At 68.0% G+C, this 44,112-nt stretch carries 43 protein-coding genes and 4 pseudogenes; 12 read left to right on the top strand and 35 right to left on the bottom strand.

Annotated elements, in window-relative coordinates; all coding sequences use genetic code 11:
- The coding region (locus GGR04_RS21830) for a Crp/Fnr family transcriptional regulator (RefSeq protein WP_210291922.1) at positions 1-757 on the top strand (757 nt) is incomplete at its 5' end.
- A gap of 554 nt (positions 758-1,311) precedes the next feature.
- On the opposite strand, the gene GGR04_RS21825 is transcribed toward GGR04_RS21830, so the two are convergent.
- From GGR04_RS21825 to GGR04_RS21790, 8 genes are all read right to left on the bottom strand, one after another.
- Complete coding sequence (locus tag GGR04_RS21825; protein WP_183202449.1) at positions 1,312-1,491, bottom strand: DUF2934 domain-containing protein; 180 nt, start codon at positions 1,489-1,491, stop codon at positions 1,312-1,314.
- A gap of 30 nt (positions 1,492-1,521) precedes the next feature.
- Entirely contained in the window at positions 1,522-1,740 is a 219-nt protein-coding gene (locus tag GGR04_RS21820; RefSeq protein ID WP_183202447.1) for a hypothetical protein, read from the bottom strand.
- 130 nt (positions 1,741-1,870) lie between these two features.
- Positions 1,871-2,050 (bottom strand): CsbD family protein, encoded by a 180-nt coding sequence (locus GGR04_RS21815; RefSeq protein WP_183202445.1) that lies wholly within the window; start codon positions 2,048-2,050, stop codon positions 1,871-1,873.
- Positions 2,051-2,204: 154 nt separating this feature from the next.
- Complete coding sequence (locus GGR04_RS21810; RefSeq protein WP_183202443.1) at positions 2,205-3,710, bottom strand: PAS domain S-box protein; 1,506 nt, start codon at positions 3,708-3,710, stop codon at positions 2,205-2,207.
- A gap of 55 nt (positions 3,711-3,765) precedes the next feature.
- Positions 3,766-4,080: a hypothetical protein gene (locus tag GGR04_RS21805; protein WP_183202441.1), complete on the bottom strand. Its 315-nt coding sequence runs from the start codon at positions 4,078-4,080 to the stop codon at positions 3,766-3,768.
- Positions 4,077-4,289: a hypothetical protein gene (locus tag GGR04_RS21800; RefSeq protein WP_183202439.1), complete on the bottom strand. Its 213-nt coding sequence runs from the start codon at positions 4,287-4,289 to the stop codon at positions 4,077-4,079. The genes GGR04_RS21805 and GGR04_RS21800 overlap by 4 nt, the downstream gene beginning before the upstream one ends.
- Before the next feature lie 79 nt (positions 4,290-4,368).
- Positions 4,369-5,262 (bottom strand): PhnA-like protein, encoded by an 894-nt coding sequence (locus GGR04_RS21795; protein ID WP_183202437.1) that lies wholly within the window; start codon positions 5,260-5,262, stop codon positions 4,369-4,371.
- A 694-nt stretch (positions 5,263-5,956) separates the two neighbouring features.
- Positions 5,957-7,282: an aminotransferase-like domain-containing protein gene (locus tag GGR04_RS21790; protein ID WP_183202435.1), complete on the bottom strand. Its 1,326-nt coding sequence runs from the start codon at positions 7,280-7,282 to the stop codon at positions 5,957-5,959.
- A 101-nt stretch (positions 7,283-7,383) separates the two neighbouring features.
- Between GGR04_RS21790 and GGR04_RS21785 the strand changes: the two genes are divergently transcribed.
- The 5 genes from GGR04_RS21785 (at position 7,384) to GGR04_RS21765 (ending at position 12,336) form a co-directional block, all read left to right on the top strand.
- Positions 7,384-8,367 (top strand): substrate-binding domain-containing protein, encoded by a 984-nt coding sequence (locus GGR04_RS21785; protein WP_183202433.1) that lies wholly within the window; start codon positions 7,384-7,386, stop codon positions 8,365-8,367.
- Between the two features lie 80 nt (positions 8,368-8,447).
- Positions 8,448-9,338: an ABC transporter substrate-binding protein gene (locus GGR04_RS21780; RefSeq protein ID WP_183202431.1), complete on the top strand. Its 891-nt coding sequence runs from the start codon at positions 8,448-8,450 to the stop codon at positions 9,336-9,338.
- A complete protein-coding gene (locus GGR04_RS21775) occupies positions 9,335-10,285 on the top strand; it encodes an amino acid ABC transporter permease (RefSeq protein ID WP_183202429.1) in 951 nt (316 codons plus the stop codon). The genes GGR04_RS21780 and GGR04_RS21775 overlap by 4 nt, the downstream gene beginning before the upstream one ends.
- Positions 10,282-11,067, top strand: a complete 786-nt coding sequence (locus tag GGR04_RS21770) for an amino acid ABC transporter ATP-binding protein (protein ID WP_183202427.1) — start codon at positions 10,282-10,284, stop codon at positions 11,065-11,067. Before GGR04_RS21775 ends, GGR04_RS21770 begins: the two co-directional genes overlap by 4 nt.
- A gap of 90 nt (positions 11,068-11,157) precedes the next feature.
- On the top strand, positions 11,158-12,336 hold the full coding sequence (locus GGR04_RS21765) for a M20 aminoacylase family protein (protein WP_183202425.1): 1,179 nt from the start codon (positions 11,158-11,160) through the stop codon (positions 12,334-12,336).
- Between the two features lie 257 nt (positions 12,337-12,593).
- On the opposite strand, the gene GGR04_RS21760 is transcribed toward GGR04_RS21765, so the two are convergent.
- From GGR04_RS21760 to GGR04_RS21725, 8 genes are all read right to left on the bottom strand, one after another.
- Positions 12,594-13,370 (bottom strand): phosphodiester glycosidase family protein, encoded by a 777-nt coding sequence (locus tag GGR04_RS21760; RefSeq protein WP_183202424.1) that lies wholly within the window; start codon positions 13,368-13,370, stop codon positions 12,594-12,596.
- 229 nt (positions 13,371-13,599) lie between these two features.
- The gene (locus tag GGR04_RS21755; protein WP_183202423.1) at positions 13,600-14,397 is read right to left on the bottom strand and encodes a transporter substrate-binding domain-containing protein; all 798 of its coding nucleotides are present in this window, start codon (positions 14,395-14,397) and stop codon (positions 13,600-13,602) included.
- A gap of 46 nt (positions 14,398-14,443) precedes the next feature.
- Entirely contained in the window at positions 14,444-15,169 is a 726-nt protein-coding gene (locus GGR04_RS21750) for an amino acid ABC transporter ATP-binding protein (RefSeq protein ID WP_183202422.1), read from the bottom strand.
- A gap of 25 nt (positions 15,170-15,194) precedes the next feature.
- Positions 15,195-15,869: an amino acid ABC transporter permease gene (locus GGR04_RS21745; RefSeq protein ID WP_183202421.1), complete on the bottom strand. Its 675-nt coding sequence runs from the start codon at positions 15,867-15,869 to the stop codon at positions 15,195-15,197.
- A gap of 11 nt (positions 15,870-15,880) precedes the next feature.
- Positions 15,881-16,558 carry an amino acid ABC transporter permease gene (locus tag GGR04_RS21740; RefSeq protein ID WP_312857506.1) on the bottom strand — a complete coding sequence of 226 codons (678 nt, stop codon included), beginning with the start codon at positions 16,556-16,558 and terminating at the stop codon, positions 15,881-15,883.
- Entirely contained in the window at positions 16,555-17,475 is a 921-nt protein-coding gene (locus tag GGR04_RS21735) for an NAD(P)-dependent oxidoreductase (protein WP_183202420.1), read from the bottom strand. The genes GGR04_RS21740 and GGR04_RS21735 overlap by 4 nt, the downstream gene beginning before the upstream one ends.
- Positions 17,476-17,516: 41 nt before the next feature.
- On the bottom strand, positions 17,517-17,963 hold the full coding sequence (gene rpiB, locus GGR04_RS21730) for a ribose 5-phosphate isomerase B (RefSeq protein WP_183202419.1): 447 nt from the start codon (positions 17,961-17,963) through the stop codon (positions 17,517-17,519).
- Positions 17,960-18,775 (bottom strand): FadR/GntR family transcriptional regulator, encoded by an 816-nt coding sequence (locus GGR04_RS21725; RefSeq protein ID WP_183202417.1) that lies wholly within the window; start codon positions 18,773-18,775, stop codon positions 17,960-17,962. Before GGR04_RS21725 ends, rpiB begins: the two co-directional genes overlap by 4 nt.
- A gap of 176 nt (positions 18,776-18,951) precedes the next feature.
- On the opposite strand from GGR04_RS21725, the gene GGR04_RS21720 reads away from it, so the two are divergent.
- Both GGR04_RS21720 and GGR04_RS21715 read left to right on the top strand, forming a co-directional pair.
- Entirely contained in the window at positions 18,952-19,839 is an 888-nt protein-coding gene (locus GGR04_RS21720; RefSeq protein ID WP_183202415.1) for an NAD-dependent epimerase/dehydratase family protein, read from the top strand.
- 343 nt (positions 19,840-20,182) lie between these two features.
- Positions 20,183-20,887 carry a GNAT family N-acetyltransferase gene (locus GGR04_RS21715; RefSeq protein ID WP_246393520.1) on the top strand — a complete coding sequence of 235 codons (705 nt, stop codon included), beginning with the start codon at positions 20,183-20,185 and terminating at the stop codon, positions 20,885-20,887.
- 66 nt (positions 20,888-20,953) lie between these two features.
- On the opposite strand, the gene GGR04_RS21710 is transcribed toward GGR04_RS21715, so the two are convergent.
- Positions 20,954-21,409 carry a hypothetical protein gene (locus tag GGR04_RS21710; RefSeq protein WP_183202412.1) on the bottom strand — a complete coding sequence of 152 codons (456 nt, stop codon included), beginning with the start codon at positions 21,407-21,409 and terminating at the stop codon, positions 20,954-20,956.
- Positions 21,410-21,634: 225 nt separating this feature from the next.
- Here GGR04_RS21710 and GGR04_RS21705 point away from each other — a divergent pair, with 225 nt between their 5' ends.
- Positions 21,635-23,935, top strand: coding sequence for a putative bifunctional diguanylate cyclase/phosphodiesterase (locus tag GGR04_RS21705; RefSeq protein ID WP_183202410.1), 2,301 nt, complete (start codon positions 21,635-21,637; stop codon positions 23,933-23,935).
- Between the two features lie 138 nt (positions 23,936-24,073).
- Here the strand turns inward: GGR04_RS21705 and GGR04_RS21700 are convergent, their stop codons facing one another.
- Genes GGR04_RS21700 through GGR04_RS21690 form a run of 3 tightly spaced genes read right to left on the bottom strand, consistent with a single transcriptional unit; the run spans position 24,074 to position 26,751 of the window.
- Complete coding sequence (locus GGR04_RS21700) at positions 24,074-25,738, bottom strand: flotillin family protein (RefSeq protein WP_246393519.1); 1,665 nt, start codon at positions 25,736-25,738, stop codon at positions 24,074-24,076.
- 36 nt (positions 25,739-25,774) lie between these two features.
- Positions 25,775-26,377, bottom strand: coding sequence for an OB-fold-containig protein (locus tag GGR04_RS21695; protein WP_183202408.1), 603 nt, complete (start codon positions 26,375-26,377; stop codon positions 25,775-25,777).
- Positions 26,378-26,379: 2 nt separating this feature from the next.
- The gene (locus tag GGR04_RS21690) at positions 26,380-26,751 is read right to left on the bottom strand and encodes a hypothetical protein (RefSeq protein WP_183202406.1); all 372 of its coding nucleotides are present in this window, start codon (positions 26,749-26,751) and stop codon (positions 26,380-26,382) included.
- 407 nt (positions 26,752-27,158) lie between these two features.
- On the opposite strand from GGR04_RS21690, the gene GGR04_RS21685 reads away from it, so the two are divergent.
- Positions 27,159-28,781, top strand: a complete 1,623-nt coding sequence (locus tag GGR04_RS21685) for an ABC-F family ATP-binding cassette domain-containing protein (protein ID WP_183202404.1) — start codon at positions 27,159-27,161, stop codon at positions 28,779-28,781.
- Between the two features lie 658 nt (positions 28,782-29,439).
- On the opposite strand, the gene GGR04_RS21680 is transcribed toward GGR04_RS21685, so the two are convergent.
- Positions 29,440-29,931: a LysR substrate-binding domain-containing protein gene (locus GGR04_RS21680; RefSeq protein ID WP_183202402.1), complete on the bottom strand. Its 492-nt coding sequence runs from the start codon at positions 29,929-29,931 to the stop codon at positions 29,440-29,442.
- Here GGR04_RS21680 and GGR04_RS21675 point away from each other — a divergent pair.
- Entirely contained in the window at positions 29,825-30,370 is a 546-nt protein-coding gene (locus GGR04_RS21675) for a ring-opening amidohydrolase (protein WP_183202453.1), read from the top strand. The genes GGR04_RS21680 and GGR04_RS21675 overlap by 107 nt on opposite strands.
- Positions 30,371-30,429: 59 nt before the next feature.
- On the opposite strand, the pseudogene GGR04_RS21670 reads toward GGR04_RS21675, so the two are convergent.
- Positions 30,430-30,960 (bottom strand): annotated as a pseudogene (locus GGR04_RS21670) (LOG family protein); the annotation flags it as partial.
- Between the two features lie 171 nt (positions 30,961-31,131).
- Here GGR04_RS21670 and GGR04_RS21665 point away from each other — a divergent pair.
- The gene (locus tag GGR04_RS21665; protein ID WP_183202400.1) at positions 31,132-31,545 is read left to right on the top strand and encodes a DUF3830 family protein; all 414 of its coding nucleotides are present in this window, start codon (positions 31,132-31,134) and stop codon (positions 31,543-31,545) included.
- A gap of 28 nt (positions 31,546-31,573) precedes the next feature.
- Here GGR04_RS21665 and GGR04_RS21660 read toward each other — a convergent pair whose 3' ends face one another.
- From GGR04_RS21660 to GGR04_RS24110, 13 genes and pseudogenes are all read right to left on the bottom strand, one after another.
- Entirely contained in the window at positions 31,574-32,323 is a 750-nt protein-coding gene (locus tag GGR04_RS21660; protein WP_183202399.1) for a GntR family transcriptional regulator, read from the bottom strand.
- Between the two features lie 109 nt (positions 32,324-32,432).
- Complete coding sequence (gene atzF, locus GGR04_RS21655) at positions 32,433-34,232, bottom strand: allophanate hydrolase (protein WP_183202397.1); 1,800 nt, start codon at positions 34,230-34,232, stop codon at positions 32,433-32,435.
- Between the two features lie 9 nt (positions 34,233-34,241).
- Entirely contained in the window at positions 34,242-34,601 is a 360-nt protein-coding gene (locus tag GGR04_RS21650; RefSeq protein WP_183202395.1) for a cupin domain-containing protein, read from the bottom strand.
- On the bottom strand, positions 34,598-35,263 hold the full coding sequence (locus tag GGR04_RS21645) for a cysteine hydrolase family protein (protein ID WP_183202393.1): 666 nt from the start codon (positions 35,261-35,263) through the stop codon (positions 34,598-34,600). Before GGR04_RS21645 ends, GGR04_RS21650 begins: the two co-directional genes overlap by 4 nt.
- Positions 35,263-36,837 carry an ABC transporter ATP-binding protein gene (locus tag GGR04_RS21640; RefSeq protein ID WP_183202391.1) on the bottom strand — a complete coding sequence of 525 codons (1,575 nt, stop codon included), beginning with the start codon at positions 36,835-36,837 and terminating at the stop codon, positions 35,263-35,265. Before GGR04_RS21640 ends, GGR04_RS21645 begins: the two co-directional genes overlap by 1 nt.
- Positions 36,834-37,544 carry a biuret amidohydrolase gene (gene biuH / locus GGR04_RS21635; RefSeq protein ID WP_183202389.1) on the bottom strand — a complete coding sequence of 237 codons (711 nt, stop codon included), beginning with the start codon at positions 37,542-37,544 and terminating at the stop codon, positions 36,834-36,836. The genes GGR04_RS21640 and biuH overlap by 4 nt, the downstream gene beginning before the upstream one ends.
- 5 nt (positions 37,545-37,549) lie before the next feature.
- Positions 37,550-38,566, bottom strand: a complete 1,017-nt coding sequence (locus GGR04_RS21630; RefSeq protein ID WP_183202387.1) for a formamidase — start codon at positions 38,564-38,566, stop codon at positions 37,550-37,552.
- 11 nt (positions 38,567-38,577) lie between these two features.
- Positions 38,578-39,501: an ABC transporter permease gene (locus GGR04_RS21625; RefSeq protein ID WP_183202385.1), complete on the bottom strand. Its 924-nt coding sequence runs from the start codon at positions 39,499-39,501 to the stop codon at positions 38,578-38,580.
- Positions 39,498-40,607, bottom strand: coding sequence for an ABC transporter permease (locus GGR04_RS21620; protein ID WP_183202383.1), 1,110 nt, complete (start codon positions 40,605-40,607; stop codon positions 39,498-39,500). The genes GGR04_RS21625 and GGR04_RS21620 overlap by 4 nt, the downstream gene beginning before the upstream one ends.
- Positions 40,608-40,621: 14 nt before the next feature.
- Positions 40,622-41,734 carry a BMP family ABC transporter substrate-binding protein gene (locus tag GGR04_RS21615; RefSeq protein WP_183202381.1) on the bottom strand — a complete coding sequence of 371 codons (1,113 nt, stop codon included), beginning with the start codon at positions 41,732-41,734 and terminating at the stop codon, positions 40,622-40,624.
- A gap of 312 nt (positions 41,735-42,046) precedes the next feature.
- Positions 42,047-43,179, bottom strand: a pseudogene (locus tag GGR04_RS21610) (gamma-glutamyltransferase); the annotation flags it as partial.
- A pseudogene (locus GGR04_RS24115) lies at positions 43,179-43,445 on the bottom strand (ABC transporter permease); the annotation flags it as partial. The pseudogenes GGR04_RS21610 and GGR04_RS24115, both read right to left, overlap by 1 nt.
- Before the next feature lie 6 nt (positions 43,446-43,451).
- Positions 43,452-44,008 (bottom strand): annotated as a pseudogene (locus GGR04_RS24110) (ABC transporter substrate-binding protein); the annotation flags it as partial.
- Positions 44,009-44,112 lie beyond the last annotated feature (104 nt).

Below are 44,112 nucleotides of genomic sequence, written 5' to 3'. Positions count from 1 at the left end.
GCCATCAGGAGCTTTCGACATAGTCGTACTCATAGGCGGATGCCTATGCCTTATCGGCTATGCCACCTGTCCGGTCAAAACGGGGTGCGCTCCAACCGCCGATCTCGCTCTTCTCGACCGACTGTCCTGGCAGATTTCGACGATTGCGCCCCGATCCGAGTTCGTCGTCGAAGGCGACGAGCCATCCCGGTGCTGCCTGGTGATCGAAGGCATGGTGGCAAGTTGGAACTACACGCAGTCCGGCGATCGTCAGATCCAATCGGTCTACATTCCCGGCGACATGCCTGATCTCATGAGCCTTCATCTGAAGCGGATGGATCACTTCATCGGATCGATCTCCGGCTGCCGGGTGGCCTATGTCTCGCATGACGACGTGAGACACGTTTGCCATGCCTCGCCCGCCATGAACGGTGCGCTGTGGCGCGAGACGTTGATCGACGCCGCGCTCTACCGGACGGCCATCATCCGCAACGGTCAGCTCAATGCGACGCAACGATTGGCGCATTTCGTCTGCGAACTGTTTCAACGCTTCACGGGCGTGGGGCTGATCGAAGAAAACCAGTTCCCGTTCCCGCTTTCCCAAGAGCTGACGGGGCAGGTCCTGGGACTGACGAACGTGAGCATCAATCGCGCTTTCCAGGCGCTGCGGTCACAGGAACTCCTCCTGACCACCAACGGGCAGATCGAGGTCTTGAACTCGCGTGGCCTATCTCGAGTTGGGCAGTTCGACGCTCACTACCTTCATTTTCGCGACTGATGACGTCCCGGTTCCTGGCTGCGTCCTGGGCTTCGTGTGTTGCCTCATGGGCTGCGCATGAGACCTTCTCGGCCCTCGTCTCTTCGCCATTCGGCCTTGGCATCGGGCCACGGCCTTGCCCTCTACGCTCGCCGAGCCGAGAACCTTGCCGGCAACGATCTCGACCATCCGAAAATCCTCGCGACCTGGATCGACGACCTCGTCGCGAGCGTCGCCCCGCCATTCATCGTCGAGCCTTGCCGACGGCAGGGCGCCGCCGGTGGTCACCGCCAAGCGCCGAGCCCGAAACGCTCGTCCGGCAGCGTGTCGAGAACGCGGTGCTCGGCCCGGCGCTGGAGATCCGAGAGGCGATCCCCCGACATCGGACGCGTCGACGGGGAAGGCTTGGGCGGTGCGGTGCGGTGCTAGCCTCGGGTCTCAAGCGACGGGCGCCACCACGGTTGCGCGCTCACGCCCGATCGCGTCGGGCGCATCCTTCCTGTTCGGCATCTGAACGCCCGTGGACGTTGGATCGGCCGTTGTCGATCGTCTCCGTCCGGAGGGAGGCGGGGGTTTTACCGGGCCACGATCCGTTCGGAATTTTGTCGTTCGACCTCGGCGTTCCCATCCGCTTCGATCTCGTTCGCGGCGGCGGCCCAGAACTCGTGTTCCCGACCCGAAGGGCGTCCGGCTTCCACCCAGAGGTAGTAGGCTCGCTCCCTCACGGTCGGCGTCAGGTCGGTGAACTCGTTCATTGCAATTCCATCAGTCTCTTGTGTCGACGATCAGCCGACGGGATCCATCGGGACGTAGAGGTAGTATCCGGTCTCGCGCAGAACCGCCCGGAAGGTCGATCGATCGGCCTCCAGAAGCTGGTCGCCGATGTCGGCCACCTTGCCGACGAACTTCCAGGTCTCCCCGTGCATGAACGCGGGAAGCGCCCCGCCGTCGGGAACGGCGCAGATCGGGACGAGGTCGCCGGTCTTGCGGAAGAGGTTCAGCATGTCATGGCCTGCATCGAGGTGTTGCGAAGGCGGACCTCCGGGCTTTGGGATCGCCCGGGGGCACGCGGCTGGTCCGCCCGTTGCCGCGGCACTGCCCACAAGGCTGCCGACGGTGCCGGTTCCCCGGCGTCTACTTCAGCGCGTCCCGGACCTTGTCCTTGCCTTCGCCGACCTTGCCCTGCACTTTGCCCTCGGTCTTCTCGGCCATACCCTCGGCTTCGACCCGGTCGTTGCCCGTCACCTTGCCGAGCGCTTCCTTGACGGAGCCGACGACCTGCTTCTTGGCGCCTTCGATGCGATCCTTGTCCATCTCGATCTCCCTGCGTTGGGGCCGTACCCCTTCGGCTCCAAGGGCCGAAGGACTGCCTCCGGAAAGAGATAAGGCTTCTCCCTCGCGACCATAGTGGCGATTGCATCAGTCGGGATGAGGCAGATCCTTCTATTTGCCATCCACCCGGCGATCCTCACCTCGTCCTCGGACGGCGTTCCTGCTGCGTCTGCGAACCGACGATGCCGCGCTCGCGCGCCCAGACGATCGCCTCGCTTCGCCGGTGCACGTCGATCTTGGCGTAGATCCTCTGGACGTGATTGCGCACCGTGTTGCGCGACAGGAAGAGAAGGCCCGCGATCTCGCCGTCGTCGAGCCCCTGCGAAATGAAGCCGAGGACCTGACGTTCCTTGTCGGTCAGATCGACGCCGCTGGCCTTCCGCGTGCCGTCGGGTTGCGGCGAGCGCATGTTGGCGAGCTTCTCCATGACGCTGCGGCTCAGCCACGAGGTGTCGCTCAGCGCCTCCTCGATGGCCTTCACGAGCTCCAGTTCCGAGGTCTTGCGCACGGTGATGTCCTGGAACACGTCGAGGACGCAGACCTCGCCGCCGATCTTGATCGTCTCGGCCGAGACGAGGCAGTCGGCGATCGAGCCGTCCTTCTTCTTCAGCTTGGCCTCGTGGCCGCGAAAGCCCCCGGTCTCGACGAGCTCGCGCTCCTGGCGCCGGCGCGTCGCGTCCGTGTCCCACAGCTCGATCTCCGCCGCGCTCCGCCCGACGACCTCCTCGATCGACCAGCCGGTTTCCTTCAGGAACGCCTCGTTGACGTCGAGGATGCGGAACCCGTCGAGGGTGCAGACCTTCATCGGGACGGGCGCGAGGCGGAAGGTCTTGGCGAACTTCTCCTCGCTGTTGCGCAGGGCGCTCTCGGCCTTCCGCCGCGGTTCGAGGTCGGCAAAGGTGAAGAGCATGCAGCGCTCGTCGCCCATCTCGATCGGCTGCCCGGCGACGATGACGAGCTTGGTCTCGCCGCCCGGAAGCGGCAGGCTGGCCTCCATCTGCGGCACGGTCGCCCAGGCCGCGAGGCGCTCCTTGCCGATCTCGCGCTTGTCGGCGCCCGCCATCACGTCGAGATCGTAGACGGAGCGTCCGACGACGGTCTCCCGGGCGTAGCCCGTCATGTCCATGAAGCCCTGGTTCACGCGGATGAAGCGAAGATCGGAGATGCGGCAGATCAGGGCGGGCGCCGGGTTGGCGTTGAAGGCCCGCTCGAAGCGTTCGATGGCCTGCATCTCGTCGGTGGCGTCGGTGACGATGAGAACGAGACAGTCGGGGTTGCCGTCGGCATCCACGAGGACGAGGCTGCGGACCCGGTGAACCCATTCGGGTTCGGCGCTTCCGAAGCGGGCGACCTCGACCACGACGTCGGTGAACATCTCGCCGGCGACGACGCGATCGGCGGGATAGGCACCCTGGTCCAGCGGGTGGTTGTTCCGATAGCGAAGCTGGTAGCGGTGGCGGTACTCGTCGACGTCGCGGCCGAGGTCGCCGATCTCGACGGCCCCGTGCATCCGCAACGCCGCATCGTTGGCCCAGGCGATCGTCTGGTCGGGATCGATCAGGATGACGCCCTCGGTCAGTCCGCCGATGATGTGCTGCAGCTGCTGGCGCTCCACCTTTTGTCCGGTGAGGGTCTCGACCATGAAGGGCTCCGTTGCGGTCTCGGGCGGCTCGGTCCGATCCGGCAGCCGCCCGGCGTCAGGGAGAAGGTGCGTTGTCCGGCCGGCCGGGCAAGAGCGCCGGCTCGACGGCGTGTCGAACGAGGAGCGCGTGGTGCCGGGTTCCGCCCGTCGTGACCGTCCGAACGCCCGTCGCGCGCGTTCCGTCGTCGTCGATGACGACGCCATGGGTCCGAAATGCCGCCTCGAGAGCGATCCGGTCCGGCTCGTCGATCGGCCGGTTGCGTTCGAGATCGAAGATCTTCGACATCGGCACGCCGGACTTGGCGGCGAGGTTGCGGGCGGTCCAGTTGAGAAAGGCGCGGGCGGCCCGGCAGGTGGGAGCGTCGATCATCGACCCTCCTGGAGGTGATGGGCCTGGGGTTCGTAGGGTCCCCGCCCATGCTCCAGCCAGACGGTCTGCTGGTCGAACCCGTCCATCCAGTTGAGCCAGTCCTCGCTCTCGACCGGATGGGGGTTGTGGCTGCGGGGCGTTCCGTCTCTGGCCGCGGATGCTCCGGCCTGCAGGATGCCCGCGCGCTCGGGCGACGTCATGGTGGTCATCGGCGTGTCTTCATCTGTAAAGGGGATAGGCGGTCCAGCCGCGCTGGACCGCCGAAGGCGTCGGAGGCGATCGAGCGCGTCAGAGGCGACCGGGAGTCCCCGCGGAGAGGCGCGAGTCCGTGGTGGTGGTCACCCGGCCGGATCGGCCGCCGAGCCATCCGACGATCGCACCGAGCACGAGCGCGGCCGCCGCCAGCAGCGCGGCCTTCGAGACGACGCTGGCCGTCGCCGCAGCCGCTTCGGTCGCCGTCCGCTTCGCCGTTTCGACGGCAGCGCGGTACTGCTGCTCGATCTGCGTCACCTGCTGCGTCGCCTGATCGACGGGGATGTTGCGGGCTTGGGCGAGCGCCTGCGCGGCCTGTTGGCTGGCATCCACCCCGCCGCCCGTCAGGTAGGAGCGGATCGCGTTCACGGCATTCGCCTGGAGGGCTTCGGGATCGCTTCCCGTCGAACGCACCTGGGCTTCGATGGCGTCGAGCGGGTTGGCATCCGCGAGCGCGGGTGCGGCCGTCTGCGCCACCGTGCGGCCCACCCCGCCGACCAGCGAGGTGATCCCGCTGAAGGCGCCGCCGAGGATCGAGCCGACGGAGGTGGTCAGCAGATAGAGGACGAGAAGCGTCGTCGCCGCCCAAGTGGTCAAGCCATGCAGGCCAGCCGAGGCGGGTGCCGTCCGCCCGGACATTCGCGCCGCGACGAAGGCGCCGAGGAAGGTGGAGACCAGGACGGAGCCGAAGGACCAGGCGGCCGCACCCAAGGGAAGCGACGACGAACCACCATCGCTCGCGGCGGTCGCGCCGACGTCCAGCGCCGCCGCACCGATCCCGGCTCCGACGAGCACGAGGGTCACCTGACTCGCCAGCGCGATCGTCACGCCGGCGAGAATGGCGCCCCACGAGACCTTGTTGGCCAGCACCGCACCTTGCGCTTCCAGGGTTCCCGCTCCGTACCCGACATCCGGCCGAATTGCAGACATGGTCCACTCCCTTCGCTGTCGACAAAGCCGGGAAGCGATGGCTTCCGGCGGCAACTCGCGGATGGCGAGCCGATCGTCGAAACGCAGGTAAAACTTATCGAGAACGTCGCCAGAAGCGCCCGCATCAGAAGGACTGGTGCAGCTTGATCTTTCTTTTCGCGCCCGGTCCGCCGCGCGGTTCCCGGTCTGCAAGGTGGATGGGCGGGAAGGATGGCGTTGATCAAGCCGGCGACTGCTCTTCGTCCTTCGAACCGCTCCCCGCACAACCGGCCCTCGGTCATCCCGACGGACACGGACCCGGCTCAAACGAAGCGATCGCCTCGTTGCGGCGAGAAGGGCGGCTCGCGGCGACCGGTCAGCAACGGCAGATAGGGTTCCCTAACAACCGCCTCGAGCCCGACCGCGGGGGTGCGAAAGCCGCGGATCCATACGGGGCCCGAGTCCCCGGACAGGGTTCAGGCGGTCGGTCGCCCCGAACCTGGCATCCGCAAAACCCGCCAGCGTCGCGGCCTTGATATCGGGGTGGAGGCCGGTCGCCCGAGAGTCCGAGCGTCCGAAAGCTCAGCGCCCCGGTCTGGGCGGCGGGCCAGTCGTCGAAGATGGACTGCGTCGCGGAGACGCCATTGATGCCCGAGACGACCGACGGGCGATCGGCGGCTTGCATGCGAGCGCGGGCTCGAAGCCGTATTCCGGATCATCGCTTTCCGGCCACCGTCAGCGCCTCGATCACTTCGACCTGCCGGCCGGTGAGGCATGCGGTCGAGGCGCGAACGAAAGGCATCGGCCTGACCGAGAACTTCGATCCCGGATGGACCGCGATGCCGCGGGCCGCCAAGGTGACGAGGGCGAAGGACTCGGACACGACGGGAACCCAGGCGCACAGTCCGTCACCGGGCTCGACCCGGATGCCGTTTCGCCCGAGACCGGACACGAGAGCGTCGCGGCGCTCGCCGTAGATGATCCTCGCACGCTCAATGAGCGTCTGCGTCTCGCCGTCGCGCAGCAGCCACGCGACGGCGCCCTGCAGCAGCCGGCTCGTCCAGCCCGAGCTGAACGAGCGGTAGGACTGGATCTGCTCGACGATCGAAGCCGAACTCGACAGGACCGCGAGCCGGAGATCGGGGCCGAGCGTCTTCGAGTAGGACAGGATGTGGATCACGCGATCGGGAAACCGGGCTCCGAGCGTGCGCCGCACAGAGCCCGAGACGTCGCCGAGGCCGTCGTCCTCGATGATCAGCGCGGCGCTGCCCTCCAGAACGTCGGCCAGCGCCGCCAGCCTCGCCTCGCCGACGGTCCGCCCGGTGACGGAATGGAGGCGGGGCTGGAACAGGAAGGCGGCGGGCTTGTGCACGAGGGCCTTGGCGAGAGACGCGGGAACCGGCCCGTCCGCGTCGCAGTCGACCGGCAGGATGTCGACGCCGAGGTCTTCGAGAATGTCGAGAAGGCGCATCGCCGTCGGGTCTTCGATCGCCACGCTCGATCCCGGTCTCACCAGCGCATGCAGCAGCGTGTAGACGGCGTTGTAGCCGCCGTTGGTGACGAGGAAGGCGCCGGGATCGTAGGGCCAGGTTCGACGAACGGCGTCCTCCAGTTCGGGCAGGATGCGGCTGCGCTCGTAGCTGTTGAGGTTCTGCGCCCGGGCGCCGTGCTCGAGCGCCTGGCCGAGTGGGGGAAGCAGGGCGACGTCGGGGCTGGCGACCGACAGATCGAGAACGCCGTGGCCGTAATGGCCGGCGCTCGCCAGCCGTTCCGGCCGGGCGACGAAGCTGTCGCCGCTGACGAAGGTGCCGTTGCGCCCCCGCCCGGCGATGATCTTCTGGCGACGCAGATCGCTCCACGCCTGCGAGATCGTGGCCGGACTGACGCCCAGCACGAAGGCGAGGTCGCGGATGGCCGGCAGCTTGGTGCCGATCGGAAGCGCCCCGACGCGAATGAGCGAGCGGGTCTCCTGGGCGATCCCCTTCGTGGTTCGATTGCCGATCTTTTCGGCAAACCAGGAAGCAGATGCGACTTCGCTCATCAGCCTGTCTCATATTAATGTTCAGGTACTAAATTCGAATTGATCGCAATTATCCGAACATTTAGCGTTCGGATCAAGATCAAACCCGAAGCGAGCCGACCATGCCCGTCACCCTTCGTCTGGCCGTCCGAGACTGGGACTATCTGACACCCCTGGCGCTCGGAGACGTGCGGTCCAGTCGTCTGGATCTGCGGGTCGAGCGGGTGGGAACGCTGGTCTCTCATCTCGGCCGGACCCCGGATTTCGACGCGGCCGAGATCTCGTTCAGCCGCTACGCCCAACTTCGCTTCGAGGGCGACGAGAGCGTCGTCGGCCTGCCCAACTTCGTCATGCGCGGCTTTCGCCATCGCTGCGTCATCACCACCGCCGACAGTGCGCTCCGCTCGCTCGCCGAGCTCGCCGGCAAGCGCATCGGCGTCACCGGCTGGCGCGATTCCGGCAACACCTGGACGCGGGCGGCACTTCGCCGCGAGGGCGTCGGGGTCGAGGATGCCCGCTGGTACGCCGGCCGGCTGACGGAGGCTCATCCGGTCGTCGATCGGCTCGACGGCTTCGGACGCCCCGGCCGCATCGAAGCGGCGCCCGGCGAGCGGCCGATGATGGAGCTTCTCGCCGAAGGCGGACTCGACGCGGTCTTCACGCCCTTCATGCCCGACGGTTTCTTCGCCCGCGATTCCGGCTTCCGCCAGGTCGTGACGGATTTCCGGCACGCCGAGACGCGCTATTTCGCCGAGGTCGGATACGTTCCGGGCATGCATCTTCTGGGCGTGAAGGCCGAGATGCTGGCCGAGCATCCCTGGATCGCCGACGAACTGAGCGAGATCGTCGACGAGTCGCAGCGCGTCTGGCTCGCCAAGCGCCGCAAATATGCCGACACCACGCCGTGGATCCTCGATGAGCTGGCGCGCGTGTCGCGCGACCTGCCGGCGAACTGGAACCGCAGCGGCCTCTCTGCCAACGCGCCGATGATCGCCGACTTCGCCGCCGAACTGCACGCCCAGGGCATCCTGCCTCGCCTCCTGTCGGTCGCCGAGCTGTTTCCCCTCGGTGATCGAATGGCCTCGCCGGGCACGCAGGCCGCCTGATCCCGACGTTTCCCCTCGTCACCACAGACGGCGTGCGGACCGATCCGTCCACGCCCGCCCTGCCAGAAGGAACTTCACGCATGACATGCAAGCTCGCCGCCTCGGCCGCCCTGTTGTCCGTCCTCTGGGCCGGACAGGTCGTCGCCGAGGACACAGCCGTTCCCAAGCCCGCCGTGAACGAGGAGCTGCGCGCCCGCCTGCCCGAGGAGATCCGGCAGGCCGGGCGCATGATCTCCGTCAACAACGGCTCGTTCCCGCCCTACGAGATCGTCACCGGCACCGAGATGACCGGCGCCAGCGCCGATCTCACCGACGCGCTCGGCGCGCTTCTGGGCGTCGAGATCGAGCATGCGACGGTGGGCGGGCTGCCTGCGCTCCTCGCCGGCGTCAATTCCGGCCGCTACCAGTTCGCCTTCGGTCCGGTCGGCGACTACAAGACGCGCCAGGACGCGAACGACTTCGTCGACTGGGTGCAGGAGTTCGTGGTCTTCGGCGTGCAGAAGGGCAATCCGAAGGGCATCGTCTCGCTCGACACCGCCTGCGGCCAGCGCATCGCCGTGATGGCGGGCGGCTCGGCCGAGCGGGTGATCCAGGCGCAGAGCCGGATCTGCGAGGCGGGCGGCAAGGCGGCCGTCGAGGTCCAGTCCTTCACCGACCAGCCGACCTCGATCCTGGCGGTGCGCTCGAAGCGCTCCGACGCCTTCTTCTCCTCGCAGGCCCCGCTCACCTATTTCGTCGAGCAGGCGAACGGCCAGCTGGAACTCGCCGGCATCGGCGCGGCCAACGGTTTCGAGGACATCTACCAGGGCGCCGTGGTGCCGAAGGGCTCGCCGCTCGGGCCGCTGCTGCGCGACGGCGTGAAGGCGCTGATCGCCGACGGCACCTACGCGGCGATCATGACGAAGTGGGGCCTCAAGAACAACATGATCCGCGAGCCCGGCATCAATCTCGGCGGAGACCTGCCCAAATGAGCGCCCGTCGCGCCCCCGCGCCTGCGCCTGCGCCGGGCGACGCCGAGCGGGACGTCGCCGGCGCGCATCGCCCGTTTCCGCTGGACCGCGTCGTCCTGTGGACGATCGTGCTCGCGATCGCCGCCAACGCGCTCTGGGTCGTCGCGCGCAACGAGAATTTCGGCTGGCCCGTGGTCGCGCAATGGTTCTTCGACCCCACGGTGATGCAGGGCCTCAGCGTGACGCTGTGGCTGACCGTGATCGCCATGCTGATCGGCGTCGCGCTCGGCCTGGTTCTGGCGGTGATGCGCCTGTCGGGCGATCGTCTCGCCACCGGCCTCGCCGGGCTCTTCATCTGGTTCTTCCGCGGCACGCCGCTGCTGGTGCAGCTGATCTTCTGGTACAATCTCTCGACCCTCTTCCCGACCCTCTCGATCGGCATTCCGTTCGGACCGAGTTTCGGCAGCTGGGACACGAACGACGTCATCACGCCGATCACCGCGGCGATCGTGGGCCTTGCACTGAACGAGGCGGCCTACATGGCCGAGATCATCCGCGGCGGCCTCCTGTCGGTGGACAAGGGGCAGGCCGAGACCGCCGCCGCCTTCGGCATGACCAAGTCGCGGGCGCTGCGCCGGATCGTCATCCCGCAGGCGATGCGCTCCATCGTGCCGCCCACCGGCAACCAGCTGATCAGCATGATCAAGGCGACCTCGCTCGTCAGCGTGATCGCGATGGCCGACCTCCTCTATTCCGTGCAGTCGATCTACAACCGGACCTTCGAGATCGTGCCGATGCTGATGGTGGCGGTGATCTGGTATCTGTTCATCACCTCGATCCTCAATGTCGGCCAGGGCTACATCGAGCGCTACTATGCCCGCGGCGTGCGGCGCTCGGCCCCGGCGGCGGCCGCCCCGGCGCCCGTCGCGGCGGATCCCACATTCGCCAGCGCGGAGCCCAGCCGATGAGCGCTCTTTCCCACACCGCACCCGAGCCCGTCGTGCGCGCCCGCAACGTCCACAAGGCCTTCGACCGGCTGGAGGTGCTGCGCGGCATCGATCTCGACGTCGCCGCCGGCGAGACGGTCGTCGTCCTCGGGCCCTCGGGGTCGGGCAAGTCGACCTTCCTGCGCTGCATCAACCATCTCGAGGCGATCGACCGCGGATCGATCGAGGTCGACGGCGAGCAGATCGGCTACGCCTGGCGCAACGGCCGGCTCGACAAGCTGTCGGAGCGCGCCACGACCCTCCAGCGCCGCAAGATCGGCATGGTGTTCCAGCAGTTCAATCTCTACCCGCACATGACCGCCATCGAGAACATCGTGGAGGCGCCGATCGGCGTCCACGGCGAGAAGCGCGCGGCGGCGCTGGAGCACGCTCGCCAGCTTCTCGACCGGGTGGGGCTCTCGGCCAAGGCCGACAGCTATCCCGCCCAGCTCTCCGGCGGTCAGCAGCAGCGCGTCGCCATCGCGCGGGCGCTGGCGATCCGGCCGCGCCTGATGCTCTTCGACGAGCCGACCTCCGCGCTCGATCCCGAGCTGGTGGGCGAGGTGCTGTCGACGATGAAGGATCTCGCGGGGCAGGGCATGACGATGATCGTGGTCACCCACGAGATCGGCTTCGCGCGCGAGGCCGCCGACCGCGTCGTGTTCATGGACGGGGGCCACATCGTGGAGGAGGGCCGGCCGAGCGACGTCCTCGGCAACCCCAGCCATCCCCGTACCCGGGCCTTCCTCAGCCGCTTCATCTGAACGGTGGCGGCTTCGTTTGAACGCCAGCCGCTTCATCCGATCCGCGCGCGCCGGTTCGACGCCGGTACGCGCCCTTGCGAAAGACGATCCATGTCCCGATCGAACGACTATGCTCGCCTCGAGGATTTCGAGGCCGAGCGCGAGACCCTGACGGCGATGCGGCACCATCTGCACGCCCATCCCGAACTGTCCTACGAGGAGACGCGGACCGCCGCCTTCGTGGCCGACAAGCTGGAAGGCTGGGGCTACGAGGTGACGCGGGGCGTCGGCGGCCACGGCGTCGTGGCGCGCCTCGTCAACGGATCGGGACCGCGAAGCGTCGCGATCCGGGCCGACATGGACGCGCTGCCGATCACCGAGGCGACGGGCCTGCCCTATGCCAGCCGGACGCCCGGCGTGATGCATGCCTGCGGCCATGACGGCCACACCACGATGCTGCTGGGCGCGGCCGAGTATCTCGCCCGCACCCGGCGCTTCTCGGGCACGCTCAACCTCGTGTTCCAGCCGGCCGAAGAGGGCGGCGCGCCCAGCGGCGCCAAGGCGATGATCGCCGACGGGCTGTTCGAGCGCTTTCCCTGCGACGCGATCTTCGGGCTCCACAATCATCCGGGGGCGCCGGAGGGGCATATCCTCCTCCGGTCCGGCCCGATCATGGCGGCGGGCGACACGGTTGTCCTCACCGTTCACGGCAAGGGCGGCCATGCCTCGCGTCCGCATCTGGCGGTGGATCCGGTGATGGTCGCCTGCTCGCTCGTCATGGCGCTGCAGACCGTGGTCTCGCGCAGCATCGACCCGACGCAGACCGCCGTGGTCACGGTCGGCGCCTTCCACGCGGGCGAGGCCAGCAACGTCATTCCCGACAGTGCGCGCATGCTGCTCAGCGTGCGCTCCTTCGACCCCGCCATTCGCGCGCTTCTCGAAACGCGCATCCGGCGGTTGGCGACGTCCCACGTCGCGGGCTACGACGCGAGCGTCGAGATCGACTACCAGCACGGCTATCCGGTGGTGGTGAATTCCGACGCCGAGACGACCTTCGCGCGCGAGGTCGCTGAGGAACTCGTCGGGCCGCAGGCCGTCTCGACCTGCGGCCTCATTCCGGGAAGCGAGGACTTCGCCTACTTTCTCGAGAAGAAGCCGGGGTCCTTCCTGCGGCTCGGCAATGGCGTCGGCTCCGCCATGCTGCACAATGCCCGATACGATTTTGCCGACGCCTCGTTGCCGGTGGGCGCGGCGCTCTGGGCGCGGCTGGCGGAACGATATCTCCAATAGTCTCGGCGATCTCGTGCGTGGTGCCCGGGTGCGCCTCCTGTCCGGCGACGAGGCGCGCGATCGCGGCACCGGTGTCAGGCGGTCGATCCCGGCTTCGGCCAGACGAACGCGTCAACGCGGAGCGTTCGAGCGGACGTTCGATCGTCGGCGGATCGCCCGTCGAGGCCTCGAATTTGGTGCGAGCCCAGAGCGGAACGGCGGCTTCTCCACTTCGAAACCTCGGAAGCGGACGGGCCGCCTCGGCCGAGATCGCGACGTCACTCCACCAGCCCGAACATCGGCCCGTATCCGCCGTGCCACGAGACGTCGTCGCGATCGAACGCGGGCGAGTAGATCCCGGCGCCCCGGCCGCCATCGAGGAACAGCGCGTTCGGGCAGGCGAGATGATCGCGGAACAGTCGCGCGAAGTCGTGGAAGTTGACGTCCGTTTCGCTGATCGCGAAGCGAACCTGCCCGTTTTCGCAGACGCCGACGCCGCTGCGCCGGGTTCGATCGGTCGAGCCGGGAATGAACGCGGGGTGCAGGCGTCCCTCGATGACGAGCATCGGTCCCGACTGCGTCGCGAACCGGACGTCCGGTCGCTTCCTCGTGAACGCCTCCGTCGTCAGGATGCCGGCGCTCGCCCTGTCGAGAAAGAAGACGCCGTTCGGCGCCTTATAGAAGTTCGGCACCCGGCCGGGCGGGCCGTCGATCACCGTCGTCTCGACCGGCCGCAGCGCCGCGCCGTTTTCGACGTAGAGGCCGACGGGCGAGAAGTCGGTCTGGTACATGCCGGCATTCATCGCGAAGGCGAGTTTGCCGCCGTCCGCCTCGACGGATCGCGACAAAGCCGCGAAGCGGCGATAGGGCGCGCCCGCCCGGTCCCGCCAGAACAGGCGGAGGTCGGAGGCCGCCGGGTCGATCGTGCAGACGAGGCTGTCCGCATCCTCGAAGCGCTCCTTTGCGCAGGTCTGCGCTTTCGCTGCCTCCGCCCTTGCCCCGTCTGCGCCGGCGACGAGCATCGCCAGTGCCAACCACCCGAACCGCCAGGTCATGCGTGCCGCCTTTGGTTTCTCCGCCATCCGCCCGTGTCCGTGGCCGAACATTGCGGCGATTCTGGCCGGCGGCGAAACTCCGCTCGGGGAAGCAACGGTCCCGCGCCGCGATGCGTGCCCGCGATCATCGGCAACCCTTGGGCAACGGGACGATTCCGGCGTTTTCAGACATGCGGTGAAGGCGGACGCGAGACCGGAAGCGTTCGACACGCTTCCGGTCTGCTCGACGCTACTTCAGCATTTCCGGCGGCAGCGGCGACCCGTGGTACTTCGAGTAGATCTCGTTCAGCTTGCCGTTCTTCAGGTTCGCGCTCACCCATTCGTCGAGCTTGGCCTTCAGTTCCGGCTCGTTCTTGCGGATGCCGATGGCGAGGTCGAAGATGCGGATGTCGAACTTCGGCTCGAAGGCGAGGTCGGCGTTGCGCTGGCCGATCTGGTTCACCAGCGTCGCGGACGTCGCGACCATCTTGGCCTGGCCGCTGACCGCGGCCGTCACCATCGTCGCGTCGTCGTCGTAGCGGGTGACGGTGAAGCCGCGCTCGGCTGCGATCTCGGTCAGTTCGGTGTCCTGCGTCGTGCCGCGGGTGACCGTGACGGCCTGTCCCTTGATGTCGTCCCATCCCGAGATCGCCGCCGCCTTCGGCGCGCCGATCACCGAGCGGAGCGCGGCATAGGGCACTGAGAAGTCGATGACCTCGGCCCGCTTCGGGGTCACCGACAGCGTGGAGATGATGATGTCGGCCTTGTTGGTCTGCAGATTGGGGATGCGCGTCGCGCCGGTGGTCGCGACGAATTCGAGGTCCAGTCCCCAGTCCTTGGCCAGTAGCTGCGCGGTCTCGACGTCGGAGCCGGTCGGCTTCAGGTTCTCGTCCAGCATGCCGGAGGGCGGGATCGCCATGTCGGTTGCGATGCGGATCTTCTTGGCGGCGACGATGTCGGAATAGGAGTCCGCCAGTGCCGTGCCGAGCGGGGCCAGCAAGGCGGCACAGACGGCGCCGATCGCGGTCAGGGTCTTCAGTCTCGTCATGTCGTTTCCTCCGGGTTGATGGGATGCGCGTTCGCGGCGGGACTCTTCAGAGTTCCTCGCTGACGAAGTCGCGGAGTTCGGCCGTCGCGGGCTCGGTCAGGATCGACGCCGAGCCGTGCTCGTGGATGCGGCCCTTGTGCATGAAGACGACCTGGTCGGCGATGCGCCGGGCAAACCCCATTTCGTGGGTGACCATGATCATCGTCATGCCGCTGGCGGCGAGACCCTCGATCACCCGCAGCACCTCGCCGGTGAGCTTGGGATCCAGCGCCGAGGTCACCTCGTCGAACAGCATGACCTGCGGTTCCATCGCCAGCGAGCGGGCGATCGCCGCGCGCTGCTGCTGCCCGCCGGAGAGCTGCTCGGGATAGGTGTCGGCCTTGTCCGACAGCCCGACCTTGGCCAGGACGCCGCGCGCGATCTCGCGGGCGGCGGCCTTGTCCAGCTTCTTCACCGAGCGCGGCGCGAGGACGATGTTCTCCTCGATCGTCAGGTGCGGGAAGAGGTTGTAGCTCTGGAAGACGATGCCGACGTCGAGCCGCAGCTTGCGCAGGTCGAGACCGGGATCGTCGACGCGGTGACCGCAGACGTGGATCTCGCCGCTGTCGATCGTCTCCAGCCGATCCATGCAGCGCAGTGCCGTGCTCTTGCCCGATCCGCTGGCGCCGATCAGCGCGACGACCTCGCCCTTCTCCACCGAAAAGGAGACGCCGTGCAGCACCTGAAGCGAGCCGAAGCTCTTCTTCACGTCTTTCAGGACGACGATCGGCATGGCTTCCTCCGGGAATGGTCCGTCGTCACGCGGAGACGGCCTTCAGGGCGTGCAGGCGCGCGGCTCCACTGTTCTCCAGCCGCCGGCTGAAGGCCGAGACCGGATAGCAGAGGCAAAAGTAGAGAAGTGCCACGATGACGTAGATCAGGAAGGGCTCGAAGATCGAGTTGTTGATCAACTGTCCGGCGCGGGCAAGCTCGACGAAGCCGACGACCGAGGCCAGCGACGTGTTCTTGATGATCTGGACGCAGAACCCGACCGTCGGGGGCGTCGCGATGCGGACCGCCTGGGGCAGGATCACCTTGACCATGCGCTGCACCTTCGAGAGGGCGAGGCATTCCGCCGCCTCCCATTGCGCCTTCGGCACGGCCTCGAGGCATCCCCGCCAGATCTCGCCGAGATAGGCGCTGACGTAGATCGTCAGCGACAGGCCGGCGGCGAGCAGCGGCGTGATCGAGACGCCGAGTGTCGGCAGCCCGAAATAGATGAGGAACATGATGATCAGGAGCGGCGTGCCTTGGACGAGCTGCACGTAGGCGCCCGCCACGATCCGCAGGATCTTGATCGGCGCGGTCCGCCCGAGCGCCACGAGGAAGCCGCCGACGCCTCCGCCGACGAACGCCATGAGAGAGAGGATCACGGTCCACATCGTGCCGACCAGCAGGAACTGGAGGTGACCGAGATTGACGGCTGTGTTCATTGCTCCCGCTCCTAGAGGTTGGTGCCGAGGCGTCGGCGCCGAGGGAAGATCGCCTGCCCGAGCCCCCAGAAGGCCAGCCGCATGACCAGCGACAGCGCCAGGTAGAGGAGCGCGGCGACGACGAAGGTCTCGAAGGGGCGGTAGGTCTCGGACTGGATGAAGTTGGCCGCCGCCGTCAGCTCCTCGGCGGAGATCTGCGAGGTGACCGAGGATGCCAGCATGAGAAGGATGAACTGGCTGGTGAGCGAGGGGTAGACGCGCTCCATCGCCGGGCGAAGCCCGACATGCCAGTAGGCCTGCACCTTCGACAGTCCAAGACATTCCCCGGCTTCCCACTGGCCGGGCTGGATGGAATCGAAGCCGGCCCGCATGATCTCGGCCGTGTAGGCGCCGACGTTGATCGTCAGCGCGATGATGGCGACGGCGATCGCCGAGAAGGAGAAGCCGAGGCTCGACAGGCCGAAATAGACGACGAAGATCTGCACGAGGAACGGCGTGTTGCGGATGCTCTCCACGTAGATCGCGGCCGTCCGCGACGCCCAGCGGTGATGCGACCGGCGCGCGATGGCGCAAATCGTGCCGATCAGGAAGCCGGTGAGCGTCGTCACCGCCGCCAGCTCCACCGTCAGCAGCAAGCCATCGAGCAGCATCTGCCACCGCGCCAGGATGGCGGTGAAGTCGAGGGTCACGGCGCGACGTCCAGGACCGCGCCGCTGCGCTGTCCGCTCATCCGGTCGTAGACCTTGAATAGGGCCTGGTTGCCGTTCGAGCCCTCGCCATGGGCACGCGCATCCAGATACTGGGTGGTGACGAGCGAGGTGGCGGGAAGCGGGACGGCCTGCGACTGCGCCATCTCCAGGACCAGCCGCAGATCCTTCAGCATCAGGTCGATGCGGAACCCGGCGCTGGCATCGCCCGCGATCATCGCCGGTCCGAGCTTGTCGAGCATCCACGAGGACGCCGACCCGCCGAGAAGCACGTTGCGCATCTGGTCGAGATCGACGCCGCAGGCCCGGCCGAGCGCCAGCGCCTCGCAGATCGCCTGGAGGTTGACGCCACAGACCAGCTGGTTGCAGAGCTTCACGGTCTGCCCGGCGCCGGCGATCCCGACATGGGAGATCGTCGTTCCCATGGCTTCGAGATAGGGGTGGGCGCGGGCGACCGCCTCGTCCTCGCCGCCGACCATGATCGAGAGAGCCGCGTTCCTGGCGCCGAGAGGGCCGCCGGAGACCGGTGCGTCCAGCATCGCGATGCCCGCGCTCGCCAAGTCGGCCGCGAGCCTTCGCGTCGCATCGGCCGAGATCGTGCTCATGTCGACGAAGAGGCCGCCGCGCGGGATCGTCTGCAGAAGACCGCCGGACCCGCGCACCACCTCTTCGACATGCGGCGTATCGGGCAGCATGGTGATGACGATGTTGACGTCCGCGGCGGCCTCGCCGACGCTGCCGGCGGCGCTCGCGCCTTGGCCGACCAGTCCGGCGATGGCGGATGCGTCGACGTCGTAGACCGTCAGCGCGTGTCCGGCCTCGATGAGGTTGCGGGCCATCTCCCGGCCCATGGTGCCGAGGCCGATGAAGCCGACGCGGCCCTTTGTCGTGTCCGTCATGCTCGCAGCTCCTCCCAGAGCGATCCCAGGATGATGGGTCGTCAGTCCGCCTGCTCGAGGCGGGCGAGCTTCTCGACGCGGCGCACGAAGTCCTCGTTGCGATCGAACTCGGCGGCGAAGAAGGCGCTCACCAGATCGTTGGCGAGCCAGGGGCCGACGATCTGCGCGCCGATGCACATGACGTTGACGTCGTCGTGCTCGACCGACTGGTGGGCGGAGTGGACGTCGTGGCAGACCGCCGCGCGGATGCCCCGGATCTTGTTGGCGGCGATGGCCGCGCCGACGCCGGTGCCGCAGACGAGAAGGCCGCGCTCGGCCGCGCCGTCCCGCACCTTGGTGCAGACCAGCTTGGCGATGTCGGGGAAGTCGACGGGGTCGGGATCGTAGCTCCCGACGTCCTCGACGGCATGGCCGGCGGCTTCGAGCCCCCGGACGATGTCGGCCTTCAACGGGAAGCCGGCGTGGTCGCTGCCGATGACGATCTTCATGAATCTTGCCTTCCTGTGAATGCGGCCGGGGACCGGTCCGCAGCCTTGGCGGCGGCGCGGTCCTTGGACGTGGAGGGGCTCGTGGCGAGCATGGTCGCCCGGCGCCGGAAGTCCGCGCCGATCTCGAAATGGCGGGTCAGGAGATCGTCGGCCTTGGGCGCGTCGCGCGACACCACGGCCGAGAAGATCAGCCGGTGGTGATCGATGAGAAAGGAATCGATCCCCTCGACCTGGATGATCTTCTCTCGCCGGTCGAGATGCGAGCGCATCATCAGGGAGGCGAGCGAGCCGTAGATGCTGACCAGCGTCGGCGAATGCGCGGCCCGCACGATCGCCTCGTGGAACCGGAAGTCCGCGACGCCGCCGGCCTCCGCCTCGTGGATCGTCTCGACGATCAGATCGAGGGCGTCGGCGATGCGGTCGAAATCGGCCTGCGTGGCGCGCCGACAGGCCAGCCGGATCGCATGGTGCTCGATCGCGACGCGGGCCTCCATGATGTCGTCCACGACGTCGGCCTGCTGCGCGAGGACGAAGGTGAAGAACTCGCCGAGCGTCGAGACGTCGGGACGCTTCACGATGGTTCCGACGCCGTGCCGGATCTCGACCGCGCCGATCATCGCCAGAGCCCGAAGCGCCTCCCGCAGCACCGGGCGGCTGACCTTCAGGCGCACCGCCAACTCGCGCTCGGGCAGCAGGCAGTCGCCCGTCTTGAGCTGCCCGGACAGGAGCTGGTCGCGCAGGAAGCCGACGACCCGCTCGTAGCCGCCCTTGGCCTCGCTCTCGTCGCGAACGATGGATAGTTTCGAGTTCATGGCGCGACCTTACCGTGGTATGACCACTGGTAGCAGTCGGGCCGAGACCTCGTCAAGACGGTGCACGGCGTCCGGCCGGCCGCCCGCATTGGTCGAGAAGCTGATAGATCGAGGCGGCCCGCCGCCGTCCGTGCGGACGGCTCGATCGCCCGTAGCATCCAGGAGGGACCATCATCATGAGCAAGCGCATCGTCTTCACCGGCGGATCCGGCAAGGCCGGCCGCCATGCGGTGCGGTATCTCGTCGACCGGGGGCACAGCGTCCTCAACGTCGATCTCGCGCCGAGCGACGTTCCCGGCGTGAACACGCTCCATGCCGACATCGCCGACGGCGGACAGATGTTCAACGCGCTCTCGACCCATTTCGGCTTCAGCGGCTACGACGCCGGCCAGATGCCGTCCGCGCCCGACGCGGTGGTGCATTTCGCGGCCGTGCCGCGCGTCCTCATCCAGCCGGACAACGAGACCTTCCGCATCAACGTGATCGGCACCTACAACGTCATCGAGGCGGCCGTGAAGCTCGGCGTCAGAAAGATCGTCGTCGCCTCCTCGGAGACGACCTACGGCGTCTGCTTCGCGGAAGGCGACAAGGACTTCCACTCCTTCCCGCTGGACGAGAGCTACGACAGCGACCCGATGGACAGCTACGGCCTGTCGAAGCTTCTCAACGAGAAGACCGCGCGCGCCTTCGCCATGCGCTCGGGCGCCGACATCTACGCGCTGCGGATCGGCAACGTGATCGAGCCGCACGAATACGCGATGTTCCCCGGCTTCCTGGCCGACCCGATGTCGCGCAAGCGAAACGCCTGGAGCTACATCGACGCGCGCGATCTCGGACAGATGGTCCATCGCTGCATCGAGACGGACGGTCTGGGCTTCCAGGTCTTCAACGCCACGAACGACACGATCACCGCCGACATGCCGACGGCGGAGTTCCTCGCTCGGCATTGTCCGGGCGTGCCGCTGACGCGCGAGATGGGAACGAACGAGGCGCCGCTCTCCAACCGAAAGATCCGGGAGATGCTGGGCTTCACGCAGGAGCACGACTGGCGCCGATACGTCTGAGCCGCCCATCCACAGGGCCGGGCGGCCCGGACGCGGTACCGACGCCCGCGCTCGGGCCCTCCGGCCGGGACGTCGGCGGGACGCGTCGATCTTGAAGGCGGCGGCGGAGAGACGAAGGGCGGCGACGAGCGCGGGGATGGCGAAACCCCTCACGGCGGCGACAGCGCGCCGGGCATGCGGACCAGCCGGTCCTCGCAGCGCGATACCTGTGTCAAACGTGTAATTGGGATGGGAAGCTTAGCAAAAGGAGGTAAGAGTTCGTTATCCAAGTTCGTCGCGTTGGAAGCCGCCTATGGTTCAGGAAAATCTGTCCGTCCGCTCACGTTCGAGCAGCACGGCCTTGATGCAGGCCGCGAGCGCGCTCGAAGACGTCGTCTGGGAGCCGTTCGGTTTCCTCAGCTACACGCGAGCGCACCGGGAGTTCTACGCCGGGATCCTCGAGGACCACGCGGACCTGCAACTGTGCCTGGTCGACGCGTCCGACGACGAACCCGTCGCCTTGGTCAATTGCGTGCCGTTCCACTACGCGCGAGATCTCGGGGACTTGCCGCAGGAGGGCTGGGACTGGCTGGTCGAGACCGGGGCCCGGACGTCCGCCGCGCGGCCGAACGTCCTCGGCGCACTGGCCGTGTCCGTCGCCTCCGAGCATCGCGGCAAGGGCTATGCGCAGCGCATGATCGGGGAACTGAAGGCGATGGCGATCCGGCGCGGGTTCGATGCCGTCGTCGTGCCGGTGCGGCCGTCGTCGAAGTGGCAGAACCCCTACGTTCCGATGTCCGACTACCTCGGCTGGAAGAACGAAAAGGGCGAGGTCTACGACCCTTGGCTCAGAAGCCACATCGCCCAGGGCGCCAGCATCATCGGGTCGTGCGAGCGTTCGATGGTGGTGAACGAGCCCATTTCGTTCTGGGAGACCTGGATGGGCCGGCGTTTCGATCGATCGGCGCCCTACGTCCTGAAGGGAGCCCTCGCACCGATCCAGGTCGATCTCGAACGGGAGTGCGGCCTCTACGAGGAGCCGAACGTCTGGGTCAGCTACCGGATCTGACGGCGGCTCCGAGGCGACCGGGGCGCTCTTGCCGGCGCCGCGCCGCGCTCGGGAACCGAACGGCCTTCAGTGCCAAACCGTCCTGCGCTCTGCGACGGGATCCTGCGCGGCCGGGCCGAACGGCATGCCGGCGCTCATCATGGCGGCCAACTCCGTCTCGTTTCCCTGGACGGCTCGCCAGAGCCAGAGCGCCCGTCCGCACCGGCCGTTGCCGGCCGTGAAGGGCTTCGCCAGGGTGAACAGGGACATCAGTTCGTGCGGCGCGGCCAGCTTCGCGTTGGCCAGCGCCAGCAGCTTCAGAAGTGCGCGAGCCCCGTCGTCGTCGCCCTCTTGGGCATCGTCGTGCCGAAGCGTCGCCGCCGGGTCGACGTAGGACATCAGAACGATCAGGTTGGACGGCTCCAGCCGTCTGCACATCATCAGACCTCGATGGGCGCCGAGCTCCGCGGTCGTCGGTTCCCGGCGGCCGCCGGACAGGGCGTAGCTCCGCCGGACCGCCTCCGTGACCCAGAGATGCGTCAACTCGTAGATCCGTGACGGGGGCAGGGGCGCTGTCGTCAAGTCGTTCCCCATGTGGGTGTCGCAGACCGGCCGCCGGTCCGGTCGCTGAATGTGCCGGGAGCCAGCCGCCGCCGATCGTCGAAGCCTCGAAGGTTCAAGTGAGGCCAAAGCGATCTCTTGAAGCTCATGAGTTTACACCCGATTAGTTCTCATGACTTAACGTCTCCCCGAACCGAGGCGCGGCTGATGCAATCGTCCGACAGAACCCATCCGCCTCCGCAACGACCGCTCCGGGGGCTCACCGTCGGCATCGGCGCCGCCATCGCCGTATCGGGCTGCGTGCTCATCGCGTTGGTCGTCTTCATCGGTCTGCGCTCGAACAGCGCCGAACTGCAGGCCGAGCGTCTGCGCATCGAGAACGCGCTCTCGCAGAGCGTTGAACGCGCGCTCGAGCAGCAGAAGACGATCGCATGGTGGGACGATGCCGTCGAGCACGTTTCGAACAGGTTCGATCTCGCCTTCGCCGATGCCAATTTCGGCTATTACTTCACCGAGACCTTCGGCCATGACGAGGTCTACATTCTCGACGGGCAGGACCAGCCGATCTATGCCTTTCGAGGCAGTGAGCGGGCCGATCCCGCGGCCTATCGAAGCCGTTCCAGCGACCTGAAGGAGGTCGTCGAGGTCGCTCGCGGCGCATCCGATCTGCCGAAGACCGACCGCACGGCCGCCTTCACGGACAAGCAGGACCGATACAAGTTCCTGAAGGGCGCGCTCCAGTCCGCCAGATGGGGCGCCAAGATCACGCTGATCGACGGCAAGCCGGCGATCATCGCCTCGATCACCATCGTGCCGAACGTCGACCTCTCGCTGCTTCGCGGCCGGCCGTACCTTCTCGTGACGGTCATCCAGATCGACGCCGAGTTCATCGACGCCGTCGGCGGATCGCTTCTCATACCGAAGCTTCATTTCACGTCCACGGACCGGTCCGGGGGCAATGTCGTCTCCCAGCCGTTCGAAACGGACGACGGGCAGAGCGGCGGCTGGCTCACGTGGACGACGAGCCAGCCGGGCCAGCCTCTGCTGACGATCGTCCTGCCCCTTCTGCTCGTCGGCGTCTGCGGCATGTGGCTGTTGTCGGCCCGGATGCTGAGACGCCTGACCTCCGCTTCCATGGAGCTTGCGAACCGAGAAGCGGAGGCCAGGTTCGAGGCGTCGCACGACGCCTTGTCGGGCCTGCCCAATCGTCCGATGTTCATCGCGCGGCTCGATCGGGAGATGAGTCCTGCGACGGTCGGGATCGGCCGCTCGGACGGGCCGATCGTCGGCTACCTCGACATCGATCGCTTCAAGGACATCAACGACACGATGGGCCATCACGCCGGCGACGAGCTGATCCGTCAGGTCGGCTGGCGCCTGCGAAACGCCGTCGATCGGGACTGTCTGATCGCCCGGTTCGGGGGCGACGAGTTCGCGATCCTGCATCGGTCGGGCCTTGCGAACGAGGGCGGTCGTCTCGCAAGCGTCGTGGCCTGCGCCTTCTCCGCGCCCTTCGAGATCGACGGCACGTCGATCCGCGTCACCGCTTCGCTCGGACTTGCCCAGTGTCCTCAGCACGGGAGGTCCTCGGAGGAGCTGATGCGGCACGCCGACATCGCGCTCTATGTGGCCAAGAAGCAGGGTCGAAACCAGACGGTCTTCTTCGACGACGAAATGGCGCAGACGCTCGAAGAACGGCGCCGGATCGAGGTCGAACTTCGACAGGCGCTGGAGAGGAACGAACTCGAACTGTTCTACCAGCCGATCATATCGTCGCGCCGAAACGCGGTGACGGGCGTCGAGGCATTGCTGCGCTGGACTCACCCGACCATGGGGGCGGTGCCGCCCTCCGTGTTCATACCGATCGCGGAGGAAAGCGGCCTGATGCTGCCGCTCGGCGACTGGGTGCTTCGACAGGCCATCCGCAGCGCCGCCGACTGGCCGGACCTCGGGGTCGCCATCAACCTTTCGCCGGCACAGTTCTGCCATGCCGATCTGCCGCGGATGCTGGCCGACCTGCTGCAGGAGACGAAGGTCGAGGCGAACAGGATCACCTTCGAGATCACGGAGGGTCTCCTTCTCGACCCTTCGACCGACACCCATTCGATGCTGGAGACGATCCGGAAGATGGGGTTCCTGATCGCGCTCGACGATTTCGGAACGGGATTGTCGAGCCTGAAGTATCTGATCGATTTCCGCTTCGACAAGTTGAAGATCGACCGCTCCTTCGTCACGGGCCTGTCTCGGACGAAGTCGGCGCAGACGATCATCCGGTCCGTCGTGCAACTCGGTCGGGCCATGGATATGGACGTCGTGGCAGAAGGCATCGAGACCCATTTCGAAGCCTCGACGATGCAGGCTCTCGGCTGCGAATTCATACAAGGGTTCTATTTCTCGAAAGCGATACGCGAAGAGGAAGTCGCCCCATTCGTCAGCGCCTTCGAGCAAGGATCCGCCGACGCCGACACCCCCATCGGCTCGGCATCGACGTCGGCCAACGCGTCGTGATCGGTTCTATCCGGCCCATCCGACTTTCATGGCGAGGTGGGCCGCTGAGCGGCTGGTCAGCTTGAGCCGACGCGATCGATCGACGAACGCGCTTCCTCGCCTTGATGAGTGGATACCCGAACCGCCATCCCGACGCCGCTATGCGGCTCCGTTGCCCGGCTTCGGATGTCCGGAACTCGGCGGGGCGGGAGGGGCGATCAGATCCTTGAGCGAGCCGCCGCCGTTCGCATAGCCGGCTTCGGCGAGGATGGCGTCGACCAGCGGCTTGTTGCCGGAGAACTGGAGAAGCTGGTCGGCCAGGTCGCCGGGGCCCGATGCGCGTTCGCCGCCGCCATGACCGCGGCCAGCCGAGAAGCCGGCGGTGTCCACGACACGGATGCTCTCGATACGGCTCGTCGGCTCCATCAGGGCCTTCAGCGCTTCCGGCAGCATGCGGATGCGCGCCTGCATCAGCTCGAACTCCACGAAGGCCGGCGGGATCATCGCGTTCGCCTCGTTCTTGGCGCGGATCGCGGCGGCCTCCGCCTCGCCCTCCGCCTGGATCGCCTCGGCGCGGATCTTGGTGGCGGCCGCCTCGGCGCGGGCCGCGGTCAGAATGGCCTCGGCGCGGTCCTCGGCGGCCTTGCGCTCGGCATCCGCGCCGACCGTGACCGACACGGCCTCGGCCTCGGCCTGCTCCTGCGCCCGGATCACGGCGATCACGCGCGCGCGGTCGGCGATCTCGCGGTCCCGCGCGGTCTGGACCTTCTCGGCCGCCGCCACGGAGAGCGCCTCGGCCTCGCGCGCCTGCGCCTCGGCACGGGAGGTCTCCTCGCTCTTCATCGCGATCGCCACCGCCTTGTCCTGGCGGGCGATCTCGACCTGTCGCTCCGAGACGATGCGGGCCTCCTCCTTGGTCTTGTTGGCCACCGCCATGCGCTCGGCGATCAGCCGCTCGCGGTCGATCGCGGCCTCCTGCTCGGCCTGCTTGGCGGTCTCCTCGGCCCTCGCCCGCTCGGCGCGCGTCTCGGCCTCCTTGTTCGCGACGTCGCGCTCCTGGTTGAGGCGCGCCTCCTCGTCCTGGCGGCGCAGCGCGAAGCGCTTCTGCGAGGCCTCGAGATCCTGCTCGGCGATCGCCACCTCGGTCTGCCGGGTGATCTCGTTGCGCTGCTTGCGCCGGGCCTCGGTGATCTCGGTCAGACGAGCCAGACCCACCGCGTCGAACGCGTTGGTCTCGTTGAAATATTCCTTCGCCGTCTGGTCCAGGCCGGTGAGGCTGACGGTCTCGAGTTCCAGGCCGTTGGAGCGCAGGTCCGTCTCCACCGCGTCCTGCACGGCCTTCACGAAGCCGGCGCGGCTCTCGTGCAGCTCGTCCAGCGTGTTCAGGGCGGCGACCGAGCGCAGGGCATCGACGAGCTTGGCCTCCACGAGGTCCTGGATCGCGGCCGGCTCGTTCACGCGGTCGCCGAGCGTCTGCGCGGCCAGCGCGATGCCCTCGTCGCTCCCGTCGACGCGCACGTAGAACTCGGCGCGGATATCGACGCGCATGCGGTCCTTCGTGATCAGCGCGTCCTCGCGGCGCCGGTCGACGGCGAGCTTCACCGTGTTGAGCTTGACCCGTGCGAGGGCATGAAGGATCGGGATCACCAGGGCACCGCCATCCTTGACCACCTTCCGACCGCCGACGCCCGTGCGCACGAACGCCTCGTCGCGCTCGGCCCGGCGGTAGAGCCGCGAGAGGGTGAAGCCGATGGCCAGGACCACGACCAGCGCGATCCCCGCCCATGTCGCGAACTCGACGATGCCGTTCATGTTGTCACCCATGGGAACCCTCTCGAAACGAATGCTGCGGATGCGGTGTCAGACCGGGAAGGGCATGACCAGGAAGACGCGGCCCTTGTGCGTCTCGTCGCGCGCGACCACCACGATGCGCGCTCCTTTTTCGATCGCGGTTCCCCGGTCCGCGGGACGGGCGCGAAGCGTGTGGACCTCGCCGTGCCGGTCGCGCACGGTGACGCTGCCGGCCAGCCCGTCGTCGAGCGGTCCGAGCGTGACCGCACCCTCCAGGCCCAGGAATTCGTCGGCCGTCACGGCATAGGTCTCGTCGCGCGGAATCACCCGGGCGATCGCGTTGCCGATCGCCTTGGTCGACAGAACCGCGCCGGGCACGGCTGCGATGGCGAGGCTCCAGGTCGGAAGCATGGGCAACAGGCCCGACAGGACGATCCCGATCGTGCCGAACGTGACGAGAAGCAGCATCAGGAGGATCGAGAACGGGACGCGACCGAGGTTCAGCCAGTCGAACGCGCCACTGAGCGGCGTGCCCTCGAACGCGTGTTCGATCGCATCCGAAACCGGCAGATGCCCGACGAAGAAGAGCGCGATCTGGAGGAGGCCGACGAGAAGGCCCGCCGCCAGCGGGTAGAGGTAGAGCGGAGAACCGGCGGCGAGGCTCGCGACCATGGTCAGTCCCGGCCTCCGAGCTCGCGGCGCATGGCGGCCAGGCGATCCTCGATGCGGCGTGCGCGTCCGAAACCTTCGCGCTCGCGCAGGGCAGTGTCGCGCGGGGCGCCGACGGTCCGGCGCGCCATCCCCTCCACGACGCCGAGTGCGGCGGCGATGCGGTCGGCCGCCCGCGTGACGCCGGCGCGGCCCGGAACGTCCTTCATCCGCCTGTCGTCGGCGAACCTGCGGTCGATGACGGCGCGGACCGTCTCATCCAACGTCAGATCGAAATGTGCCGTCTTCATGCTCGCCTCAATTGTGATCGCTACAGAAGTGATTTGAGTGGTGATTCGTGTCAAGATCGGTGCTGGATCATCGGTTGATCTTTGCATCAACAAGCCTACCCACAAGTCATCTTGCTGGAATCTGGGTATGGGTTGGCGATTGCATGTCTGACATACTTAAGCAGTTCTGACAGCGCGCGACCTTGACGAGCCAAGGCGCCGGTTCGAAGATCGTTTTTCGTGAGTATGTCCGCTTCGGGGCGAAGGGCTGCGGAACAGTTCGGTTCGAGATGGGGTCATCGGCAGAGCGGTCGCCTTCCTGCTCCGGCTTCCGAGAGAGGCCGGCTGGCTTTCGGCCCACAGCCCTCCGGATCGGGCGACCGAGACCGCGTGGAAAAGGGCATTGGCGGAAGAGGTGCCGGCAAAACCGACCCTAGAATGCAGCGCCCCCTTGCGCGGGACCATGCGGGATGGTTTGACGCGGCTCCCTCCTCGCGCCGACCTGGAATTCCCGCATGATCCGCCTCGAGAACATCGGCAAGCAGAACGGCAAGCAGATCGTCTTCATCGAGGCGTCGGCGGCACTCCAGCGCGGCGAGAAGATCGGCCTCGTCGGCCCCAACGGTGCCGGCAAGACGACGCTGTTTCGCATGATCACCGGCGAGGAACTGCCGGACGAGGGTCAGGTCTCGGTCGATCGCGGCGTGACGATCGGCTATTTCAGCCAGGATGTCGGCGACATGGCCGGTCACAGCGCGGTGGTCGAGGTGATGGACGGCGTCGGGCCGGTCAGCGCGCTGGCCGCCGAGATGGCGGAGCTGGAGGCGGCCATGGCCGACCCGGCTCGCGCCGACGAGATGGACGAGATCATCACCCGCTACGGCGAGGTGCAGGGCCGCTACGACGAGCTCGACGGCTATGCGCTGGACGGGCGTGCCCGCGAAGTGCTGGACGGCCTCGGCTTCAGCCAGGCGATGATGGACGGCGACGTGGCCAAGCTGTCGGGCGGCTGGAAGATGCGTGTGGCGCTGGCGAAGATCCTGCTGATGCGCCCCGACATCATGCTCCTCGACGAGCCGTCGAACCATCTCGACATCGAAAGCCTGATCTGGCTCGAAGGCTTTCTCGAGGGCTTCGACGGCGCCGTCCTGATGACGTCGCACGATCGCGAGTTCATGAACCGCATCGTGACCAAGATCATCGAGATCGACGGCGGCGCGCTGACCTCCTATTCGGGCGACTACGAGTTCTATCGCGGGCAGCGCGCGATCGCCGAGGTTCAGCAGCAGGCGCAGTTCGAGCGCCAGCAGGCGATGCTGGCGAAGGAAGTCGCCTTCATCGAGCGCTTCAAGGCGCGCGCCAGCCATGCCGCGCAGGTGCAGAGCCGCGTCAAGAAGCTCGACAAGATCGAGCGCGTCGAGCCGCCCAAGCGACAGCAGACGGTGCGCTTCGACTTCCTGCCGGCGCCGCGCTCGGGCGAGGACGTCGCGACCGTCAAGGGCGTGCACAAGCGCTACGGGACCCGAACCATCTACGACGGGCTCGACTTCCAGGTGCGCCGGCGCGAACGCTGGTGCGTCATGGGCGTGAACGGCGCGGGCAAGTCGACGCTGCTCAAGCTGATCGTCGGCGCCTCGGAGCCCGATTCCGGCACGGTGACGCGGGGGCCGAGCGTCAAGATGGGCTATTTCGCCCAGCATGCGATGGAGCTGCTCGAAGGCGAGCGCACCGTGCTGCAGTCGCTGGAAGACACGTTTCCGCAGGCGGGCCAAGCGCCCCTGCGCTCGCTCGCCGGCTGCTTCGGCTTCTACGGCGACGAGATCGAGAAGAAGTGCCGCGTTTTGTCGGGCGGCGAGAAGGCGCGGCTGGTGATGGCCAAGATGCTGTTCGATCCACCGAACTTCCTCGTCCTCGACGAGCCGACCAACCATCTCGACATCGCCACCAAGCAGATGCTGGTCGAGGCGCTGTCGCGGTTCGAAGGCGCCATGCTGTTCGTCAGCCACGACCGTCATTTCCTGGCGGCGCTGTCCAACCGCGTGCTGGAACTGACGCCGGAAGGCCCGCATCTCTACGGCGGCGGCTATGCCGAATATGTCGAACGAACGGGTCAGGAAGCGCCGGGACTGCGGGCGTAACCGATCTCTCACGAAACGATTCAGGACGCAGCCGCTCTGCGGCAAGCAAGGTCGCCGGCGAGAAGAAAACCCGGAGCTCGTCGTCGACCCTGCCGGGCTACTCCTGGCTCGCGCATGGTAACCTGCATGATGGATGGCTCATTGGCTCGGGTTTAGCGGACCGCAAACTCATCGGGGCACCCTGATGCCGAGACCGGGAGCGATCCACCTGATCTGCTTGCGACCGTCAACTCCACACTGGCTGACGTTGATTCGGCGCGATGAGGCATCGGTTTGTTCGCCATGAGGTTTCGCTCAGGCGCCTGCCCGACGGCGGCAGTCCGTGCATCTTCGCTCCGCCAGACGGACGCAAGGTCGCGGTGTTGGACGTCCTCGAAAGGCCGGGATCGAAGACGTGGAACGTCACCGCCTCTTCGCGCCCGCGTAGCTTCACGGTCCGCGTGCCCAGGCTCTGCGGCCGGCCGTCCTTCGTCCACTTCAGCCACTCAGGCGGCGAGATGGCGAGGATGTCGTCGATCTCGCCCGGCTGGACGGCCAGCGTAGCGGACCCACGTCGGTACCGACTGGCTCAAGGTGCACTGCGATGTCCGTTCCGCCATCTCGGCGTTCGGGGGCAATGGAGCCCTCGAGGAGGGTCGGAGCGCGAACCCGTCACGTGTCACGTCTCGGTCTGAATGGACGGCAGGTGGCGGCTGGCGTCGAGGCGCTGGGCGACCAGTTCCACGAACTTCGCCGCGGCCACGGGGAGGGTGCGCCCCCGGAGGTGGCCGAGAACGAGCGGGCCATGGGTCGGATCGGCGTCGGCGACGGGGACCGAGATCAGGCCCGGCTCCAGCCAGGAAACCTCCGAGCCGACCTCGATCTGAAAGGTGATGACCTCGCCCGAACGCGCGAGGTTGCGCAGCATCTCGAAAGAATCCGATGCGAATTCGATCGAGAGGTCGAAGGAACTCACGGACAGGATGTCGTCGATGATCCGGCGCGAGCCAAAGGAACGGTCGGCCGCACGATCGTCGCCGGCGGCCGCCTGACCGGCATCGACCATCCGGCGGCCGAGCGCGAGCTTCTCGCGCGGCGCCAGCGCCCTCGGCGTCGCCTGTGCTCTCGGCGAAATCGAGGTGCCCGAGGCGAGCCGGATCGGCACCGACATGAGCCTCTATTCGGCCCGCGCCAGCACCTCGGCCGGGATCGAGCTGATGGGCCACGAAATCCTGGTTCTCGGCATGAGCCCGCGCTGGCGCGGCCCCCTGGCCATCGGTCGCGCGGTGATGCGCGACGCCATCGACGCCGCGCCCGTGCGGGCGCTGATGGAGCGGCTCGGGGTCGGCACGTCGGCCGATGTCGTGGCGGTGCTCGCCAAGGCGCAGGCCTCGCGGACCGGCCTCGTGCGCGGCCGCCGCCACACGATGGACGAGGACAGCGATCTCGCGGCGACGCGCCATGCCCGCGCCTTCATCCGCGGCGTGCTCGCGGGCCTCGTCGGCACGACCGAACTCTTCGTCTCGGGCGGTGCCGAGCACCAGGGGCCCGACGGCGGCGGCCCGGTCGCGATGATCGCGAGGCGCAGAGCCGGGGTCAGCGAAACGTGAGGACGCATCCCTCGCGGCTCGCGGCCGCCGTCAGCGCCGAGGCCGCGTCGTGCGCATCGCTAGAGCCATTTCGGCACGTCGACCCGCACGAAGGTCCGGAGCTTCTCGACCAGACGGGCGGGATCGGCGTCCACCGCGATGGAATGGCGATGGGCCGGCGGCAGGAACTTCTCCGTGACCATGTGGTCGATGAAGCCGAGGAAGGGCTGGAAGAAGCCGCGCGTGTCGAGAAGCCCGGCCGGCTTGTCGATCTCGGCGAGCTGGTTCATCGTCCAGACCTCCATGAACTCCTCGAGCGTTCCGATCCCGCCGGGCAGCGCGACGAAGGCGTCGGCGAGATCCGCCATCCGCTTCTTGCGCGTGCGCAGCGTCGGCAGGATCTCCAGATCGGTGAGGCCCTCGTGGCCGTGGCCGCGATCATGCAGGCGACGGGTGATCACGCCGTGGACGCGCCCGCCTTCCGCCAGCGCAGCGTCGGCGAGATGACCCATGAGACCCTTGTGGGTGCCGCCATAGACGACCGTGATCCCGGCCACCGCCAGAGCGCGCCCGAGAGCCGTCGCGCCCTCGGCATAGCTGGCGTCGCCCCCGACATTCGAGCCTCAGAAGATCGCGACGGATGTGATGGGATGCCCGGTATGATCCATTGCGTTTCCTCCTTCGCCCGTTCGGTTCCTGCATCCTTGGAAGCGCCTGGGAACTCAAGCGCCGTCCGCGCGGCGTCGCCCCTCCACCTCATCTGACCCGAAAGGACCTATGGCATGAACGACATCATCATCGAGATCGACGGCCAGCGCTTTCCCGCCCGCTTCGAGCGCGAGGCCGCGCCGAAGACCGTCGCGGCCTTCGAAGCCGTGATGCCCTACGCCGAGCGCATCATCCACGTGCGCTGGAGCGGGGAAGCCTGCTGGATCCCGCTCGGAACCCACGATTTCGGCCTCGGCTACGAGAACGCCACGAGCCACCCGGCGGTCGGCCAGGTGATCCTCTATCCCGGCGGCGTGTCGGAGACCGAGATCCTCATCGCCTACGGTCCCGTCGCCTTCGCCTCGAAGGCCGGGCCGCTCGCCGGCAACCATTTCATCACCATCACCGACGGGCTCGATCGCCTGTCCGCCATCGGCCGCGACACGCTCCAGACCGGCGCCAAGTCCATCTCGTTCCAGGCTGCCTGACGCCGGCTCGGGAGCCGCCGGACTCTCGTCAGCCGCCGACCGCCGCCGACCCGCCATTCTCCGGCGGGATTTCGGAACGCCGTCCGCCGCGGCGCGGACCGGCGTCCGGCTGGGCGACCACCTCCTCGACCTTGCCACGGACGATGAGGATGTGGTCGCGCATGGTCGAGGCGCCGGCGTCTTCGTCGCCGTCGAGGATGGCCTGCACGATTCGTCCATGTTCGGCCTGCGAGCCCTCGATGCGCCGATCGAGCTCGAACTGCATCTTGCGGAACGGGGCGAGCCGGCGGCGGACCCCGATCGTCGTCATCTCCAGGAAGCCGTTGCCCGATCCCCGGTAGATCGCATTGTGGAAGCGCTCGTTGTGGGCGCGGAACCCGTCGACGTCGTTCTCGGCGACGAAGGCCGCACCCGCCTCGTGAAGCGCCTGGAGGGCCAGCTTTTGGGGTGTCGTCATGGAGCCCGCGCAGAGCCGCGCGCAGAGCGCCTCCAGTTCGGCCATCACCACGAAGGCCTCGGCCAGTTCTTCCGGCGCGAGATTGGCGACGATCGCGCCGCGATGCGGCCGCGAGGCGGCGAGCCCGATCGTCTCCAACTGCCGCAGCGCCTCGCGGATCGGCGTGCGCGAGACGCCGAACTCGAGCGCCAGGCTCGTCTCGTCCAGCGGCTCGCCCGGCCGGAGGATGCCGTGGACGATCCGGTCGGAGAGAACCTCGCGCAGCATGTCGGCCGAGGTGCGCCTGGTCGGGGGCGAGGAGGGGGTCGGTCGGCGGGTCATGCGAAGGGTTCTAGCGCACGAGGCGGCGAAACGGAGCCGCCTTTCCGCCGGCCGCCGCTGTGTGACGCCGGGATGCGGGGAGTTTCGAACACGCGCGCGTTTGCGCCTCTCAGGCGGCCTTCGTCCGGGCGGCCACGTAGGCGCGCCAGCCGCCGAACTCGGTCACCTCCAGCGCGCCTCGAATGGCCGAGGGCTCGCAGACGAAGCCGGAGACCTCGCTTCCGTCGTCGAGCGCCAGCTTGCCGATGCCGAGCGGCTGGGGGATGCCGGCGACGAAGCGCCCGAACCCGGCGGGATCGAGCGACCAGACCTCCACGGCGATGCCGGGACCGGCGAAGGCGGGATCGCGCACGAGGCCGGGCTTGGCCGGCACGGTGCCGGGAAGGGCGTAGAGCCGGTAGAAGGGGGCGGTCCGGCCCTCGCGCACGAGGCGCCCGCCGAGCTCCGTCAGCTCGCCGTTCAGCGGCATGCCGGTGAGGTGCGCGCCGACGACGGTGACGAGGATGCGGTCCTCTTGCATGGCCGCGACGGGGGCAAGCACGAGGTTCCGGTCGAGCCCGGCCCCGGTTCCCGCCGCGGCGTGTAGCGCGCTCGCGAAGGCGCCGAGCGCCTCGTCGGTGTCCTGCGGCGCGACGAGCTGGACGCCGAAGGGAAGCCCGCCTTGCGTGAAGCCCGCGGGAACGGCGATGGCGGCGCAGCCGAAGAAGTTCGCGAAATTGGTGAAGCGGCCGAAGCGGGCGTTGAGCGCCACGGGATCGACGCGCATGGCCTCCACCGTCTGGATGTCGGGCGAGGTCGGCAGGATGAGCGCGTCGACCTTCGCCCATTCGGCATCCGCCGCGCGGCGGAAGGCGGCGAGGCGATACTGGCCCTCGAAGGCGTCGACCGCCGTCATGCCGCGGGCCCCCTCGACGATGCCGCGCACGACCGGGTCCATGTCGGCCGCATGGGCGTCGATGAAGGGCGTCACGGCATGCAACCGCTCGGCGACCCAGGGCCCCTCGTAGAGAAGCGCCGCCGCCTCGCGGAAGGGCCGGTAGTCGAAGGGCACGATCTCCGCGCCGAGGCTTTGGGCGCGGGCGACGGCGGCCTCGTAGAGCGCGGCATAGGCGGCATTGCCGAAGAACTCGCGCTCCTCCGGGGCGGGAACGCCGAGGCGGAGCGATGCGGGAAGGGCGACCGTTGCGGGAGCCCGCGAATAGGCGTCGGCGTCGTCGAACCCGTCCATGACGCGCCGGGCCTCCAGCCCATCGGCGACCGATGTGGCGAAGACGGTGACGACGTCGATCGAGCGGCAGGCCGGCACGACGCCCGAGGTGGACACGCGGCCCGGCGATGGCTTGATGCCGACGATGTTGTTGAAGGCGGCGGGCACGCGGCCCGATCCCGCCGTGTCCGTGCCGAGCGCGAAGGCGGCGAGGCCGGCGGCGACCGCGACGCCGGAGCCGGAGGAGGAACCGCCGGACACGTAGTCGGCGTCGAAGACGCAGCGTGGCGCGCCATGCGGCGAGCGGGTGCCGTTGAGGCCGGTCGCGAACTGGTCGAGATTGGTCTTGCCGACGACGAGCGCGCCCGCCGCCTTCAGCCGTGCGACGACGGTCGCATCCTCTGCCGGCTCGTAGGCGAAGGCGGGACAGGCGGCGGTGGTGGGAAGGCCGGCGACGTCGATATTGTCCTTCACCGCGAAGGGCAGGCCCCAGAGCGGAAGCGAGTTCGGCTCGGGTGCCCGCGCCGTCAGCTCGCGCGCCGCCGCCAGAAGCGCGTCGGCCGGCATCGTCGCGATGAAGACGGCGGGATCGGCGGCGTCGAGGCGGGGAAGAAGGGCCGTCACGAGATCGACGGGCGTCACGCCGGCGGCGAAGGCTGCGCGCAGGCGCGCGAAATCGAGAACGATGGGAAGCTCGGTCATGGGGTGGGCTCAGTCGTCTTCGAGGATTCGGACCGGCTCGGCCCAGGAGATGAGGATGGTGCAGCCCTCGTCCGACCAGACGCGGTGGCGACTGCCGGGACGGTTCACCACGACGTCGCCCGCGCGGTAGGTGCCGGCCTCGTCGCTCTGGCTGCCGGCGAGGACGCAGATCGTCTCCAGCCCGACATGCTCGTGCAGCGGCACGCGCGCACCCGGCTTATAGCGCAGGAGCGCAAGCCCCGGCCCTGCGCCGTTCTCGGCGCGCTTCAGGTGGCAGATCTCGACGCCCGGCTTGAAGGGCTCGTAGTCCGCCGTCTCGTGGGCATGGGCGAGAAGGCCGGGGAACCGAAGCGTCGTCTCCGCGCTCATGCCGCGAGCCCTTCCAGCACCGCATCGACGGGCGTGGCCCAACCGACGATCGCGCCCTGCGCCGTGATCATCTCGATCGCGGCCCGCTTGAATTCGGGGAAGTAGCTCTCGGTCGCGTCCTCCGCGAGGAGGCATTCGAAGCCGCGGTCGTTGGCCTCGCGCATCGTCGTCTGCACGCAGACCTCCGTCGTGACGCCGGCAAAGACGAGTTGCGTGATGCCGGCCCTCGCCAGCACGTCGCCCAACTCGGTCGCGTAGAAGGCCCCCTTGCCGGGCTTGTCGATCACCGTCTCGCCCGGCTCGGGAAAGAGCGCGGCCACGATCTCCGCGCCCGGCTCGCCCTTGACGAGAATGCGCCCCATGGCGCCGGCGTCGCCGATGCGAAGGCCGGGCTTGCCGCGGGCGAGCTTGGCGGGCGAGCAGTCCGAAAGGTCGGGCGCGTGGCACTCGCGCGTGTGGATCACCGGCCGGCCGGCGGCGCGAAAGCCTCGGATCAGCCGCGCGGTGGCGGGCACGATCGCCTGGAGGCGCGTCACGTCGTTGCCGAGACTTGCCCCGAAGCCGCCGTGCTCCAGGAAATCGCGTTGCATGTCGATGACGATCAGCGCGACGGTTTCCGGATCGAGCGCGAAGGGATAGGGCGCGGCGGGGATCGCGGCCATCAGTGGTGCCCCGCCATGTGCGTTCCGATCTCGGTCGTGTCGGCGGCGGCCCCGCCCGGCGTCTCGAAGACGACGCGGCCCTCGAAGAGAACGAGGATGCGGTCGGAGAGGGCGACCACTTCGTCGAGATCCTCCGACAGGAGAAGCACCGCCGTGCCGCGATTGCGCGCGTCCAGGATCTGAGCCCGGATGTCGGCGACCGCGCCGAAGTCGAGGCCGAAACAGGGATTGGCGACGACGAGAAGGCGCGTCTCGCCGTCCAGCTCGCGCGCCAGCACCGCGCGCTGCACGTTGCCGCCGGAGAGCGTCGCGATTGGCGCGCCGGGCCCTTGCGTCTTCACGCTATAGGCCGCGATCAGCCGGTCGGCCTCGCGGCGCTGGCGCGCGCGGTCGACGAGGCGCAGGCGCCGGCCGTCCTCGCCGCGGTCGAAGGTGCGGAAGGCGAGATTGTCCGAAACGCTCATACGGGCGACGCAGGCGTTGCGCAGCGGCTCCTCGGGCAGGCAGCGCACCTTCTTCGCCTGCGCCGCGGCCCGGCTCGCGTCGTAGGGCACGCCGTCGACGGTCATCCGTCCGCCCTCGGCCGGCGTCTGGCCGGAGAGAACATCGACGAGCACCGTCTGTCCGTTGCCGGAAATTCCGGCGATGCCGACGATCTCGCCGGCCCGGACCGTCAGCCCCTCGATGGCGATCGCGCCGCGGCCCGACCCGCCAGCCGAGACGTCGCTCAGGTCGAGCACGATCGCGGCCGAGGGGCCGAAGGCCCGCCGCTCGGGAACGGGGGCGAGCCTGCGCTCGCCGATCATCATCCGCGCCATGTCGGAGGTCGAGAGGTCCGCCACCGTGCCGCCGCCGACATGGGCGCCGCGCCGGAGCACGGTGACGCGGTCGCAGAAGCTCGTCACTTCGGAGAACTTGTGGGTGATGAGAAGGACGCTCATGCCGGTCTCGATGGCGCGGGCTCGCAGGAATCCCAGCACCTCGCGCGCCTCCTCCGGCGTCAGCACCGAGGTCGGCTCGTCGAGGACGAGGACCTTCGAGCCGAGATAGAGCTCCTTCAGGATCTCCGTCTTCTGCCGCTCGCCGGCGGACAGGCGATGCACGGGCACGTCGAGCGGCACCTTCAGCGGCATGGTGGCGATAAAGGCCTGCAGCGCCCGGCGCTCCGCCTTCCAATCGACGATGGGCGGCACGTCGGCCCGTGCCATCACGAGGTTTTCGAGAACCGTCATCGCGGGCACCAGCGTGAAATGCTGGTAGACCATGCCGATGCCGGCGCGCCGCGCGTCGCGCGGATTGGCGATCGTCCGCTCGCGTCCCTCGAGCCGCACGGCCCCGGCATCGGGCGCGTAATAGCCGAGGATGCACTTCACCAGCGTCGACTTGCCCGCGCCGTTCTCGCCGAGCAGCGCGTGGAATTCGCCGGGCATCAGCCGGATCGACACATTGTCGAGCGCGGTGAACGTGCCGAACCGCTTGGTGAGGCCGACGGCCTCCAGCAGCGGCGTCGTCGGCAGCCCGCCCTTCTTCGGCGAGGCCGGTGGCTCGAAGGGCGATGCGGCGAGCGCGCTCATGCCACGGCCTCGATGAGGTCCCGCGAGGTCGCGACCGCGCCGAAGACGCCGCCCTGCATCGTCACCATCTTGATCGCGGCCTCGTGGTTGCCGCGATCGGTCGCCCCGCAGCAATCCTCCAGGATCACGCACTCGAAGCCGCGATCGTTCGCCTCGCGCATCGTCGTGTGCACGCAGACGTCCGTGGTGATGCCGGCGAGCGCGATGTTGCGGATGCCGCGCGCATTCAGGATCAGTTCGAGGTCGGTCGCGCAGAACGAGCCCTTGCCCGGCTTGTCGATCACGATCTCGCCGGGCAGCGGGTAGAGTTCGGGGATGATGTCCCAGCCCGGTTCGCCGCGCACGAGGATGCGCCCGCAGGGGCCGGGATCGCCGATGCCCGCCCCCATCTGGCGCGAACGCCAGCGCTTGTTGGCGGGAAGGTCGGCGAGGTCCGGCCGATGGCCCTCGCGGGTGTGGATGATCGTGTAGCCTTTGGCGCGAAGGGCGGTCAGCACCGCCTTGATCGGCTCGATCGGCGCCTGGGTAAGGGAGAGATCGTAGCCCATCGTGTCGACGTAGCCGCCCGTACCGCAGAAGTCGGTCTGCATGTCGATGACGATGATCGCGGTGTTGTCCGGCCGCAGGCTCCCGTCATAGGGCCAGCGATAGGGGCGCGAGGCGATGGTCGTGCCGGTTGTCGCCGCAGCGGTTTCGAGCGCATCCATGCCGGTCACTCCGCAGCTTCGGAAAGAGGATCGCCGTAGTGGCGCGTCGGGCCCGGGAAGCCGCAGGACGTGCCGTCGACGACCTTCACCTCGGCCTCCCAGGGCAGGCGGTAGGTGCCGGCGACCATGTCCTGCATGAACGTGTAGGGGCAGTCCTGCGCCCCGCCCTTCACCGCGACGTAGCCGCGATGGCCGAGCTGGTAGATGTTGTTCTCGACGCCCCAGCCGCGGCGCGCCTCGCGCACGAGATCGGGCCGGACCTCGGCGGTGATGATCTCGTCCGCGCGCCCCGTCGTGCCGTGGGCGATGACGGTGCCGTCGAAGTTCACGATCATGCCCTCGCCCATGGAATCGAACGAGCCGTCGGAGCCGCAGAGGCAGACATTGGCGGTGATCATTAGGTTCTGGAAGGCGTTGGCCTGGTTGGTGAAGCGCCAGCTCTCGCGGATCGGCGCGGTGTAGCCGGCGGTGCGCAGCATGATCTCGGCGCCCTTGTAGGCGCATTCGCGCGCCATCTCGGGGAACATGCCGTCATGGCAGATGATGAGGGCGAGCTTGGCGCCCTTCGGGCCGTCGATGACGGGGATGCCGAGATCGCCGGGCTCCCAGGGCTCGACGGGCACCCAGGGGTGGAGCTTGCGATAGGTGAGGACGATCGTGCCGGCGTCGTCGATCACGAGCCCGGTGTTGTAGGGCATGCCGCCGGGGTTCAGCTCCATGATGGAGAAGCAGCCCCAGATGCGGTTGTCGCGGCAGGCCTCCTGGAAGGCCGCGACCTCCGGCCCGTCGATCCGGCAGAGGATTTCGGGGCGGATGTCCATCGAGAGCCCATGCAGCGAATATTCGGGAAAGACGACGAGATCCATCGTGCCGAGATTGCGCCGCGCCTTGCCGACCATCTCGATGATGCGCCGCGTCTGCGCGGCGATGTCGGCCCGCGTCTCGATGCGCGGCAGCTGCAGCTGCACGCAGCCGATGACGACGCCGTTCTCGGACTTGTTGAGACCACCCAGTCCATTCATGGCAGGGCTCCTTACTTGGTGATGGAAAGCTCGCGCGGCGCGCCGTCGAGGGCGCCGCGCGGCGACGAGGTGAGGACGAGGATGAGAAGCGTCAGCACGTAGGGGGCGGCGTAGAAGAGGTAGTAGCCTTGGCTGATGCCGACCGACTGGAGCGCCGGCCCGAGCGCGCCCGCGCCGCCGAAGATCAGCGCGGCGACGAGGCAGGCGACCGGGTTCCAGCGCGCGAAGATGACGAGCGCGACGGCGATGAGCCCCTGGCCGGACGAGATGCCTTCGTTCCAGGAGCCGGGATAGTAGAGCGAGAGATAGGCCCCGCCGATGCCAGCCATGAAGCCGCCGAAGGCGGTGGCGAGGACGCGCACGCGGGCGATGTCGTAGCCCATGGCGCGGGCCGCGTCGGCGCTGTCGCCGACCATGCGCAGGACCAGCCCGATCTTCGTGCGCTTGAACACGAAGGCGAGTGCGAAGGCGGCGGCGATGCCGATGAGGAAGAGCGGGTTGATCTGAAGCGCGGAGGCGAGCTGCGGGCTCGCGGTCCAGAAGCCGAGGTCGATCGCCGGCAGCATGGGTGCGGCCGGCTGGATGAAGGGCTTGCCGAAGAAGAAGGCGAGACCGGTGCCAAGCAGCATCAGCGCGATGCCGACCGCGATGTCGTTGACGCCCTTCAGCGAGCAGAGGAGCCCGTGGAGGGTGCCGAAGAGGACGCCGGCCAAGCCCGCCGCGAGAACGCCGATCCAGGGCGAGCCCGAGAGATAGGACGCGCCGTAGCCCGCCATCGCGCCGAAGACGAGCGTGCCTTCGAGCCCGAGATTGATGCGCCCGCTCTTTTCCGTCACGCATTCGCCGAGGCTGACGAAGAGAAAGGGCGTCGAAACGCGGATCGCGCCGCCGAGGATCGCGAGTGGCACGCCCCAGAGGCCGATGTCCCCGCTCATGGCGTGGTCTCCTTCAGAAGCGAACGCGGCAGCAGGCGCCCGTTCAGCGTTTCCGAGACGAGGATCGCGACGAAGAGCATGCCCTGCAGCACGAGGACGGTCGCGTCGGGCAATTCCATCCGGCGCTGGACGAGCCCGCCGGAAGCTTCGATCCCGCCGATGAGGATCGCCATCGGAATGATGGCCAGCGGGTTCTGCCGGGCGAGGAAGGCGACGAGGATGCCGGTATAGCCGTAGCCCGCAACGAGGGAGGCGTTCGCGCTGCCCTGCACGGCGGCGACGTCGATCATGCCGGCGAGCCCCGCCGCGGCGCCCCCGGCGGCGGAGAAGGCGAGCACGAGCCGGCCGACGGGCAGCCCCTGCACGGCGGCGGCGCGCGCGTTTCCACCCGCGATCCGCGCGGCGAAGCCGAACGTGGTGCGGCCGACGACGAAGGCCGCGAGGACGCAGGCGAGGCAGCCGACGAGAAAACCCCAATGGACGTCCAAGCCGGGAATGGCGCCGATCTTCAGATCCGCCGAGATCGGCACCGTGGAAGGCTTGTTGAGACTGGCGGGATCGCGCAGCGGCCCTTCGACGGCATGGTTGAAGAGGGCGATGGCGAGATAGGCGAGGAGAAGGCTGGAGATGGTCTCGTTGACGCCGCGAAAATGCCGGAGCGCGCCGGCGATGCCGATCCAGAGCGCTCCCATGCCCGCGCCGACGAGCGCCATGAGGAGGATGCCTGCGCCGCCGAAACCCGCTAGATGCGCACCGGCCCAGGCGCTCGCGAGCCCGCCGAGCACGAAGGCGCCCTCGCCGCCGATGACGACGAGACCGAGCTGCGCGGGAAGCGCGACGCAGAGCGCCGTGAGGAGAAGGGGCGCGGCCCGCTGCATCGTGTTTTCCAGCGAGAAGGCCGTGCCGAAGCCGCCGCGCCAGACGAGGCCGTAGAGCTCCGCCGGCGACTTGCCGACGAGCGCGATGAAGAGGCCGAAGAGCGCCATGCCGGCGAGGATCGCCAGCACCGGCAGGAGGAAGCCCTCGATCCGCCGGAGCGAGGCTTCGGTGAGGCGAAAGCCTCGGGCTGCGGGCGCATCGCCCGGCAGGGAGGAAAGGACGGTCATCGGCCCGGCTCCCGTCAGGACGTGGAACCGACGACGCCCTCGACGAGATAGTCCATGCTTTCCAGCTCGATCGCCGTCTCGACGAAGGCGCTGCCGGCCGCGACCTTCTCGGTGCCCTTGTTGTCCTTCAGCGGCCCCTTGATGACGGAGAAGCCGCCCTTCATCATCTCGGCCTTCACCGCATCGGCCTGTTTGCGCGCGGCCTCGCCGACCATGGCGCCGTAGGGGCTCGTCTTCACGTAGCCCTGTTCCAGCCCGCCGCGCACGAAGTTCGGCAGCGGCGTTCCCGCCTGCGCGGCGTCGATGAAAGTCTTGTAGATCGGCGCCCAGTTCCACTCGGCGCCCGTCAGGTAGTGGTCGGGCGCCAGCTCGGCCTGGCTCGTGTGATAGCCGGTGACGAAGCAGCCCCGCCCGGCCGCCGTCTGCACCAGCACCTTCGGCCCGTCGACATGGCAGGTGATGACGTCGATGCCCTGATCGACCAACGCGTTGACGGCTTCCGCCTCCTTCACCGGCATCGACCAGTCGCCGGTGAAGATGACCTGGACCGTGATCGAGGGATCGACCGAGCGCGCGCCGAGCGCGAAGGAATTGACGTTGAGAAGCACCTGCGGAATGGGCTTGGCCGCGACGAAGCCGAGCTTCTTCGATTTCGTCTGGTGCGCGGCGACGATGCCCGAGAGATACTGCGCCTGCCCGATATAGCCGAAATAGGAGCCCGCGTTCTTCGGATCGCTCTCGCTCCAGAGCCCGCCGCAATGGCGGAACTGCACCTCGGGATTGACCTCGGCCGCAGCCAGCACGAAGGGCTTGTAGTAGCCGAAGGAGGTGGGGAAGAGCAGCCCGGCGCCGTCGAGCTGGATCATCGATTCCATGGTCTTCGCCACGACGTCGCTTTCCGCGACGTTCTCCTCCTCGATGATCGTGATCCCCGCCATGTCCTTCAGCGCGGCGGCGGCGAGCGCATGGGACTGGTTGTAGCCGAAGTCGTCGCGCGGGCCGACATAGATGAAGCCGACCGTCAGGTCCGCCGCTCGGGCTTCTCCAACCCACGGTAGGAGCGGCGCCAAACCCACGGCGGCCCCCGCCTGGAGGAAGCGGCGGCGCGAGACGGTCAAGAGGGACATCGGAGAGCTCCGGTCAGTTGGTCGACGACCTCACTTTGCATGCAATCAGCGTGCCATCCGCCAAAACTTTGAAAGAAATGGAGTAAATCGATATGGTGTCGGTGAACGGGCAATGAAATGCCTCATATAGAGGCATCTTCACGGGCGATCTGCTCAACGGACGTGGCATGCGGGGTGGGCGGCATGGAGCCGGGGGTAGACCTTCGCCAGGGCCGTACTCTCGTCCGCTCTCGAAGCCGAAGGCGATCTTCGCTTTCGAAACGCTCAACGTCTTGATGCAAGTCTCATCGGCCTCCTTGCCGGGTCATGAGCGGAGACGGCGAGCGAGGGGGCGGCGTGGTACGCGGGCGCCGGCGAGGTCGGCAGGTCCGGCGTCATCCAGACCATCTGGGCGCGCGAGTTCAGGCAGAAGCCGAGGCCGGGAATGATCGGCGAGGACTGGAGCCAGCCGCCCGATGGCGTCGCCGACACCATGTTGCCTCAGCGGTCGATCACGTCGATATGCACGGGTGTTGCCGCGTTTTTCCGACAGATGCGACATGGTGGGCTCGTAGACCGCGCCGGCCGTCATGCCCTCCGCGTTCGGCATCGCCATGCTGCGATCGTGCAGCGCCTCGAAGCCTGGAGCCGGCCGGCGCCGAGCTCGGTGGACGCCCGGTCCATCCGGATCCGCTGGCGGCGCTCGGCGTTGTAGGCGTCCGACTGCAGCCGCTCCATCGGCACGTCGCAGAACCGCGGATCGCCGTAATACACGTCGCGGTCGGCGAAGCTCAGCTTCATCGCCTCGGCCACGACATGCACGAAATCGGCTCCCTGCGTGTCCATGGCGGCGATGTCGAAGCCCTTGAGCAGCGCCAGGCACTGGAGCAGCACTGGCCCCTGGCCCCTGGCCCCTCTGGCCCCTGGCCCCGGCTCTGCGTCTTGGCGACGCGCCAGCCCGCGGAGTCGTAGAGCGGCGGCGCCTCGACATGGGCGCGATAGCCGGCGAGGTCGTCGGCGCCGAGCACCGCGCGATGGCGCTCGCCGCTGCCGCCCATCACCTCCGCCGTCGCCAGATAGCCGGCGATCGCCTCGGCGACGAAGCCGCGATAGAAGGCGTCGCGCGCCGCCTCGATGCCGGCCTCGCGCCCGCCGGCCGCGTCGGCGGCCTCTGCGATGCGCCGCCAGGTCTGCGCGAGCGCGGGGTTGCGGAAGAGCGAGAGCGGTTCGGGCGCCGTGCCGCGGGGCGCCTAGGCCTCGAACGAGGTCGGCCACTCCGTCTCGAAGAAGCCGGCCAGTCCCGCGATCGTCGCCGAGACGCGCGCCAGGGTCGGATGGCCCTCGGCGAGGTGGAAGATCGTGGGCTCCAGCACGTCGCGCACGCTCATCCTGCCGTAGTCGCGCAGCATCGGCATCCAGGCGTCGAAGGCGCCGGGAATGACGGTCGCGAGCAGTCCGTTTCCGGGATCAGCATGATGCCGAGCCAGAAGTTCGGCACCGACAGACCCGACAGGGCGACGAGATTGGCTGTCACGTCGAGGGCGGAGTTCTTGTGCACGGCGGCGAGGATGCCGGCGGGAAGGCCGATGCCCATGGCGAGGATCATCGCCAGCACCGCGAGCTGGATCGTCACCGGCAGCTTTTCGAGGATGAGGTCGGTCACCGGCTGGTTGGCGCGCAGCGAGATGCCGAGATCGCCGCGCAGGAGATTGCCGAGCCAGTAGAGATACTGCCAGACGACGTTGCCGTCCGGGTCGAGGCGGCCCGACCAGTCGGAGCGCGAGATCTGGAAGTCGCCCGATCTCTGGGCGGCCAGAAGCGTGGTGAACTGGGTCGCCTGCAGCGAGACGTTGAAGCCGGCCTCGGCCACCATCGCCTGGTTCACTTGCATGGCCTGCAGCGTCACCGGCACGTTGGCGGCCTGAAGCTGCATGTGACCGAGACGACGCCGGCCTTGGCCTTCTCGATGTCGCGCGCGGGCACGGGATGGGCCTTGTCGAACCACGGGCTCTCGGGCAGGAAGGGCTGGTTGCCGGCGGCCTGCGTGCCCTCGTAGATCACCTGGTTGATCGCATCGCGATCGATCGCCAGCGAAAAGGCCTGACGCACGCGCTTGTCCTTGCCGAGCGGATTGTCGGCCTGCGCGCCGTTGGCGAGGTTGACGTAGAGCGCCTGATAGCCGAGCCCGATCACCGTCTCGCTCGTCAGGCCGGCATCCGCCTTGACGGCCGCCGCGTCGCTGGCGGCGACGCGCTCGACCCTGTCGAGATCGCCCGAGCGCAGGTTGGCGAGCCGCCAAAATTGGGTTCTCCCGCAAACTGTGTGAAGCTGTCAGGTTGATGCGAGAACGCGCTCGCGGAGGAGATCGAAGCCGGCTCGGCCATACATCGTTCTCTTGA

The organism is Aureimonas pseudogalii (assembly GCF_014196835.1).
GTDB classification, from domain to species: Bacteria; Pseudomonadota; Alphaproteobacteria; order Rhizobiales; family Rhizobiaceae; genus Aureimonas; species Aureimonas pseudogalii.
This window is presented reverse-complemented; position numbering and strand designations above follow the sequence as displayed.

Bases quoted from the DNA above. Each gene is read 5' to 3' on its own strand.
- GGR04_RS21825 (WP_183202449.1), bottom strand. From the start codon at position 1,491: ATGAACGAGTTCACCGACCTGACGCCGACCGTGAGGGAGCGAGCCTAC.
- GGR04_RS21820 (WP_183202447.1), bottom strand. From the start codon at position 1,740: ATGCTGAACCTCTTCCGCAAGACCGGCGACCTCGTCCCGATCTGCGCC.
- GGR04_RS21815 (WP_183202445.1), bottom strand. From the start codon at position 2,050: ATGGACAAGGATCGCATCGAAGGCGCCAAGAAGCAGGTCGTCGGCTCC.
- GGR04_RS21810 (WP_183202443.1), bottom strand. From the start codon at position 3,710: ATGGTCGAGACCCTCACCGGACAAAAGGTGGAGCGCCAGCAGCTGCAG.
- GGR04_RS21805 (WP_183202441.1), bottom strand. From the start codon at position 4,080: ATGATCGACGCTCCCACCTGCCGGGCCGCCCGCGCCTTTCTCAACTGG.
- GGR04_RS21800 (WP_183202439.1), bottom strand. From the start codon at position 4,289: ATGACCACCATGACGTCGCCCGAGCGCGCGGGCATCCTGCAGGCCGGA.
- GGR04_RS21795 (WP_183202437.1), bottom strand. From the start codon at position 5,262: ATGTCTGCAATTCGGCCGGATGTCGGGTACGGAGCGGGAACCCTGGAA.
- GGR04_RS21790 (WP_183202435.1), bottom strand. From the start codon at position 7,282: ATGAGCGAAGTCGCATCTGCTTCCTGGTTTGCCGAAAAGATCGGCAAT.
- GGR04_RS21785 (WP_183202433.1), top strand. From the start codon at position 7,384: ATGCCCGTCACCCTTCGTCTGGCCGTCCGAGACTGGGACTATCTGACA.
- GGR04_RS21780 (WP_183202431.1), top strand. From the start codon at position 8,448: ATGACATGCAAGCTCGCCGCCTCGGCCGCCCTGTTGTCCGTCCTCTGG.
- GGR04_RS21775 (WP_183202429.1), top strand. From the start codon at position 9,335: ATGAGCGCCCGTCGCGCCCCCGCGCCTGCGCCTGCGCCGGGCGACGCC.
- GGR04_RS21770 (WP_183202427.1), top strand. From the start codon at position 10,282: ATGAGCGCTCTTTCCCACACCGCACCCGAGCCCGTCGTGCGCGCCCGC.
- GGR04_RS21765 (WP_183202425.1), top strand. From the start codon at position 11,158: ATGTCCCGATCGAACGACTATGCTCGCCTCGAGGATTTCGAGGCCGAG.
- GGR04_RS21760 (WP_183202424.1), bottom strand. From the start codon at position 13,370: ATGACCTGGCGGTTCGGGTGGTTGGCACTGGCGATGCTCGTCGCCGGC.
- GGR04_RS21755 (WP_183202423.1), bottom strand. From the start codon at position 14,397: ATGACGAGACTGAAGACCCTGACCGCGATCGGCGCCGTCTGTGCCGCC.
- GGR04_RS21750 (WP_183202422.1), bottom strand. From the start codon at position 15,169: ATGCCGATCGTCGTCCTGAAAGACGTGAAGAAGAGCTTCGGCTCGCTT.
- GGR04_RS21745 (WP_183202421.1), bottom strand. From the start codon at position 15,869: ATGAACACAGCCGTCAATCTCGGTCACCTCCAGTTCCTGCTGGTCGGC.
- GGR04_RS21735 (WP_183202420.1), bottom strand. From the start codon at position 17,475: ATGACGGACACGACAAAGGGCCGCGTCGGCTTCATCGGCCTCGGCACC.
- rpiB (WP_183202419.1), bottom strand. From the start codon at position 17,963: ATGAAGATCGTCATCGGCAGCGACCACGCCGGCTTCCCGTTGAAGGCC.
- GGR04_RS21725 (WP_183202417.1), bottom strand. From the start codon at position 18,775: ATGAACTCGAAACTATCCATCGTTCGCGACGAGAGCGAGGCCAAGGGC.
- GGR04_RS21720 (WP_183202415.1), top strand. From the start codon at position 18,952: ATGAGCAAGCGCATCGTCTTCACCGGCGGATCCGGCAAGGCCGGCCGC.
- GGR04_RS21715 (WP_246393520.1), top strand. From the start codon at position 20,183: ATGCAGGCCGCGAGCGCGCTCGAAGACGTCGTCTGGGAGCCGTTCGGT.
- GGR04_RS21705 (WP_183202410.1), top strand. From the start codon at position 21,635: ATGCAATCGTCCGACAGAACCCATCCGCCTCCGCAACGACCGCTCCGG.
- GGR04_RS21700 (WP_246393519.1), bottom strand. From the start codon at position 25,738: ATGGGTGACAACATGAACGGCATCGTCGAGTTCGCGACATGGGCGGGG.
- GGR04_RS21695 (WP_183202408.1), bottom strand. From the start codon at position 26,377: ATGGTCGCGAGCCTCGCCGCCGGTTCTCCGCTCTACCTCTACCCGCTG.
- GGR04_RS21690 (WP_183202406.1), bottom strand. From the start codon at position 26,751: ATGCAAAGATCAACCGATGATCCAGCACCGATCTTGACACGAATCACC.
- GGR04_RS21685 (WP_183202404.1), top strand. From the start codon at position 27,159: ATGATCCGCCTCGAGAACATCGGCAAGCAGAACGGCAAGCAGATCGTC.
- GGR04_RS21680 (WP_183202402.1), bottom strand. From the start codon at position 29,931: ATGTCGGTGCCGATCCGGCTCGCCTCGGGCACCTCGATTTCGCCGAGA.
- GGR04_RS21665 (WP_183202400.1), top strand. From the start codon at position 31,132: ATGAACGACATCATCATCGAGATCGACGGCCAGCGCTTTCCCGCCCGC.
- GGR04_RS21660 (WP_183202399.1), bottom strand. From the start codon at position 32,323: ATGACCCGCCGACCGACCCCCTCCTCGCCCCCGACCAGGCGCACCTCG.
- atzF (WP_183202397.1), bottom strand. From the start codon at position 34,232: ATGACCGAGCTTCCCATCGTTCTCGATTTCGCGCGCCTGCGCGCAGCC.
- GGR04_RS21650 (WP_183202395.1), bottom strand. From the start codon at position 34,601: ATGAGCGCGGAGACGACGCTTCGGTTCCCCGGCCTTCTCGCCCATGCC.
- GGR04_RS21645 (WP_183202393.1), bottom strand. From the start codon at position 35,263: ATGGCCGCGATCCCCGCCGCGCCCTATCCCTTCGCGCTCGATCCGGAA.
- GGR04_RS21640 (WP_183202391.1), bottom strand. From the start codon at position 36,837: ATGAGCGCGCTCGCCGCATCGCCCTTCGAGCCACCGGCCTCGCCGAAG.
- biuH (WP_183202389.1), bottom strand. From the start codon at position 37,544: ATGGATGCGCTCGAAACCGCTGCGGCGACAACCGGCACGACCATCGCC.
- GGR04_RS21630 (WP_183202387.1), bottom strand. From the start codon at position 38,566: ATGAATGGACTGGGTGGTCTCAACAAGTCCGAGAACGGCGTCGTCATC.
- GGR04_RS21625 (WP_183202385.1), bottom strand. From the start codon at position 39,501: ATGAGCGGGGACATCGGCCTCTGGGGCGTGCCACTCGCGATCCTCGGC.
- GGR04_RS21620 (WP_183202383.1), bottom strand. From the start codon at position 40,607: ATGACCGTCCTTTCCTCCCTGCCGGGCGATGCGCCCGCAGCCCGAGGC.
- GGR04_RS21615 (WP_183202381.1), bottom strand. From the start codon at position 41,734: ATGTCCCTCTTGACCGTCTCGCGCCGCCGCTTCCTCCAGGCGGGGGCC.